Below are 54,042 nucleotides of genomic sequence, written 5' to 3'. Positions count from 1 at the left end.
CGTCTCCGACGACGTGGTCTTCACCAAGGCCGCCTTCGAGTCCTTCGTGTCTGGCCCCAAGGCCGCTGAGACCGAAGGGAGCGACGCCTGATGACTGAGGCCGTCGTCACCAGCAAGACCTTCTCGGACCCGCGTGACGTGCTCGTCAAGCCGGTTGTCTCGGAGAAGAGCTACGCGCTGCTGGACGAGAACAAGTACACGTTCATCGTCGCGCCCGGCAGCAACAAGACCCAGATCAAGCAGGCCGTCGAGGCGGTCTTCTCGGTCAAGGTCACCGGGGTCAACACGATCAACCGGCAGGGCAAGCGCAAGCGCACCCGCACCGGTTACGGCAAGCGCGCCGACACCAAGCGCGCCATCGTGACCCTCGCCGAGGGCGACCGTATCGACATCTTCGGCGGCCCGGTCTCCTAACGGAGTCCGAGTCGTCCGGAATCGGACGAGGACTGAGAAATGGGTATCCGCAAGTACAAGCCGACGACCCCGGGCCGTCGTGGCTCCAGCGTCGCCGACTTTGTCGAGATCACGCGGTCCACGCCGGAGAAGTCGCTGGTCCGCCCGCTGCACAGCAAGGGCGGCCGTAACAACGCCGGTCGTGTGACCGTTCGCCACCAGGGCGGTGGCCACAAGCGCGCCTACCGAGTGATCGACTTCCGTCGTCACGACAAGGACGGCGTGCCGGCCAAGGTCGCGCACATCGAGTACGACCCGAACCGCACCGCGCGCATCGCGCTGCTGCACTACGCAGACGGCGAGAAGCGCTACATCATCGCGCCCCGTGGCCTGGCCCAGGGTGCTCGGATTGAGAACGGCGCTGGCGCCGACATCAAGCCGGGCAACAACCTGCCGCTGCGTCACATCCCCGTGGGTACGACGATCCACGCGATCGAACTGCGTCCGGGCGGCGGTGCGAAGTTCGCCCGCTCGGCCGGCGCCTCCGTGCAGCTGCTGGCGAAGGAGGGCCGCATGGCCCACCTTCGTATGCCGTCCGGTGAGATCCGCCTGGTCGACGTGCGCTGCCGCGCCACTGTCGGCGAGGTCGGCAACGCCGAGCAGTCGAACATCAACTGGGGTAAGGCCGGCCGCATGCGCTGGAAGGGCGTCCGCCCGACCGTGCGTGGTGTTGTGATGAACCCCGTCGACCACCCGCACGGTGGTGGTGAGGGCAAGACCTCCGGTGGTCGCCACCCGGTCTCGCCGTGGGGTCAGAAGGAGGGTCGTACTCGTTCGCCGAAGAAGGCGAGCAACAAGTACATCGTCCGCCGCCGCAAGACGAACAAGAAGCGCTAGGAGCGGGTTTAGATGCCGCGCAGTCTCAAGAAGGGGCCCTTCGTCGACGACCACCTTTCCAAGAAGGTGGATGTTCAGAACGATGCCGGCACCAAGAACGTCATCAAGACCTGGTCCCGCCGCTCCATGATCGTCCCGGCCATGCTCGGCCACACGATCGCGGTGCATGACGGCCGCAAGCACGTCCCGGTGTTCGTCACCGAGTCGATGGTCGGCCACAAGCTCGGCGAGTTTGCGCCGACCCGCACCTTCCGCGGCCACGAGAAGGACGACCGCAAGTCGCGGCGTCGTTGATCGGCGGAGTGCGAAGACTATGACTGACACCGAAGGGACAACCATGGAAGCCAGGGCCCAGGCGCGGTACATCCGCGTCACGCCCATGAAGGCCCGCCGCGTGGTGGACCTTATCCGTGGCATGGATGCCACGGAGGCTCAGGCGGTCCTGCGTTTCGCCCCGCAGGCCGCGAGCGTGCCGGTTGGCAAGGTGCTGGACAGCGCCATTGCCAACGCTGCACACAACTACGACCACACCGACGCCGGCAGCCTCGTCATCTCCGAGGCATTCGTCGACGAGGGCCCGACCCTGAAGCGGTTCCGTCCGCGTGCCCAGGGCCGTGCCTACCGGATCCGCAAGCGGACCAGCCACATCACCGTGGTCGTCAGCAGCAAGGAAGGAACCCGGTAATGGGCCAGAAGGTTAACCCGCACGGGTTCCGGCTCGGCATCACCACCGACTTCAAGTCGCGCTGGTACGCCGACAAGCTGTACAAGGACTACGTCAAGGAAGACGTCGCCATTCGTCGCATGATGACGAAGGGCATGGAGCGCGCCGGTATCTCCAAGGTGGAGATCGAGCGCACCCGTGAGCGCGTCCGCGTTGACATCCACACCGCTCGTCCGGGCATCGTCATCGGCCGCCGCGGCGCCGAGGCCGACCGCATCCGCGGCGAACTGGAGAAGCTGACCGGCAAGCAGGTCCAGCTGAACATCCTCGAGGTCAAGAACCCCGAGACCGATGCTCAGCTCGTGGCCCAGGCCGTCGCCGAGCAGCTCTCCTCCCGCGTCTCCTTCCGTCGCGCCATGCGTAAGAGCATGCAGTCGACGATGAAGGCCGGCGCCAAGGGCATCAAGATCCAGTGCGGTGGCCGTCTCGGCGGCGCCGAGATGTCCCGCTCGGAGTTCTACCGCGAGGGCCGTGTGCCCCTGCACACGCTCCGCGCGAACGTCGACTACGGCTTCTTCGAGGCCAAGACCACCTTCGGCCGTATCGGTGTGAAGGTCTGGATCTACAAGGGCGACGTCAAGAACATCGCCGAGGTGCGTGCCGAGAACGCTGCCGCCCGTGCGGGTAACCGCCCGGCCCGCGGTGGCGGCAACGACCGCCCGCGTCGCGGTGGCGAGCGTGGCGGCCGTGGTGGCCGCAAGCCGCAGCAGCAGACCGCCGCTGCCGAGGCCCCCAAGGCCGAGGCCGCTGCCGCTGCTCCGGCGGAGACCCCCGGAACGGAGGCCTGACCGACATGCTGATCCCTCGCAGGGTCAAGCACCGCAAGCAGCACCACCCGAAGCGCAGTGGTATGGCCAAGGGTGGCACCGAGCTGGCCTTCGGTGAGTACGGCATTCAGGCCGTCACCCCGGCTTACGTGACGAACCGTCAGATCGAGTCCGCTCGTATCGCGATGACCCGTCACATCAAGCGTGGCGGCAAGGTCTGGATCAACATTTACCCGGACCGCCCGCTCACGAAGAAGCCGGCCGAAACCCGCATGGGTTCCGGTAAGGGTTCTCCGGAGTGGTGGGTCGCGAACGTCAAGCCCGGTCGGGTGATGTTCGAGCTGTCCTTCCCGAACGAAAAGGTTGCCAAGGAGGCGCTGACCCGCGCCGCCCACAAGCTTCCGATGAAGTGCCGCATTGTGCGGCGCGAGGCAGGTGAGTCGTGATGGCGGCCGGTATCAAGGCGACCGAGCTGCGCGAGCTGAATGACGAGGACCTCGTCGGCAAGCTTCGTGAGGCCAAGGAGGAGCTGTTCAACCTCCGCTTCCAGGCGGCGACCGGACAGCTCGAGAACCACGGTCGGCTCAAGTCCGTCCGTAAGGACATCGCCCGGATCTACACCCTGATGCGTGAGCGCGAGCTGGGCATCGAGACGGTGGAGAGCGCCTGATGAGCGAGAAGAATGTGACTGAGACGAACGAGCGCGGTTTCCGCAAGACCCGTGAGGGTCTCGTCGTCAGCGACAAGATGGACAAGACCGTCGTCGTCGCTGTCGAGGACCGTGTCAAGCACGCGCTGTACGGCAAGGTCATCCGCCGTACCAACAAGCTCAAGGCGCACGACGAGCAGAACGCTGCCGGCGTCGGCGACCGTGTCCTCCTGATGGAGACCCGGCCGCTGTCCGCCACCAAGCGCTGGCGCATCGTCGAGATCCTCGAGAAGGCCAAGTAATCCCTCCTGGGGGGACCCCCTAGGAACAGTTCCGCCAGGCTCGGCAGGGGCTCGCCTCATCAGAGGAAAGCCCCTGCCGGGAACCGGCAGACAAACAGGAGATAGACGTGATCCAGCAGGAGTCGCGACTGCGTGTCGCCGACAACACTGGTGCGAAGGAGATCCTTTGCATCCGTGTTCTCGGTGGTTCCGGTCGCCGCTACGCGGGCATCGGTGACGTCATCGTCGCCACCGTGAAGGACGCGATCCCCGGTGGCAACGTGAAGAAGGGTGACGTCATCAAGGCGGTCATCGTTCGCACCGTCAAGGAGCGCCGCCGTCCGGACGGCTCGTACATCCGCTTCGACGAGAACGCGGCCGTCATCCTCAAGAACGATGGCGACCCCCGCGGCACCCGCATCTTCGGCCCCGTGGGCCGGGAGCTGCGCGAGAAGAAGTTCATGAAGATCATCTCGCTCGCGCCGGAGGTGCTGTAACCGATGAAGATCAAGAAGGGCGACCTGGTCCAGGTCATCACCGGTAAGGACAAGGGCAAGCAGGGCAAGGTCGTCCAGGCCTTCCCCCGCGAGGACCGTGTCCTGGTCGAGGGTGTCAACCGGGTCAAGAAGCACACCAAGGCCGGACAGACCGCTCGTGGTTCGAAGACCGGCGGCATCGTGACGACCGAAGCCCCTGTCCACGTGAGCAATGTTCAGCTCGTGGTGGAGAAGGACGGCAACAAGGTCGTCAGCCGCGTCGGGTACCGCTTCGACGACGAGGGCAACAAGATCCGCGTTGCCAAGCGGACCGGTGAGGACATCTGATGACTGCCACCACCAACGCGCCGCGTCTCAAGACGCGCTACCGCGAAGAGATCGCCGGGAAGCTGAAGGACGAGTTCTCGCTCGAGAACGTCATGCAGATCCCCGGTCTGACCAAGATCGTGGTCAACATGGGTGTGGGCGACGCCGCCCGCGACTCCAAGCTGATCGAGGGCGCCATCCGCGACCTCACCACGATCACCGGACAGAAGCCGGCCGTCACCAAGGCCCGTAAGTCCATCGCGCAGTTCAAGCTGCGTGAGGGCCAGCCGATCGGTGCCCACGTCACCCTCCGTGGTGACCGCATGTGGGAGTTCCTGGACCGCCTGCTGTCGCTCGCGCTGCCGCGCATCCGCGACTTCCGTGGTCTGTCCCCGAAGCAGTTCGACGGTCGGGGCAACTACACCTTCGGTCTCACGGAGCAGGTCATGTTCCACGAGATCGACCAGGACAAGATCGACCGGACGCGGGGCATGGACATCACCGTGGTCACCACGGCGTCCAACGACGATGAGGGCCGCGCCCTGCTTCGTCACCTCGGCTTCCCGTTCAAGGAGAACTGACCGTGGCGAAGAAGGCTCTGATCGCTAAGGCGGCTCGTAAGCCGAAGTTTGCTGTCCGCGCGTACACGCGTTGCCAGCGCTGCGGCCGTCCGCACTCCGTCTACCGCAAGTTCGGCCTGTGCCGCGTGTGCCTTCGTGAGATGGCTCACCGTGGCGAGCTGCCGGGCGTGACCAAGAGCTCCTGGTAATCCCTTAATTGGGACGACCAGGGCTCTCGGTAAGCATTCGGCCGGCGGGCGCCCACCTCTTCTTTCCCGTAGGGTAGAAGGGTTTGGGCGCACCGCCGCCCGAGACCGACCGCGGGCCGCGCCCGCATAAAGTCGCTTACTACGCCGTAGGTCCCCGCGCCGCACCCGTCCCGACTCTGATCGGGGAGAGGGATGGCGCACATAGGAAACCCCGGCGAGAGAGGCCGAAGGCCAATTCATGACCATGACTGATCCCATCGCAGACATGCTGACCCGTCTGCGTAACGCGAACTCGGCATACCACGACGACGTCGTGATGCCGCACAGCAAGATCAAGTCGCACATCGCGGAGATCCTCCAGCAGGAGGGCTACATCACCGGCTGGCGCGTCGAGGACGCCGAGGTTGGCAAGAACCTCGTCCTCGAGCTGAAGTTCGGCCCGAACCGCGAGCGTTCGATCGCCGGCATCAAGCGGATCTCGAAGCCGGGCCTGCGTGTCTACGCAAAGTCCACCAACCTGCCGAAGGTCCTCGGCGGCCTGGGCGTGGCGATCATCTCCACGTCCCACGGTCTCCTGACCGGTCAGCAGGCCAGCAAGAAGGGCGTGGGTGGGGAAGTCCTCGCCTACGTCTGGTAACCAGGGAACGGAGGAATAGCTAATGTCGCGTATTGGCAAGCTGCCCATCCAGGTTCCCGCTGGTGTGGACGTCACCATCGAGGGCCGTACGGTCGCGGTGAAGGGCCCCAAGGGTTCCCTCTCGCACACCGTCGCGGCGCCCATCGAGGTCGCCAAGGGTGAGGACGGTGTCGTCACCGTCTCCCGCCCGAACGACGAGCGTCAGAACAAGGCCCTGCACGGCCTGTCCCGCACGCTGGTGGCGAACATGATCACCGGCGTGACCCAGGGCTACAGCAAGGCGCTCGAGATCAGCGGTGTCGGTTACCGCGTCCAGGCGAAGGGCTCCAACCTGGAGTTCGCCCTGGGCTACAGCCACCCCATCGTCGTCGAGGCGCCCGAGGGCATCTCCTTCAAGGTCGAGTCCCCGACCAAGCTCAGCGTCGAGGGCATCGACAAGCAGAAGGTCGGCGAGGTTGCGGCGAACATCCGCAAGCTGCGCAAGCCTGACCCGTACAAGGCCAAGGGCGTCAAGTACGCCGGCGAGGTCATCCGCCGCAAGGTCGGAAAGGCTGGTAAGTAAGCCATGGCATACGGTGTGAAGATCGCCAAGGGCGACGCTTACAAGCGTGCCGCCGCAAAGCGGCGCCACATCCGCATCCGTAAGCGGATTTCGGGTACCCCGGAGCGTCCGCGTCTGGTGGTGACGCGGTCCAACCGTGGCATCACCGCGCAGGTCATCGACGACATTGCGGGCCACACTGTGGCCTCGGCGTCGAGCCTGGACGCGTCGATCCGTGGTGGCGAGGGCGACAAGAGCGCTCAGGCCAAGAAGGTCGGCTCCCTGGTCGCCGAGCGTGCCAAGGCCGCCGGTGTCGAGGCCGTCGTGTTCGACCGTGGTGGCAAGCAGTACGCCGGGCGGATTGCCGCTCTGGCCGACGCCGCCCGCGAAGCCGGGCTGAAGTTCTAAGCCCCGGTTCCGGAGCTAGCGGACGTAACAGAGAGAGGTAAATCCAATGGCTGGACCCCAGCGCCGCGGGAGCGGTGCCGGTGGCGGCGAGCGGCGGGACCGGAAGGGTCGCGACGGTGGCGCTGCCGCCGAGAAGACCGCATACGTTGAGCGCGTTGTCGCGATCAACCGTGTCGCCAAGGTTGTCAAGGGTGGCCGTCGCTTCAGCTTCACCGCGCTGGTCGTGGTGGGCGATGGTGACGGCACCGTAGGTGTCGGTTACGGCAAGGCCAAGGAAGTTCCGGCTGCCATCGCCAAGGGCGTGGAAGAGGCCAAGAAGAACTTCTTCAAGGTCCCCCGTATCCAGGGCACCATCCCTCACCCCATCCAGGGCGAGAAGGCTGCGGGCGTCGTCCTGCTCAAGCCGGCTTCCCCCGGTACCGGTGTGATCGCCGGTGGCCCCGTGCGTGCCGTTCTGGAGTGCGCGGGCATCCACGACGTGCTGAGCAAGTCGCTCGGTTCGTCGAACCCGATCAACATCGTGCACGCCACGGTGACCGCGCTTCGGGGCCTTCAGCGCCCCGAGGAGATCGCGGCCCGTCGTGGCCTGCCGCTGGAGGACGTTGCTCCCGCCGCTCTGCTGCGGGCGCGTGCCGGGGTGACCGCGTGATGGCGCACCTCAAGATCACGCAGACGAAGTCTTTCATCGGTAGCAAGCAGAACCACCGCGACACCCTTCGTTCGCTGGGCCTCAAGCGGCTCAACGACGTGGTTGTCAAGGAGGACCGCCCCGAGTTCCGCGGAATGGTGCACACCGTCCGCCACCTCGTGACGGTTGAGGAGGTCGACTGACATGGCGGAGACCAACCCGCTGAAGGTCCACAACCTCCGTCCTGCCCCGGGTGCCAAGACCGCCAAGACCCGTGTCGGTCGTGGTGAGGCGTCCAAGGGTAAGACTGCTGGTCGTGGTACCAAGGGCACGAAGGCCCGTTACCAGGTTCCGGAGCGCTTCGAAGGCGGGCAGATGCCCCTCCACATGCGCCTCCCGAAGCTGAAGGGCTTCAAGAACCCCGCCCACAAGCAGTTCCAGGTCGTGAACCTGGACCGGCTGGCCGCGCTCTACCCGCAGGGTGGCGAGGTCACGGTGGCCGATCTGGTCGCCAAGGGCGCGGTGCGCAACAACGAGCTCGTCAAGGTGCTGGGCGCCGGCGAGATCTCCGTGGCGCTGCAGGTGACGGTTGACGCCGTCTCCGGCTCCGCCAAGGAGAAGATCGCCGCTGCCGGCGGCACCGTCACCGAGCTCCTCTGAGTTCGTTGGCTCAACTGACCGGGGATGCCCATCGTTTGGGGCATCCCCGGTTGGTCGTTCCACGGGGGTAGGCTCGCCGGTAAGGTGGCATGCACTGTTATTTTTCGGGGCATGGCCCCGGAACCCCGCCGTACGAGCCCTGCCCGTGCGGTTCTGGCCGCCAAGTATTCGTCGATCCTCAAGACCGTCACCTCTCGCATTCAAGGCGAGGGGCGCAGGAGGCACCGTGCTCACCGCGTTCGCCCGAGCGTTCAAGACGCCCGACCTGCGCAAGAAGCTGCTGTTCACATTGGGCATCGTGGTGCTCTACCGGATCGGCGCGCATGTCCCGGTCCCCGGGGTGAACTACGCGAACGTCACGACCTGCATGAAGCAGGCCGGCGGCAACAGCGGGTTGTTCGCCCTGGTGAACATGTTCAGCGGTGGTGCGCTGCTGCAGATCACGATCTTCGCGCTGGGGATCATGCCGTACATCACGGCGAGCATCATCCTCCAGCTGCTGACTGTGGTGATTCCGCGGCTGGAAGCCCTCAAGAAAGAGGGGCAGTCCGGGCAGGGGAAGATCACCCAGTACACCCGCTATCTGACCGTGGCGCTCGCCATCCTGCAGGGCACCGGCCTGGTGGCCACCGCCCGCAGTGGTGCGCTCTTCCAGAGCTGCCCGGTCGCCAGCGAGATCGTGCCCAGCGACTCGATCTTCACCACCATCACGATGGTCATCACGATGACCGCCGGCACCGGCCTGATCATGTGGCTCGGTGAACTCGTCACCGACCGCGGTATCGGCAACGGCATGTCGATCCTGATGTTCATCTCGATCGCCGCCGGCTTCCCGGGCGCGCTGTGGCAGATCAAGCTCACCGGCAAGCTGGCCGACGGCTGGATCGAGTTCTTCGCGGTGATCGCGGTGGGCCTGGCGATGGTCGCCCTGGTGGTCTTCGTCGAGCAGGCTCAGCGGCGCATTCCGGTGCAGTACGCGAAGCGGATGATCGGCCGCCGGTCCTATGGCGGTACGTCCACGTACATCCCGCTCAAGGTGAATCAGGCGGGTGTGATTCCCGTCATCTTCGCGTCATCGCTGCTCTACATTCCAGCCCTCGTTGCACAGTTCAGCGGGTCGAAGGCGGCATGGGCGACGTGGATCGCCACCAACTTCACCAAGGGAAATCACCCGGTTTACATCGTTACGTACTTCCTGCTGATCGTGTTCTTCGCCTTCTTCTACGTCGCCATCAGCTTCAACCCCGAAGAAGTTGCCGACAACATGAAGAAGTATGGTGGCTTCATCCCGGGTATCCGGGCTGGTCGCCCGACGGCCGAGTACCTCAGCTACGTGCTCAACCGGATCACGTGGCCGGGCTCGCTGTACCTGGGGCTGATCGCGCTCGTACCAACAGTGGCGTTGGTGCTTTTCAACGCGAACCAGAATTTCCCGTTCGGCGGGACGAGCATCCTCATCATCGTGGGTGTGGGCCTGGAGACCGTGAAGCAGATCGAGAGCCAGCTTCAGCAGCGCAACTACGAAGGGTTCCTCCGCTGATGCGAATCGTCCTCGTCGGACCCCCGGGGGCCGGCAAGGGTACGCAGGCTGCGTACCTTGCCAAGAACCTCGAGATCCCGCACATCTCCACGGGGGACCTGTTCCGCGCCAACATCAGCCAGGGCACACCCCTCGGCCGCGAGGCGAAGTCGTACATGGACGCCGGCAATCTGGTGCCCGACTCGGTCACCATCGCGATGGCCGAGGACCGTATGGAACAGCCCGACGCGGCCAACGGTTTTCTCCTGGACGGCTTCCCGCGCAACCTTGGCCAGGCCAAGGCGCTGGACGAGTACCTCAAGGACAAGGGCCTCAAGCTGGACGCCGTCCTGGACCTGGAGGTCCCGGAGGACGAGGTCGTCAAGCGGATCGCCGGCCGGCGTATCTGCCGCCGCGACAGCAGTCATGTCTTCCACGCCGAGTACAACAAGCCGGAGCGCGAGGGTGTCTGCGACACCTGCGGCGGCGAGCTGTACCAGCGGGACGACGACCGCGAGGAGACCGTGCGCAAGCGGCTGGAGGTCTACCACACGGAGACCGAGCCGATCATCGACTACTACAAGGACCAGGACCTGGTCGTCACCATCCCGGCAATGGGCAAGGTCGACGAGGTCACCCGGCGGGCCATGGCGGCCCTGCCGTCCCGGGACGCGTAGCACCGCACGGCTTCCGATACGGCCGCGGTCCCCGCAAGGGGTACCGCGGCCGTATCGTGTACGGGGCGGTCGTGATGGCCGCCGGACAAGCGTTGTAGTCGGTTCAGGAAGGCGCCAGCCGTAATGGTGGAGATCAAGACCCCCGAGCAGATCGCGAAGATGCGCGAGGCGGGGCTGGTGGTCGCCGCCATTCACGCGGCGACCCGGAAGGCCGCGGTGCCCGGCGCCACGACCAAGGACCTGGACGACGCGGCACGCAAGGTGCTCGCCGAGCACGGAGCGAAGTCGAACTTCCTCGGTTACGGCGGCTTCCCCGCGACGATCTGCACCTCGGTCAACGATGTCGTGGTCCACGGCATCCCCGACACCGAGACGGTGCTGCAGGACGGCGACATCATCTCCATCGACTGCGGCGCGATCATCGACGGCTGGCACGGCGACGCGGCGTACACCGCCTTCGTCGGGTCCGGTCACTCGGCGGAGCTGGTCGAGCTGAGCCGGGTCACCGAGGAGTCGATGTGGGCGGGCATCGCGGCGGTCGCCAAGGGCAACCGGCTGGTCGACATCTCCAAGGCGATCGAGGGCTACATCCGCCGCCAGCCGCGGCCGGCCGGCGGTAAGTACGGCATCGTCGAGGACTACGGCGGCCACGGCATCGGCTCGCAGATGCACATGGACCCGCATCTGCTGAACTACGTCGACCGCAAGCGCGGCCGCGGCCCGAAGCTGGTGCCCGGCTTCTGCATCGCCATCGAGCCGATGGTCAATCTCGGCACGGCCAAGACCCACGTCCTCGACGACGACTGGACGGTCAAGTCGAACGACGGCAGCTGGTCCTCGCACTGGGAGCACTCGGTCGCGCTGACCGAGGACGGCCCGCTGGTGCTGACCGCGCCGGACGGCGGCAAGGCCAAGCTGGCCGAGCTGGGCATCACCACGGCGCGCGACCCTTCCGCTTAAGGGTCAGGGGAGCCCGCCCCACCGCCTGAGCCGACCGCTCCGGAGAGGGCGATGGCGTAATGATCTCCCAGGGTGGGCAATAATCCTGGATTCGTCTTTTCCTAGGCACTGGCGTAGACTGACGCGTCGGCTCTCGTGCATCCGTATGCCCTCTTGGTTGAGGGCGAGGTGCGGGAGTGTCGATCAAGGTAGCCGATTCGAAGGGCGAAGCGTGGCCAAGAAGCAAGGTGCCATCGAAATCGAGGGCACCGTGATCGAGTCCCTCCCGAACGCCATGTTCAAGGTGGAGCTCCAGAACGGTCACAAAGTCCTCGCGCACATCAGCGGCAAGATGCGGATGCACTACATCCGTATCCTCCCGGATGACCGGGTCGTGGTGGAGCTTTCTCCGTACGACCTGACGCGTGGCCGGATCGTCTACCGCTACAAGTAGATCTTGTCGGCGCCCCGCTCCCGTGGGGTGACGGCACTGACCCGGAGAACCTCACATCCCATGAAGGTCAAGCCGAGCGTCAAGAAGATCTGCGACAAGTGCAAGGTGATCCGCCGTCACGGCCGGGTCATGGTTATCTGCGACAACCTGCGCCACAAGCAGCGCCAGGGCTGACGCACGCCGACCACCTGCATTTCGCAGTTTTCGCGCGACGCAATCACATACGTACATACGCAGTCACCCGACCCCCGCATCACTCGCGTGGGGACGACACCCCCGGCTCGGAGGCCGGGGACCCGGCTCGTAATTCTGCAGAGTCTTACGGGAACGGTGCTGCGGAAGACCTCCGAATAGCCATCAGGAGCCACATCAATGGCACGCCTCGCAGGCGTTGATCTCCCGCGCGAAAAGCGTGTGGAGGTCGCCCTCACCTACGTCTTCGGTATCGGGCGGACGCTGTCGCAGCAGACCCTCGCCGCCACCGGCGTGGACCCGAACACCCGTGTTCGCGACCTGGCTGAGGAAGACCTCGTCAAGATCCGCGAGTTCGTGGACAACAACCTCAAGACCGAGGGTGACCTCCGTCGCGAGATCCAGGCCGACATCCGCCGCAAGGTCGAGATCGGCTGCTACCAGGGTCTGCGTCACCGCCGCGGTCTGCCGGTGCACGGTCAGCGCACCAGCACGAACGCCCGTACCCGCAAGGGTCCGCGTCGCGCGATCGCCGGCAAGAAGAAGCCGGGCAAGAAGTAGTCCTCAGCAGGACGCTCATCAGCGGTCTTCGCTGTAGGACCGACCACCTCCACGGGAGTAATGAATGCCTCCGAAGGGCCGTACGGCCGGCGCCAAGAAGGTGCGCCGCAAGGAGAAGAAGAACGTTGCCCACGGGCACGCTCACATCAAGAGCACGTTCAACAACACGATCGTTTCGATCACGGACCCCACGGGCAACGTGATCTCTTGGGCCTCTGCCGGCCACGTCGGCTTCAAGGGCTCGCGCAAGTCCACCCCCTTCGCCGCGCAGATGGCCGCCGAGTCGGCCGCCCGCCGCGCGCAGGAGCACGGCATGCGCAAGGTCGACGTCTTCGTCAAGGGTCCCGGCTCCGGCCGTGAGACCGCGATCCGCTCCCTCCAGGCCACCGGCCTCGAGGTGGGTTCGATCCAGGACGTCACCCCCACTCCGCACAACGGATGCCGCCCGCCCAAGCGCCGCCGCGTCTGACCAGCTGAAGTAGGAGACAAAACAATATGGCGCGTTACACCGGGGCCGACTGCAAGCGTTGCCGTCGGGAGAAGCAGAAGCTCTTCCTCAAGGGGAGCAAGTGCGAGAGCGCAAAGTGCCCGATCGAGATTCGTCCTTACCCCCCGGGTGAGCACGGTCGCGGGCGCACCAAGGACAGCGAGTACCTGCTCCAGCTTCGTGAGAAGCAGAAGTGCAGCCGTATCTACGGTGTCCTTGAGAAGCAGTTCGTGAACTACTACAAGGAAGCGAACCAGAAGACCGGCAAGACCGGTGAGAACCTTCTGCGCATCCTTGAGACTCGTCTCGACAACGTGGTCTACCGGGCCGGCTTCGCCAAGTCCCGCGACCACGCCCGTCAGCTGGTCCGTCACGGACACATCACTGTGAACGGCCGCAAGACCGACATTCCGTCGGCTCGGGTGGCTGCGAACGACATCATCGAGGTCCGCGAGAACTCTCGGAACCTGACCCCGTTCGCGGTGGCGCAGGCCGAGGCGGGCGACAGGACCGTTCCGGCCTGGCTGGAAGCGATTCCGTCGAATCTCCGGATTCTCGTGCACAGCATGCCCGAGCGCCAGGTGATCGACACCCAGGTGCAGGAGCAGCTGATCGTTGAGCTCTACTCCAAGTAAGAGCTGACCGGTGGGGGCGGTACGGAGCCAATGGCGCCGTGCCGCCCGTACCCTTGTCAGTACAGCGGGCGTCAAATAGCGGGCGTCCACGACTGAAGGATCGAACACCATGCTGATTGCTCAGCGTCCCTCGTTGACCGAAGAGGTCGTCGACGAATACCGCTCCCGGTTCGTGATCGAGCCGCTGGAGCCGGGCTTCGGCTACACCCTCGGCAACTCCCTGCGTCGTACCCTCCTGTCCTCGATTCCGGGTGCGGCGGTCACGTCCATCCGCATCGACGGTGTCCTGCACGAGTTCACCACCGTGCCGGGCGTCAAGGAGGACGTCACCGACCTCATCCTCAACATCAAGCAGCTGGTCGTCTCCTCGGAGCACGACGAGCCGGTCGTGATGTACCTGCGCAAGCAGGGCCCCGGCCTGGTCACCGCTGCTGACATCGCCCCGCCGGCCGGTGTCGAGGTGCACAACCCGGACCTGGTCCTCGCCACCCTCAACGGCAAGGGCAAGCTGGAGATGGAGCTGACCGTCGAGCGCGGTCGCGGCTATGTCTCCGCCGTCCAGAACAAGCAGGTGGGCCAGGAGATCGGCCGTATCCCGGTCGACTCCATCTACTCGCCGGTGCTCAAGGTCACGTACAAGGTCGAGGCGACCCGTGTCGAGCAGCGCACCGACTTCGACAAGCTGATCGTCGACGTCGAGACCAAGCAGGCCATGCGCCCGCGTGACGCCATGGCGTCCGCCGGTAAGACCCTGGTCGAGCTGTTCGGTCTGGCGCGTGAGCTCAACATCGACGCCGAGGGCATCGACATGGGCCCGTCCCCCACGGACGCCGCCCTGGCCGCCGATCTGGCGCTGCCGATCGAGGAGCTGGAGCTCACGGTCCGCTCGTACAACTGCCTCAAGCGTGAGGGCATCCACTCCGTGGGTGAGCTCGTGGCGCGCTCCGAGGCCGATCTGCTCGACATCCGCAACTTCGGTGCGAAGTCGATCGACGAGGTCAAGGCGAAGCTGGCCGGCATGGGCCTGGCCCTCAAGGACAGCCCGCCCGGATTCGACCCGACCGCCGCCGCCGACGCCTTCGGCGCGGACGACGACGCGGACGCCGGGTTCGTGGAGACCGAGCAGTACTGAGTTTGTCCGTCTGGGGTCCGGGCCGTGTCCCGGGCCCCAGATGTGTGATCTTCCGCGGGGCGCCCGCCTCGTGGGAACTGACACCGGTACCTGATACGGCCGGTGCAGCAAAGAAGGAGAAACACCATGCCGAAGCCCGCCAAGGGTGCCCGTCTGGGCGGCAGCGCTGCGCACGAGCGTCTGATGCTGCGCAACCTGGCCACCGCGCTCTTCGAGCACGGCCGCATCACGACGACCGAGGCCAAGGCCCGTCGTCTGCGTCCGTACTCGGAGCGTCTGGTGACCAAGGCGAAGAAGGGCGACCTTCACAACCGCCGTCAGGTCATGCAGCTGATCTCGGACAAGAGCGTCGTGCACACGCTCTTCACGGAGATCGCCCCGCGGTTCGAGAACCGCCCGGGTGGCTACACCCGCATCACCAAGATCGGTAACCGTCGTGGCGACAACGCGCCCATGGCTGTCATCGAGCTGGTGGAGGCGCTGACCGTGGCCCAGCAGGCCACCGGTGAGGCCGAGGCCGCGACCAAGCGTGCGGCCAAGGACGCGGAGGCGGCCGAGGCCGCCGAGGTGACCGAGGAGTCGAAGGACGCCTGAGTCCTGCCTTGCGTGAGCGGGTCCGCCCTTCGGGGCGGGCCCGCTTTCGTGTGCGCGGGCGGGCTTCGGCGGGTGGGGGCGGGTCCGCTGTGACCACGGGTTTCGCCCGTGCGGAAGGACTGCCCACGGTGTGAGGGAGGATTGCTGTCGTGAGTGACGAAGTGGAGCCCGGGTTCGTCCGGGTGCGGATGGACCTTTCCTACGACGGAAAGGACTTCTCCGGGTGGGCGAAGCAGGCCGGTGGCCGGCGGACCGTGCAGGGGGAGATCGAGGACGCGCTGCGGACGGTGACCCGGTCCGGACAGACGTATGAGCTCACCGTGGCCGGGCGGACGGACGCGGGGGTGCATGCGCGGGGGCAGGTGGCGCACGTGGACCTGCCGGAGGCGGTGTGGGCCGAGCACCGGGACAAGCTGCTGCGGCGGCTGGCCGGGCGGCTCCCGAAGGATGTGCGGGTGTGGCGGCTGGCCGAGGCGCCGTACGGGTTCAATGCGCGGTTCTCGGCGATCTGGCGGCGGTATGCGTACCGGGTGACCGATCACCACGGGGGCGTGGATCCGCTGCTGCGCGGCCATGTGCTGTGGCACGACTGGGAGCTGGACGTCGACGCCATGAACGAGGCCTCGCGGCCGCTGCTGGGGGAGCACGACTTCGCGGCGTACTGCAAGCGGCGGGAAGGCGCGACGACGATCCGTACGCTGCAGGAGCTGAGCTGGACGCGCGGGGCGGACGGGATCATCACGGCGACCGTGCGGGCGGATGCCTTCTGCCACAACATGGTGCGGTCGCTGGTGGGGGCGATGCTGTTCGTCGGCGACGGGCACCGGCCGGCGGAGTGGCCCGGGAAGGTGCTGGCTGCCGGGGTACGGGACTCCGCCGTCCATGTCGTACGGCCGCACGGGCTGACGCTGGAGGAGGTCGGCTACCCGGCCGATGAGCTGCTGATGGCGCGCAACCAGGAGGCGCGGAACAAGCGGACGCTGCCCGGGGGCGGCTGCTGCTGAGCGGGGGCCGGACCGGCTTCGGTGGTGGCGCCGCCGGGAAGGGCGGCGCCACCGAAGGCGGTCAGGACTTGCCGGCCTTCTTCCGGGCGTCCCTCAGCTGCTGCTCGGCGACCTTCGCGGCCTGGTCCTTGCCGCGCTGGGTGATCTGGCTGAACGCATAGGCGCCGCCGTCCCGGGCGATCTGCCGGGCCTTGGTCTCGGCGCCGGTGACGTCCTTGCCGTTGAGGTAGCCGGCGATCGTGAAGTAGGCGTAGCGGCCGGTGGCGTTGGTCGCCATCCGGCACTTCGTGCCCTGGCAGAAGTCCGCGGGGACGCCACCGCCGGGCAGCGGCATGAGGTTGGCCTTGTTCTCGTTCATGACCTTGGCGGCGTTGGCGGGCGAGTCGAAGACCGCGATGCCGATGGTGACCGCGACGCCGCCCTTGGCGTACGTGGCGCGCAGCAGCTGCCTGCAGCCGTTGTGGGACAGCGAGGAAACGAGCGGTCCCTGGGCGGCGGCGGTGCAGTCCTTGGCGGTGGCGGTCTTGGTGCGCGGATAGGTGTGCTCGCCGACGATCATGCTCTTCTGCGGGAAGAGGGTGGCCGGGGTGAGCGGCGCCCTGTCCTTCTTGGGGTCGGAGATGTAGTCCCGCGGGTTGGGCGGGGGCGGCACGGAGACGTCGGGGAAGGACGGCTTGTCGTCCGGCCCCGCGGCCTGGTCGGACGCCGTGGGCGACGCCGTCGGTTTGCCGCCCGACGAACCGCCGCCGCCGGCCATGACGGCGACGCTGACGATGCCGGCCACCGCGAGGACCGCCAGCACTCCGCCGCCGATCCACAGCCGGCGTTTGTGGCGGGACTGCGCCTCGCTCTCCTCGGCGAGTGCACCCCAGTCCGGAGTGGACGACGAAGAACCCCCGGGGCCGTCGAACGGCCCCCCTTGCCCAAAGCTCATGCCGCGCATCCTAATGGGGTTGGTGGAACGCTTGGAGGCCGGTCACAATCCCGTCCATGGGACATCTTGAGGCCGGACATCTGGAGTACTACCTGCCGGACGGGAGGGTCCTGCTGGGAGATGTGTCCTTCCGGGTGGGGGAAGGCGCGTCGGTGGCGCTGGTGGGAGCCAACGGGGCGGGCAAGACGACGCTGCTGCGGCTGATCGCGGGGGAGCTGCAGCCGCACGGCGGGGCGGTGACGGTCAGCGGCGGGCTGGGCGTGATGCCGCAGTTCGTGGGATCCGTACGGGACGAGCGCACGGTGCGTGACCTGCTGGTCTCCGTGGCGCAGCCGCGGATCAGGGAGGCGGCGGCCGCGGTGGACGCCGCCGAGCTGGCGCTCATGACCGCCGATGACGAAGCCGCGCAGATGACCTATGCCCAGGCGCTCAGCGACTGGGCCGAGGCGCGCGGCTACGAGGCGGAGACGGCCTGGGACATCTGCACGACGGCGGCCCTGGGGATGCCGTACGAGAAGGCGCAGTGGCGGCAGGTGCGCACGCTGTCCGGGGGCGAGCAGAAGCGGCTGGTGCTGGAGTCGCTGCTGCGCGGCACGGACGAGGTGCTGCTGCTGGACGAGCCGGACAACTATCTGGATGTGCCGGGCAAGCGGTGGCTGGAGGAGCAGCTGCGGGCGACCCGTAAGACGGTGTTGTTCGTCTCGCACGACCGGGAGCTGCTGGCCCGTGCCGCGGAGAAGATCGTCAGCGTCGAGCCGGGGCCCGCGGGCTCCGACGTATGGGTGCACGGCGGGGGCTTCGACACCTACCACGACGCGCGCAAGGAGCGCTTCGCCCGCTTCGAGGAGCTGCGGCGGCGCTGGGACGAGAAGCATGCGCAGCTGAAGAAGCTGGTGGTCTCGCTGCGGCAGGCGGCCTCGGTCAGCCATGAGCTGGCCTCGCGCTATGCGGCGGCGCAGACCCGGCTGCGGAAGTTCGAGGAGGCCGGGCCGCCGCCGGAGCCGCCGCGCGAGCAGGACATCACCATGCGGCTGCGCGGCGGGCGCACCGGCGTACGGGCGGTCACCTGTGAGGGCCTGGAGCTGACCGGCCTGATGAAGCCGTTCGACCTGGAGATCTTCTATGGCGAGCGGGTCGCGGTCCTCGGCTCCAACGGCTCCGGGAAGTCCCACTTCCTGCGCCTGCTGGCCGGGGACGAGCAGAACCCCGTCCCGCACACCGGGGCGTGGAAGCTGGGGGCCAGGGTCGTCCCCGGTCACTTCGCGCAGACCCACGCCCACCCCGAGCTGCTGGGCCGCACCCTGCTCGACATCCTGTGGACCGAGCACGCCAGGGACAAGGGGCAGGCCATGTCGGCGCTGCGCCGCTACGAGCTGGAGAAGCAGGCCGAGCAGCGCTTCGAGCGGCTCTCCGGCGGCCAGCAGGCACGCTTCCAGATCCTGCTGCTGGAGCTGTCCGGCACGACCGCCCTGCTGCTCGACGAGCCGACGGACAACCTGGACCTGGAGTCGGCGGAGGCGCTGCAGGAGGGCCTGGAGGCGTACGAGGGGACGGTGGTGGCGGTGACGCACGACCGGTGGTTCGCGCGGTCCTTCGACCGGTTCCTGGTGTTCGGCTCGGACGGGAGGGTCCGGGAGACGACGGAGCCGGTGTGGGACGAGCGACGGGTGGCGCGGGAGCGGTAGGGCGCGCCGGTGGTGTCCGGGGGCGGTGGCGCTGTCCGGGGCGGCGGCGCGCCGGTGGCGGCCCCGGGAGCGCCGGCGGCGCATCGGCGCTGGTGCGCCGGTGACGCCTGAGACGGTGCGGGTGGGTACCGTGTGGCGGCCGATACCCTCGGTGACCGGGGAGGCGTCGGCGGGCCGATACCGCACGCCGGTTCGGGGGGCGTTTTGACCCCACCGGGGCCGGGCCGGTATTCTGCCTGTTCGTTATGCGTATTGGCTTGCTCTATCTCACGTGAGGGGGCCCTTACGCGGTCCATCGGGCCGATGACCAGCGACGGACGATCGGGTTGCGTCACCCGTAGTGCCGCTCCTGCTGGTGTGATCGATCGTGGTGACCAGTACAGGACCCTTCCCCCAGGTCTCACGGCCAGGGGATACCCCACCTCTGAAGAAGCGAAGGCTAACCGTGCGTACGTTCAGCCCCAAGCCCGGCGATGTCCAGCGCCAGTGGCACATCATTGACGCGCAGGACGTTGTCCTGGGCCGTCTGGCCAGCCAGGCCGCGTCCCTCCTGCGGGGTAAGCACAAGCCCGTTTACGCGCCGCACGTTGACATGGGCGACTTCGTCATCATCGTCAACGCCGACAAGGTGCACCTGTCCGGCAACAAGCGGTCCCAGAAGATGGCTTACCGCCACTCGGGCTTCCCGGGTGGTCTGCGCTCCGTCCGCTACGACGAGCTGCTCGACAAGAACCCCGAGAAGGCCGTCGAGAAGGCCATCAAGGGCATGCTCCCCAAGAACACCCTCGGCCGTCAGATGCTCTCGAAGCTGAAGGTCTACGCGGGCGCCGAGCACCCGCACGCTGCGCAGCAGCCGGTCCCGTTCGAGATCACCCAGGTCGCGCAGTAAGTCCGGCCACCCCCTAAGACGACAGAGAATTCTGAGGAGCATCGTGGCCGAGACCACTCCCGAGACCGTCATCGAGAACGACGACGCCGTCGAGGAATACACCACTGAGACCGAGGTCGTGGAGTCGGAGTACACCTCCGAGTCCCTCGCCTCCCGCTTCGGCGACCCGCAGCCGGCCGCCGGCCTGGGCCGTCGCAAGAACGCCATCGCCCGCGTCCGGATCGTTCCGGGCACCGGCCAGTGGAAGATCAACGGTCGCACCCTTGAGGGCTACTTCCCCAACAAGGTGCACCAGCAGGAAGTCAACGAGCCCTTCAAGGTGCTCGAGCTCGACAACCGCTACGACGTTGTCGCCCGCATCTCCGGCGGCGGCATCTCCGGCCAGGCCGGTGCGCTGCGCCTGGGCGTGGCCCGTGCGCTGAACGAGGCGGACGTCGACAACAACCGCGGCGCGCTGAAGAAGGCCGGGTTCCTCAAGCGTGACGACCGTGCGGTCGAGCGCAAGAAGGCCGGTCTGAAGAAGGCCCGTAAGGCGCCGCAGTACAGCAAGCGCTAACCGCGCGCGCTGCACCATGCAGCTCTTGGCGAACGCCCCGGTGGCACCATTCCGTGCTGCCGGGGCGTTCGGCTATCCGGGACCAGGGGCGTATACCTGGACTTAATGCTCTGGTCCAAGCTCATCTACTCGGAGGACACCAGTGGGACGACTCTTCGGCACGGACGGTGTGCGCGGCGTCGCCAATGCGGATCTGACGGCGGAGCTGGCGCTCGGTCTGTCGGTCGCTGCGGCGCATGTACTCGCCGAAGTGGGCACCTTCGAAGGTCACCGGCCGGTGGCGGTGGTCGGACGCGATCCACGCGCGTCCGGGGAGTTCCTGGAGGCCGCGGTCGTCGCGGGCCTGGCCAGCGCCGGCGTGGACGTGCTGCGGGTGGGTGTACTCCCGACCCCGGCGGTCGCGTATCTGACCGGCTCGCTCGGCGCGGACCTCGGAGTGATGCTCTCCGCCAGCCACAACCCGATGCCCGACAACGGCATCAAGTTCTTCGCCCGCGGCGGCCACAAGCTCGCCGACGAGCTGGAGGACCGCATCGAGAAGACCTACCGCGCACACAGCTCCGGTGAGCCCTGGGAGCGGCCGACCGGCGCCGGCGTGGGCCGAGTCACCGTCTACGACGAGGGCTTCGACAACTATGTCGCGCATCTCGTCGGCGTCCTGCCCAACCGTCTGGACGGGCTGAAGATCGTCATCGACGGTGCCCACGGTGCGGCGGCGCGGGTCTCGCCCGAGGCCTTTGCGCGGGCCGGCGCCGATGTCATCACGCTCGGCACCGACCCCGACGGCCTGAACATCAACGACGGTTGTGGCTCCACCCACCTCCAGCTGCTGCGTGCGGCCGTCGTCGAGCACGGCGCCGACCTCGGCGTCGCCCACGACGGTGACGCGGACCGCTGCCTGGCCGTGGACCACGAGGGCAACGAGGTCGACGGTGACCAGATCCTGGCCGTCCTCGCCGTCGGGATGCGCGACGAGGGGATGCTGCGCAAGAACACCGCCGTCGCCACCGTGATGTCCAACCTGGGCTTCAAGCTCGCCATGGAGCGCGAGGGCATCGACCTCGTCCAGACCGCGGTCGGCGACCGGTACGTCCTGGAGGAGATGAAGGCGCACGGCTTCGCGCTGGGCGGTGAGCAGTCCGGGCACGTGATCGTGCTGGACCATGCCACCACCGGTGACGGCACCCTGACCGGTCTGATGCTGGGGGCCCGGGTCGCCGCGACCGGCCGGACGCTGGCCGAGCTCGCGGGCGTCATGGAGCGGCTGCCGCAGATCCTCATCAACGTCCCCGACGTCGACAGGTCGCGGGTGACCAGCTCTCACGAGCTGACCGCGGCGGTCGCCGAGGCGGAGCACGAACTGGGCGCCACCGGCCGGGTGCTGCTGCGGCCGTCCGGCACGGAGCCGCTGGTGCGGGTGATGGTGGAGGCCGCGGACATCGAGCAGGCGCGGGCGGTGGCCGAGCGGCTGGCCGACGCGGTGAAGTCGGCGCTGGGCTAGACCCTGACCTTCCGGCCCTGCCCGGCGGCGGCCCTGTCCGGCGTCGGGCAGGGCCGTTGTCGTTGCCGGCCCTTGCTAGTGCGGTCGCGGCCCGGTGCCGTGCCGGGCCCACAGCAGCTTCTGGGTGGTCAGCGTCAGGGTGCCCGCCAGAAGGATGCCCACGAGGTTCAGCAGCAGCTGTTCCATGGAGTGCCAGGCCTGGCCGTACTCCTGGTAGCCGAGCGCGACCGCGGCGTTGGCGGCGGCCGGGACGGTGGTCACGGAGATCGCCACTCCGACCAGGGCGCCCGACTTCGCGGACGTCAGTGACAGCACCCCGGCGATACCGGCGAGCACGGCGACGACGAACGAGAACCAGTCGGGCCGGTAGATGAAGTTGGTGTTCGGCCGGTCGGCCGCCAGGTCCTCGGCGTGGAAGAGGCCCACCGCGTCCATGAAGAGGCTGAAGCCGACCGTCACCACCATCGCCACCGCGAACCCCACGAGCAGCGCCACCAGGGAGCGCCAGGCCAGCCGTGGGGCCCGCCGGACGAGCGCGGTGCAGACACCGGCGAGCGGGCCGAACTCCGGGCCCACGGCCATCGCGCCGACGATCAGGATCGCGTTGTCGAGGACCACACCGCAGGCCGCGATCATCGTGGCGACCGTCAGGAACGCCAGGTAGGTCGCGGAGAGGGTGGACTCCTCGTGGGTGGCCTCGGTCAGCGACTCCCACAGCACGGCGTCGACGCCCTCGCCGGGGGCGTCGTCCGCAGCCCGGTCGGCCTGCCGGGACAGCGACAGATCGATGTTCTCCAGCGCGATCGAACCGGTCTGGTCCAGCTCCATCGCCCGGAGGCGGGCCAGCAGACCGTCGGCGGCCTCCCGTGCGACATCGCACATCACGACATCGCCCTGCGGGTCGCGGGCCGCCCCGGTCAGCACCACCAGATGGGTCGCTCCGACGGTCGTCTCCAGCAGCCGGAACACCTCGTCCGTACGGTCCGCGGGGACGATCAGGCGTAGATGCAGCACGGCGGGCGACTCCCTAGAGCTTGCGCAACGACAGCCGCTGCACCTTGTGGTCAGGACCCTTGCGCAGCACCAGGTTGGCGCGGCCGCGGGTGGGGGCGACGTTCTGTTGCAGGTTGGGCTTGTTGACGGTGCGCCAGATCATGCGGGCGTAGTCGAGGGCCTCGTCCTCGGAGACCTGGGTGTACTTGCGGAAGTACGAGAACGGGTTCTGGAAGGCCGTCTCGCGCAGCTTGCGGAAGCGGCCGAGGTACCACTTCTCGATGTCCGCGGTGCGGGCGTCGACGTAGACGGAGAAGTCGAAGAAGTCGGCGAGTCCGAGGCGGGTGCGGCCGTCCTTGCCGGGCAGCGCCGGCTGCAGGACGTTCAGGCCCTCGACGATGAGGATGTCCGGGCGGTGCACGGTCAGCCGCTCGCCGGGCACGATGTCGTAGATCAGGTGGGAGTAGACGGGCGCGGTGACCTCGGCCTTGCCGGACTTCACATCGGCGACGAAGCGGGTCAGCGCCCGCCGGTCGTACGACTCCGGGAAGCCCTTACGGGACATCAGGCCGCGGCGGTGCAGCTCGGCGTTGGGGAAGAGGAACCCGTCGGTGGTGACCAGCTCGACCCGCGGATGCTCGGGCCAGCGGGCCAGCAGCGCCTGCAGCAGCCGCGCGGTGGTGGACTTCCCGACCGCCACGCTGCCCGCGACCCCGATGACGAACGGGGTGCCGGGCTGGGGGCCGCCGCCCACGTCGCCGAGGAAGGTGTTCAGCGCGCCACGCAGGTTGCTGGTGGCGCCGACATAGAGGTTGAGGAGCCGGGACAGCGGGAGGTAGACATCGCGTACCTCGTCGAGGTCGATGACATCGCCCAGGCCCCGCAGTCGTTCGACCTCGTCGGCCGTCAGGGGCAGCGGGGTCTTCTCCCGCAGGGCACTCCACTGTGCGCGCGTCAGATCGACGTACGGAGAGCTGTCGGCGCGGCGTCGTTGCTGCGGATCGGTCGTCAGGGGCACGCGCCCATTGTGCGCAGCTGCCACACGCCGTTCATCTCGGGGTGCCCCGGCCGGGGCCTCCGGCGAGCGGCTTGTGGACGTCGGGGCGGGCTTGGGTGTTTCTCACCCCGGCTGTCTGTACCCGAGGGATTTTGCCCGGTACGGTCGGCGGCGGGGAGCGGCCCGACTGCGGGCCGTGGACGAATCAGGGGGTGCGTGTGCGAGCGCGTAGGGCCGGTCTGCTGGGACAGCGGCCGTGGGGGAGAACGGGAAGCGCGACCGGCGGCCGGGGGGCGGATGCCGCAGCGGACGGATTCGCCGCGCGGGTGTACGCCGAGCTGGCGGAGGAACTGCCGGACGAGGATCTGGGGGAGGACCTCGCCGATTTCCTGGAGCGTTATGAGCCGGGCGGCGGTCCCGGGGCGGACGCGGAGGCGGACGAGGAGTTCCTGGAGACGGTGCGTGAGGCGCACCACCGGATAGCGCGAGGGTATTGATCGGCCCGCGGCGTACGCTGCCTTCATGTGCGGAATCGTGGGATATGTGGGCGGGCAGAGCGCCCTTGACGTCGTCCTGGCCGGGCTGAAGCGGCTGGAGTACCGCGGCTATGACTCGGCGGGTGTCGCCGTGCTGGCCGATGGCGGGCTGGCAGCGGCCAAGAAAGCCGGCAAACTCGCCAATCTGGAGAAGGAGCTGGCGGACCGTCCGCTGCCGGCCGGCTCGACCGGTATCGGGCACACCCGGTGGGCCACCCACGGTGCCCCCACCGACGAGAACGCCCATCCGCATCTGGACAACGCCGGCCGGGTCTCCGTCGTGCACAACGGCATCATCGAGAACTTCGCCGGCCTGCGCGCCGAACTCACCGACCGCGGGCACGAGTTGACGTCCGACACGGACACCGAGGTCGTGGCGCATCTGCTCGCCGAGGCCTACTCGTCCTGCGGTGAGCTGGCCGAGGCGATGCGGCAGGTGTGCGGGCTGCTGGAGGGCGCGTTCACGCTGGTCGCGGTGCACGCCGATGAGCCGGACGTGGTGGTCGGGGCGCGCCGGAACTCGCCGCTGGTGGTGGGGGTCGGGGACGGCGAGGCGTTTCTCGCCTCGGATGTGGCGGCGTTCATCGCGCACACCCGTGAGGCGATCGAGCTGGGCCAGGACCAGGTCGTGGAGCTGCGCCGGGACGGGGTGACGGTCACCGACTTCGACGGCGCGCCCGCGGAGGTACGCGAGTACCACGTCGACTGGGACGCCTCGGCCGCCGAGAAGGGCGGCTACGACTACTTCATGCTCAAGGAGATCGCCGAGCAGCCGAAGGCCGTGGCGGACACCCTGCTGGGCCGGATCGACGCCTCGGGGGTGCTCTCCCTGGACGAGGTGCGGATCCCGCCCGCGGTGCTGCGCGAGGTCGACAAGGTCGTCATCGTGGCGTGCGGGACGGCGTACCACGCGGGGATGATCGCCAAGTACGCGATCGAGCACTGGACCCGGATCCCCTGCGAGACCGAGCTGGCCAGCGAATTCCGCTACCGCGACCCGATCCTGGACCGGCACACGCTGGTCATCGCCATCAGCCAGTCCGGCGAGACCATGGACACCCTGATGGCGCTGCGCCATGCGCGCGAGCAGGGCGCGAAGGTGCTCGCCATCTGCAACACCAACGGCTCGACCATCCCGCGGGAGTCGGACGCGGTGCTGTACACGCACGCCGGGCCCGAGGTCGCGGTGGCCTCCACGAAGGCGTTTCTGACCCAGTTGGTGGCCTGTTACCTGGTGGCGCTGTACGTCGCGCAGGTACGGGGCACGAAGTGGGGCGACGAGATCCGGGCCGTGGTGCGCGAACTGGCGGCCATCGGCACCCAGGTCGAGCAGGTGCTCGGGACGATGGAGCCGGTACGGGCGCTGGCGCGCTCCCTCGCCGACAAGAACACCGTGCTGTTCCTCGGCCGGCACGTGGGCTATCCGGTGGCGCTGGAGGGCGCGCTGAAGCTCAAGGAGCTCGCGTACATGCACGCCGAGGGCTTTGCGGCCGGGGAACTCAAGCACGGGCCGATCGCGCTGATCGAGGACGATCTGCCGGTGGTGGTGGTCGTGCCGTCGCCGCGCGGCCGCTCCGTACTGCACGACAAGATCGTGTCGAACATCCAGGAGATCCGGGCCCGGGGCGCACGGACGATCGTGATCGCGGAGGAGGGCGACGAGACGGTGGTGCCGTACGCCGATCACCTCGTGCGGATTCCGCGGACGCCGGTGCTGCTGCAGCCGCTGGTGTCCACGGTCCCGCTGCAGGTGTTCGCCTGCGAGCTGGCCACCGCCCGCGGCAACGAGGTCGACCAGCCTCGCAACCTCGCCAAGTCGGTGACGGTGGAGTGATCATCGGGGTCGGGATCGATGTCGCCGAGATCGAGCGCTTCGGCGCGGCGCTGGAGCGTACGCCGGAGCTGGCGCAGCGGCTGTTCATCGAGGAGGAGCTGATGCTGCCCAGTGGTGAGCGTCGCGGCATCGCCTCGCTGGCGGCGCGGTTCGCCGCCAAGGAGGCGGTGGCCAAGGCGCTCGGGGCACCGGGCGGGCTGCACTGGACCGATGCCGAGGTGTACGTCGAGGACAGCGGGCAGCCGCGGCTGCGGGTGCGCGGGACCGTCGAGGCACGCGCGAAGGAGCTCGGGGTCCGTACGTGGCACGTATCGCTGAGCCATGACGCGGGGGTCGCCTCCGCCGTGGTGATCGCCGAGGCGTGAGGCCCCTGCGGCGCCCGCCCCCGCTCGCCGGTGGGCGGGCGCCGTCTTTGCGGGGAGGGGGAAATCCCCCGCACCCCGCGGGCGAGGGGCGAGACTTGTCGGTATGAGGACTGCCTACAGCGTGGAGACCGTGCGGGCCGCGGAGCGAGAGCTCATGGCCCGGTTGCCCGAAGGGGCCCTGATGCAGCGGGCGGCGGCCGGACTGGCCGTTGCCTGTGCGGAGTTGCTGGGGCGGGTGTACGGCGCCCGGGTGGTGCTGCTGGTGGGCAGCGGCGACAACGGCGGGGACGCGCTGTACGCCGGTGCCCGGCTGGCGCGGCGGGGAGCCGGGGTGGTGGCGGTGCTGCTCTCGCCCGAACGGGCCCACCAGGGCGGGCTCGCCGCGCTGCGGGCGGCCGGGGGGCGGGTCTCGGCCGATGCGCGGGGGGACATCGCGCGGGCCGATCTGGTCGTGGACGGGATCGTCGGGATCGGAGGGCGGGGCGGGCTGCGCCCGGAGGCGGCACAACTGGCGCGTGCGGCGTGGGAGTCGGCGCCGGTGGTGGCCGTCGATCTGCCCAGTGGTGTGGATGCGGACAGCGGTGAGGTGCGCGGGGAGGCCGTACGGGCCGATGCGACGGTGACGTTCGGGGCGTACAAACCGGGGCTGCTGATCGATCCGGCGCGGGAGCGGGCGGGGGCGCTGCGGCTGGTGGACATCGGGCTCACGCTGCCGGAGGAGGCCGAGGCGGAGGCGCTGCAGCATGCGGATGTGGCGGATCTGCTGCCGCGCCCGGCGCCCGAGAGCGACAAGTACCGGCGGGGCGTGGTCGGGGTGGTCGCCGGGTCCGCGCGGTATCCGGGGGCGGCGGTGCTCGCGGTGGCGGGTGCGTTGCGGGGCGGCGCGGGGGCCGTGCGCTATGTCGGGCCGGCCGCCGAGGCGGTGCTGGCGCACTTTCCGGAGACGCTGGTGCATGCCGGGCCGCCGGACAAGGCGGGCCGGGTGCAGTCGTGGGTCATCGGTCCCGGCATCGGCGAGGAATCGGACGCGCTGGACGAGGTGCTGGCCGCGGAGGTTCCGGTGCTGGTGGACGCGGACGGGCTGCGGTTCCTGACGCCGCAGCGGGTCGCGGAGCGCACGGCCGAGACCCTGCTGACGCCGCATGCGGGGGAGGCCGCCGCACTGCTCGGACGCGGACGCGAGGAGGTCGAGGCGGCACGGCTGGCATCCGTACGGGAGTTGGCGGCGCGGTACGGCGCCACGGTGCTGCTCAAGGGCTCGACGACGCTGGTGGCGGAGGCGGACGGGCCGGTGCGGATCAACCCCACGGGGACCAGCTGGCTGGCGACGGCCGGGAGCGGGGACGTGCTGTCGGGGGTGACGGGGTCGTTGCTCGCCGCGGGACTCACCGCGCGTGACGCGGGGTCGGTCGGCGCCTATCTGCACGGGCTGGCGGCCCGGCAGGCGGCCGGGCCGGCCGGCGCGCCGATCCTGGCCTCGGACGTTGCGGGCCATCTGGCCGCGGCCTGGCGGGATGTGACGGGCTGACAGAAACAAACCGGCCGGCGTTACGCCCGGCGGGGGAATGGGGCGGGCACCAGGGCGAACCTGGCGGTCGGCGGGCGGTACGTCCGCGTGGCCACGGCATGCGTGAGGGCATGAAACGCACTCTTCCGGCGCTGCTGGTCTGCGCCTCGCTGCTCGTCGTCGCCGGGCCGCCCGCGGTGGCCGTGGCACCGTCGCCCGTCTCGCGCGCGGTTGCCGAGCCCGTCTCGTACGCGGTCTCCGGCCTGGTTCCCGGTGTCCCGCGCGAGACGCCCGGCCGGGCACCGGCGCGCGGGACGCAGCGGCACATCGAGTACGTGCCGCAGTCCGAGGTGGTGCACCACGGCACCAGGTCGGTGGCGTGCAGCCGGTCCACCGGGCCCTACCAGCGGCAGACGGAGCGCTATCTGCGGCGGGAGGTGGACGGGCGGCAGAGTGTGGGGGACTGCCGGGCGATCCGGCGGTTCCAGCAGGCGCACCGCATTGTGCCGGCGTCCGGATTCGCGGGGTCGGTCACGGGGGCGATGGTGCGGCTGATGCGGGCCAAGAAGGACCCCAACCGGGCCGGTCACTGCCCCGACCGTCGCGAGCGGACCGTGTGTGTCGATCTGAACCGGCAGCTGCTGTGGGTGCAGCAGGACGGGCGGGTGATCTTCGACCCGGTGGCGATCCGCTCCGGTGCGCCGACGATGGAGACCCGTACGGGTACGTACCGGATCTATCTACGGCACAGAAGGCACATTTCCAACCTTTACCACACGCCCATGCCGTTCGCGCAGTTCTTCGACCGCGGGGAGGCACTGCATGCCGTCTACGACGACATCTATCAGGGGCCCGGCTCGCACGGCTGCGTCAACCTCACATGGACGGATGCGCAGAAGCTGTGGGATCTGCTGAAGAAGCAGGACATCGTGTACGTCTGGGGGCGGAAACCCGGCGTGTGAGCACGGTTTCCCCGCCCGTCCCCCGGGGCGCCGCAACCTCGCCTGCGACACTGAGGGGGATGAACGAGACAGCGAAGCGTGCCCGTGCCGCCATCGACGTCGCCGCCGTGCGGTCGAACGTCGGTGCGCTGCGGGACCGTGCACCCCGGGCAGAGCTGATGGCCGTGGTCAAGTCCGACGGCTACGGACACGGGGCGGTGCGCTGCGCGCGCGCCGCCCGTGAGGCCGGCGCGGGCTGGCTGGGCACGGCGCTGCCCGAGGAGGCGTTCGCGCTGCGTGCGGCCGGTGACACCGGGCGGCTGATGTGCTGGCTGTGGACGCCGGGCGGCCCCTGGCAACGGGCCGTCGAGGAGGACATCGACGTCGGGGTGAGCGGGCTGTGGGCGCTGCGCGAGGTGACCGCGGCGGCGCGGGCGTGCGGCCGCACCGCTCGCGTCCAGCTCAAGGTCGACACCGGTCTCGGCCGCAACGGCTGCCAGCCCGCCGACTGGCCGGAACTGACCGCCGCGGCCCGCGCCGCCGAGGCCGAGGGCACGCTGACCGTCACCGGCGTCTGGTCGCACTTCGCCTGCGCCGACGAGCCCGGCCACCCTTCGATCGCCGCCCAGCTGGACGTCTTCCACGAGGCGTTGAAGACCGCCGAGACGGCCGGGCTGCGCCCCGAGGTACGGCATATCGCCAACACCCCGGCGCTGTTGACGCTGCCCGAGGCGCACTTTGACCTGGTCCGCGCCGGCATCGGCATCTACGGCATCTCGCCCAGCCCCGAGCTCGGCACGTCCCAGGACTTCGGGCTGCGGCCGGCGATGACCCTGGAGGCCGCGCTCGCGTCGGTCAAGCGCGTCCCGGGCGGCCACGGCGTGTCGTACGGGCACCAGTACACGACGCCCGGCGAGACCACCCTGGCGCTGGTTCCGCTCGGCTACGCCGACGGCATCCCGCGGCACGCCTCCGGCGCCGGCCCGGTGCTGGTCGCCGGCAAGTGGCGGACGGTCGCCGGGCGGATCGCGATGGACCAGTTCGTGGTCGACCTGGGCGGCGACAGCGCCGAGCCGGGCGATCCGGCGGTGCTGTTCGGCCCCGGGGACCGCGGTGAGCCGACCGCGGAGGACTGGGCCCGCGTGGCCGGAACCATCGGCTATGAAATCGTCACCCGGATCGGATCCCGGGTGCCACGCGTCTATGTGGACAGCGGCATACGGACCGAAGCCGAAGGAGACAGCGCGCTCACGGGGGGTACGGCATGACCGAGGGACAGGAAGCCGCCGCACAGGCGGTCGAGACGGCGGCCGAGGTGGCCGGCAACTGGGCACGGGCGGGCCGGCAGGCCGGTGTCGCCGGTGCGGCAATCGGTGTGGTCGCGGCGGGTGCCGCGGCCGGTGTGGCGATAGAGCGGATGACGGTCGGCCGCGGGATGCGGCGCCGCGCCCGGCTCGCGCTGGACGCGTCCGGCCCGTACGGCACGCTGCGCGGCACTCCGGGCGCCGCGATCGCCGAGGACGGCACCGAGCTGTACTACGAGGTCGACGAGCCGGGCCCGCCGGAGAAGGACGACGGGACCGCCAAGCCGGCGGTGAACGGCAAGCACGGCAAACAGGGCAAGCACGACCGGTCCGCCAAGCCGGTCCGCGGCAAGGAGGCCCGCGCCGCGCAGGAGGCCCAGGGAGGTCTGCGCAAGCGGCTGACCGCGGCGCTCGGGCGGCGCTCCGCGGCCCCCACCGTCGTCTTCAGTCACGGCTACTGCCTGAGCCAGGACTCCTGGCACTTCCAGCGGTCGGCGCTGCGCGGCACGGTGCGCACCGTCCACTGGGACCAGCGCAGCCACGGCCGTTCGTCGCGCGGCCACGGCCAGATCGACGGCACGGAACCGGTCACCATCGACCTGCTGGGCCGGGATCTGAAGGCGGTGCTGGACGCCGCGGTCCCCGAGGGGCCGATCGTGCTGGTCGGGCACTCCATGGGCGGGATGACGGTGATGGCGCTGGCCGACCAGTTCCCCGAGTACGTCGCGGAGCGGGTGGTCGGGGTGGCCCTGATCGGCACCTCCGCCGGCCGGCTCAGCGAGGTCGGCTTCGGGCTGCCGTCCATGGGCGTCAAGGCCTTCCACTGGCTCGCGCCGGGCGTCCTCAAGGCGCTGGGCTGGCAGCGGGAGATCGTCGAGCGCGGGCGGCGGGCCACCGCCGACCTCTTCGCGGGGCTGATCAAGCGGTATTCGTTCGGGACGCCGGAGAAGGTGGACCCGGGTATCGCGCGGTTCGGCGAGCGGCTGATCGAGGCGACCCCGATCGATGTGGTCGCCGAGTTCTTCCCGGCGTTCGCGGTGCACGACAAGACCGAGGCGCTGGTGGCGTACGACGCGGTGCCCGCGCTGGTGCTCGCCGGGGAGAGCGATCTGATCACTCCCGCCGACCACAGCCGGACGATCACCGAGATGCTGCCCGACGCGGAGCTGGTGTGTGTCCCGGGCGCCGGGCATCTGGTGATGCTGGAGCGGCCCGAGCTGGTCAATGAGCATCTGGTGTCGCTGGTGGAGCGGGCGAGCGCGGCGGCCCGCAGCTCGCGGCACGCCCGCGCCTGAGACGCCGGGCGTCTGCCGGGGGCCGCGGCCCCCGGCAGACCGTTGCCGCAGCTCCGCCGGGGTACGGCGGCGCCGCCGAGGGGCCGGGCCGGGCGACGGGGCAGGTCCGCCGCCCCGCAGCGGCGTCGTCGAGGGGCGGTGGCCGGGTGACGGGCGGGACGTACCATTTGCGGCATGAGCACCACCGGAGCGATTGCGCACGTGACCGTCAAGTCCCCCGAACAGATGCAGGAGTTGGGCCGCCGGCTGGCCCCGCTGCTGCGCCCCGGCGACCTGGTTCTGCTCACCGGTGAGCTGGGCGCGGGCAAGACGACGCTGACCCGCGGCCTGGGGGAGGGGCTGGGCGTGCGCGGCGCCGTGACCTCGCCCACCTTCGTCATCGCCCGGGTGCACCCCTCGCTGACCGGCGGCCCCGCGCTGGTGCACGTCGACGCGTACCGGCTCGGCGGCGGGCTGGACGAGATGGAGGACCTGGACCTCGATGTCTCGCTGCCGGAGTCGGTGGTGATCGTGGAGTGGGGCGAGGGCAAGGTCGAGGAGCTGTCCGAGGACCGGCTGCATGTCGTCATCGGGCGCGCCGTGGGAGCCGAGGCGCCGGGCGGTGCGGACGGGGCGCTGGCAGAGGGTGTGGACGATGTGCGCGAGGTGACGGTCACCGGCCTCGGTGCGCGCTGGGCGGATGCCGGCCTGCCCGCGCTGGAGACCTGCTGACGCCGCCGGAGGCGTGCTGACGGCGCTGGAGGCGGCTCGGGCAGCGGTCCGGCCGGTCTCCGATCCGGCGACCCCCGTCCGGTAGTTTCCGACAAGCCGTCGGTAAGATGTTGCATACCTGGTGCCGGGCGTGGTGACATGGGTGGAGACCCCAGTTAGGTCAGCCTAAGTAGCGAGCCTAGCGTCTGTCGCTCGTCCCAGGAGCCCCGGGAGGCGTCCATGTCGGCCCACCAGCCCTCCCCCACGTCTGAAGGGCGCGGGAGCACCCCCATCGTGGCGGCCGGGCGCGCCGAGCATGATGCGCGCGAGACGCCGACCATGAATGAACTGCTGGCGGCGTGCGCCGCGGCCAGCGCCGTCTCCACGCCGCCCGGCGCCGAGGAAGCCCGTCAGGACAAGCCCGCGAAGCCGGCGGACGAGCCGGAAGCGGAGGGCGGGGCCGGAGCCGCGTCCACCGGAGGCCGCGACGCGGCGTAGCCCATAGGGGCGAATGACGGACGGGCCGCGCGGTCAGGAGACCACGACGACCTTGGTGCCGTGCAGCGCGAAGTCCCACATCGCCTTGCCGTCGGCCCGCGACTCACGGATGCCGCCGGTCTTCTTCGACGAGTCCGGGCGGGGCATGGAGCCGTCGACGGCCGCGCTGAAGCCGACGGTGACGCTGTCCACATCGGCGAACCGCACCACATGCTCGATCGCGATGCCGTCCGAGCCCGTGACGCTCACCGAGCGCGAGCCGACCGCGTACTGCCCCAGCGGTGGGCTCACCGTGCTCGGCGCGATCGTGAACGTCCGCTGCGCCTTGTCGTTCCCGCCGACCAGCCAGACCCGCTTGGCGTCGAGCGAGTAGACGATCCGCCGGCCCTTGCCGGACGCCGCGGGGACCTCGGCAGGGGCGGGAGCCTTGTCCTTCTTGCCGCTGCGCTCCGGGGGGCTCTTGGGCGCGTTGCGGTGGCTGTCCTTGCGGGCCTGGGTGAGGGTGTCCGGGGCGGACGCCGCGGCCTGGTAGCCGAGCACACCGACCACGACCACGGCAGCCGTGGTCAGCGCGGTGACGATCATGCTGCTCTTAGCGGGCACCGCTGTGCCACCTTTCCTCCCTCTCCCTGCCGTCGGCGGGGAGCCCCGGGCCTTGGAATGCCGGGCTGCTTGCTGCTGGGCTACGGGGGCGACGGTAGCACCGCGACAGGTACCACCGGCCGAGCCGTAGTCTTAAGGACGTGCTGCTGCTAGCTCTTGACACCGCCACCCCCGCCGTCACCGTCGCGCTCCACGACGGCACCCGGGTCCTCGCCGAGTCCCGCCAGGTGGATGCGCGCCGGCACGGCGAGCTGCTGCTGCCCGCCGTCGACCGGGTGCTGGCCGAGGCCGGCCTGAAACTCGACGCGGTCAGCGACATCGTGGTCGGCGTGGGCCCGGGACCGTACACCGGGCTGCGCGTCGGCCTGGTGACCGCCGCGACCTTCGGGGCGGCGCTCGGCGTACCCGTCCACGGCCTGTGCACCCTGGACGGCCTCGCCCATGCCTCCGGGCTCACCGAGCCGTTCGTCGTGGCCACCGACGCCCGCCGCAAGGAGGTCTACTGGGCGCGCTACGCGGCCGGCCCCTCGACGAGCGACTCCGCCGCGCCCCGCACGATCACCCGCCTCACCGAGCCCGCCGTCGACCGTCCCGCGGACATCGCCGACCAGGTGGCCGGCGTCCCCGCCGTGGGCGCGGGCGCACTGCTCTACGACACGGTCTTCACCGGCGTACGGCGCGAGGCCCCCGAGCACCAGTCCGCCGGGGCGCTGGCCGCGCTGGCCGCCGGGAAGCTGGCCGCCGGCGAGGAGCTGCCGCCCCCGCAGCCGATGTATCTGCGCCGCCCGGATGCCCAGGTGCCCGCCAACTACAAGGTGGTCACTCCCCAGTGACCACCCGCCCGTCGCCCGACCAGCGCCCCTCGGCGGCCCCGCCGCGCGGTGGTACCCCGCAGCCCGCCGCGGTGCTGCGCGAGATGCGCTGGTGGGACATCGCGCCGGTGCTGGAGCTGGAGCGGGAGCTCTTCCCCGAGGACGCCTGGTCGCCGGGCATGTTCTGGTCCGAGCTGGCCCATGCGCGCGGGCCGTACGCCACCCGCCGCTACCTCGTCGCCGAGCTGGCGGGCCGGCTGGTCGGCTACGGCGGCCTGGCCGCCGTCGACGGCACCGGCGACATCCAGACCATCGCGACCGCCCGCGACCAGTGGGGCACCGGCCTCGGCGCCCGGCTGCTGACCGAACTCCTCGGTGCCGCAACGGACTTCGAATGCCACGAGGTGCTGCTGGAGGTGCGGGTCGACAACCTTCGCGCCCAGCGCCTCTACGAGCGCTTCGGCTTCGAGCCGATCGGTTTCCGCCGCGGCTACTACCAGCCCGGCAACATCGACGCCCTCGTCATGCGCCGCACCACCCAGACCTCCTCCGAAGCACCCTCCGTACAAGGAACTTGACACTCATGGCTGACTCACGCGGCGGACCGCTCGTCCTCGGCATCGAGACCTCCTGCGACGAGACCGGCGTCGGCATCGTCCGCGGCCACACCCTCCTCGCCGACGCGGTCGCCTCCAGCGTCGACGAGCATGCGCGCTTCGGCGGCGTGGTGCCGGAGGTGGCCTCGCGCGCCCACCTGGAGGCGATGGTTCCCACCATCCAGCGGGCGTTGAAGGACGCCGGGGTCGCGGCCTCCGACCTGGACGGGATCGCGGTCACCGCGGGACCGGGCCTGGCCGGCGCGCTGCTGGTCGGCGTCTCGGCCGCCAAGGCGTACGCCTACGCCCTCGGCAAGCCGCTGTACGGCGTCAACCACCTCGCCTCGCACATCTGCGTCGACCAGCTGGAGCACGGCCCGCTGCCGGAGCCGACGATGGCGCTGCTGGTGAGCGGCGGCCACTCGTCGCTGCTGCTGGCCCCGGACATCACCTCCGACGTCCGGCCGCTGGGCTCGACGATCGACGACGCGGCGGGCGAGGCGTTCGACAAGATCGCGCGGGTGCTGAACCTCGGCTTCCCCGGCGGCCCGGTCATCGACCGCTACGCCCGCGAGGGCAACCCGGACGCGATCCGCTTCCCGCGCGGGCTGACCGGACCCCGCGACCCGATCTACGACTTCTCCTTCTCCGGCCTGAAGACGGCCGTCGCCCGCTGGATCGAGGCCAAGCGGGCGGCCGGCGAGCAGGTGCCGGTGGCGGATGTCTCGGCGTCCTTCCAGGAGGCCGTGGTGGATGTGCTGACCCGTAAGGCCGTCCGGGCCTGCAAGGACAACGGTGTGGACCACCTGATGATCGGCGGCGGGGTCGCGGCCAACACCCGGCTGCGGGCGATGGCCGCGCGCCGCTGCGAGGACGCCGGGATCACCCTGCGGGTGCCGCGGCCCAAGCTGTGCACCGACAACGGCGCGATGGTCGCCGCCCTGGGCGCGGAGATGGTCGCACGGGGCCGGTCGGCCTCCGCCTGGGACCTCTCCGCCGACTCGTCCCTGCCGGTCACCGAACCGCATGTGCCCGGTGAGGCTCCCGATGCCCCGCCCGCCGCGGCCGCCCACCACCATGACCACGACCACGTCCACGAGATGAGCAAGCACAACCTCTACTCCTGAGGCCGGGCGAGGGCTCGTTTTGTCGTTCTGCGAGTCCTCGCGCCTCCCCTGGCCCGCCCCTCCGCCCCGAGGTCTTACCCTGACTGCAGCACCGGGCGCGCGCGTGGGGAGGCGGCAGGCTGTGGACTGGTTCTGGTGGGTCTTCATCTTCTTCATGGCGGGCGGCTTCGCGAAGGTCGCCGACACCGCCCGTACGGCGCTGCGTACGCGGCACGAACGCAAGATGGAGCGGCTGAAGACCGCCCGTCAGGAGCGGCACGAGCTGGCCGCCGCGCAGCAGCCACCGCAGCCGGTGTGCGGCTGCACCCACCACCTCGCCAAGCATGACAAAAAGGGCAAGTGTCATGAGCTGGTGGAGGTGGCGGTCGCCTGGGACGCCGACCACAAGCCGGTGCAGTACGAGGCGGGTCAGTGCACCTGCCAGCAGTACGTCGGCCCGCAGCCGCTCTCCCAGATCTACGCCGAGGACCTCACCGACCTGGCGTGAACACCGGTCAGGGCGCGTCCGCCGCCGGGTGCCCCAGCAGCATCGTGGGGGCGCCGTCGACCCGGGTCAGGAAGATCGTGCAGGAGTTGCGTCCGCCGCCGAGCTTCAGCTTCTTGCGCAGCTCCTCCGGCTCCACCGCCGAGCCGCGCTTCTTGATCACCGCGATCCCGACCTCGCGCTCCCGCAGCAGCGCCTTGAGCTTCTTGACGTGGAACGGCAGCACATCGGTGATCGCGTAGGCGGTCGCATACGGCGTCTCGGCCAGCCGGTCCGCAGTGAGGTACGCGATCGTCGGATCGATCAGCCGCCCGCCGATCTGCCGGGCGACATCCGCGACGAGATGGGCACGGATCACCGCCCCGTCCGGCTCGTACAGCCAGTCCCCGACCGGCCCCGGCTCGGGGTCCGGCAGCCCGGCGCCGAGCAGGGAGTCCCCGGCCGGGAGCAGAGTGGCGCGGCGGCCGCCCGGCGTGGGCCCGGCCGCCCCGCCCTCCGCCGTGCCGAACCACACCACGGCCTCCTTGACGTCGCCCCCGTCCGAGATCCACTCCGTCTCGGCGTCCTCGGGCAGCGCGTCGTGCGGCACCCCCGGCGCGATCTTCAGGGCCGCGACCGGCGCCGTACGGGCCGTCTCGACGGCCCACGACAGCGGCGGCGAGTACGCCTCGGGATCGAAGATGCGGCCGCCCCTCGCCTTGCTGCGCCGCGCCGGATCCACGAACACCGCGTCATATCCGGCGGTGTCCACCTCCGTCACATCCGCGCAGCGCACCTCGATCAGCTCCACGAGCCCCAGAGCCTCGGCGTTGGCCCGGGCCGCGGCGCAGGCCAGCGGGTCACGGTCGACGGCCAGTACCCGGATCCCGGCCCGGGCCAGCGCGATCGCGTCGCCGCCGATGCCGCAGCACAGATCGGCCAGCGTACGGATGCCCAGTGCGGCGAGCCGGGCGGCGCGGTGGGCGGCGACCGTGGCGCGGGTGGACTGCTCGACGCCGTTCGGCGTGAAGTACATCAGCCGCGCGTCCGCGCCGAACTTCGCCGCCGCGCGCTGCCGCAGCCGGGCCTGGCCGAGTGCGGCGGAGACCAGCGGCGCGGGGTGATCGCGGCGCAACCGGGTCGCGGTGGCCAGTTCGTCCGCCGGGTCGTGGTCACGCAGCTCGGCCAGCAGCGATTGCCCCTCCGGGGCGAGCAGGGCGACGAAGGTGTCGAGGTCGTTCACGGTGTCATTGTCTACCCGCGTTGTCGGCGTTCCCGCCGCGCCTGTGGGTCTTCCCGCGTGGTCGGCTTTCCCGCCGTTGCGCCTGCGGGCCTCCCCGCGTTGTCGGCTGTCCCGCCGTGTCCCGTCTCGCCGTTGCGCCTGCGGCCCTTGTCGCGTTGTTGGCTGTCCCGCCGTCTCGCGTCTCGCCGTTGCGCCTGCGGCGGGCGTGGTGTTGTCGGGTGCGGTGCCGCTCCTCCGGACTTCGTCCTGCGGCGCGTCCCCTCCCGTGGGTGGGTGGGAAGAGGCCGGCGGGGGCAAGCGTGAGCGATCAGGCGCGCCCTGTGGACGCAAGCACAGGGAAACGGGACACACAACGCCCGCCCCCGCTCACCTCTCCCACCCGCCTACGGGAGGGGACGGACCGAAGGACGAAGTCCGTAGGGCCGTCACCGCACCCGACAAACCCACGCCCGCCGCAGGCGCAACGGCGCGAAACCATCACGGCGGGGCAGTCGACAACGCGGGAAGGGCCGCAGGCGCAACGGCGCGAAACCATCACGGCGGGACAGCCGGAAACGTGGGGCCTCAAGCCGGCTCACGGCGCCGCTGCGCATGATCGCTGATCCGTAGCAGCAGTGCCACCATCACCCAGTTCGCGACGAGTGAGGAGCCGCCCTTGGCGAGGAACGGCAGGGCCTTGCCGGTCAGCGGGATGAGGCCGGTGACGCCGCCGGCGACGACGAAGACCTGTAGCAGCAGTGCCCCGGAGAGCCCGACCGCGAGCAGCTTGCCGAACGGGTCGCGGGCGGTCAGGCCCACCCGCAGTCCGCGCTGCGCGAGCAGCACGTACAGCATGATCACGACCATCACCCCGGCCAGCCCCAGCTCCTCGCCGACGGTGGTGAGGATGAAGTCGCTGTTGCCGGCGAAGCCGATCAGCTCCGGGTGGCCCCGGCCCAGTCCGCTGCCCGAGATGCCGCCGCTGCCGAAGCTGAACAGCGCCTGCGCGGCCTGGTCGGAGATCAGGCCCGGTGGTCTCCGCGCCTGGGGCAGGAAGATGTCCATCGGATGCAGCCAGGCCATGATGCGGCCCTTGACGTGCGGTTCCGTGGAGCCGACGACGGTGGCGCCGACCGCGGCCATGGCCAGGCCGCAGAGCACCCAACTGGTGCGCTCGGTAGCCATGTACAGCATGATCACGAAGACGCCGAAGAAGATCAGCGAGGTGCCCAGGTCCCGTTCGAAGACCAGCACCAGCAGGCTGATCACCCAGATGGTGAAGATCGGTGCGAGCTGGCGTCCCGGGGGCAGCTGGACGCCCAGGACACGGCGGCCGGCCAGCGCCAGCGCATCGCGGTTGACGGTGAGATAGCCGGCGAAGAACACCGAGATCATGATCTTCACGAACTCGCCGGGCTGCAGCGACAGCGGCCCGAGCAGGATCCAGCGCTTGGCGCCGTACATGTCGGCGCCGAAGAAGGCCGGGGCCATCAGCAGCACCAGCGCGACCACCATCGTCAGATAGATGTAGCGCTGCAGAATGCGGTGATCGCGCAGCACCAGCAGGATCGCGATACAGACGGCCACCCCGATCACCGTCCACACCAGCTGCCCGCTCGCCGCCTCGGCGATCTTCAGCCGGGGCGTCTGCGCATAGGTGATATCCAGGCGGTGCAGCAGCACCAGGCCGATCCCGGTCAGCAGCGTCGCCAGCGGCAGGATCAACGGATCGGCGCGGGGCGCGAAACGGCGCAGGACCAGATGCGGGACCAGTGCCACGAAGAACATGCTGACGGCGAAGCCGGTCAGCCCGCCGGGCAGTCGGCCGGTCATCGACAGGCCGGTGCAGGCGTAGCCGAAGTCCGCGATCAGCACGGCGAAGGCGAGCAGCCATGCCTCGGTCCGCCGGCGGTCCGGTGCCCGGGCCAGCGCGGCGAACGTCATGGTGCGCTCGGCGTCGCTCTCCGGTTTCCCGGGGGCCCGGGGAACGCTGGTCTGTCCACGCACGCGGTTCCTCCGCCACTGATCGTTCCAGGCCGCCGGCCGGCCGGGGGTGCCCGGTTCGTCGGCCCGGCAGTCGGGGAGGTAGACGAGGCAGCCGGTGGCGTGGTTGCGAGGGAACGGGAAGGTGTGTCCGATTTGATAGGAACCTGCTCGTCACCCGGCTCCCGGCCCGCCCCGATCCCGCCGCGGTCGGCCCTGGCCGGCGGGCTGCGGACCTCCGGAGGCCGTGACTTCGTACGGCCGGTCAACCGGCGTGGGAGGAAGCCCACCCCGCCGCGCTGGCACTCCGCTTGACCGAGTGCTAACCGCGTCATAGTCTCGGCGTTGGCACTCTCCACTGGCGAGTGCCAGACACACAGCGACGGGCAGGTCCGGCACCCGCGACGACGGATCGACCTGGTCGCCACCTCAGACAGTTAACCCCGTGAGATCTCCGAAGGGGGAGGTCGGATCGTGACGACCACCAGCTCCAAGGTTGCCATCAAGCCGCTTGAGGACCGCATTGTGGTCCAGCCGCTCGACGCCGAGCAGACCACGGCTTCGGGCCTGGTCATTCCGGACACCGCCAAGGAGAAGCCCCAGGAGGGCGTTGTCCTGGCCGTGGGCCCGGGCCGTGTCGAGGACGGCAAGCGCATCGAGCTCGACGTAAAGGTCGGCGACGTTGTGCTCTACAGCAAGTACGGCGGCACCGAGGTGAAGTACAACAACGAGGACTACCTCGTGCTCTCGGCTCGCGACGTGCTCGCGATCGTCGAGAAGTAAGTCACCCAGATTTGCCGTGATCTGCGCCCCTGGTTCCCGCGTCTAAACAACCCGGGGCAGGGGCGCAGTTCGTTTGAGCGACAGCGGTCCCCACGTCGTGGCCGAGGATCGCAATGAGAGGACTTGAAGCAACCCATGGCGAAGATCCTGAAGTTCGACGAGGACGCCCGTCGCGCCCTTGAGCGCGGCGTCAACAAGCTCGCCGACACGGTCAAGGTGACGATCGGCCCCAAGGGCCGCAACGTCGTCATCGACAAGAAGTTCGGTGCGCCCACGATCACCAACGACGGTGTCACCATCGCCCGTGAGGTCGAGGTCGACGACCCGTACGAGAACCTGGGCGCCCAGCTCGTCAAGGAGGTGGCGACCAAGACCAACGACATCGCGGGTGACGGCACCACCACCGCCACCGTGCTGGCCCAGGCGCTGGTCCGCGAGGGCCTGCGCAACGTCGCCGCCGGTGCCTCCCCGGCCGCCCTGAAGAAGGGCATCGACGCCGCGGTCAAGGCCGTGTCCGAGGAGCTCCTCGCGACCGCCCGTCCGATCGACGACAAGACCGACATCGCCGCCGTGGCCGGTCTGTCCGCGCAGGACAAGCAGGTCGGCGAGCTCATCGCCGAGGCGATGGACAAGGTCGGCAAGGACGGTGTCATCACCGTCGAGGAGTCCAACACCTTCGGTCTGGAGCTGGACTTCACCGAGGGCATGGCCTTCGACAAGGGCTACCTCTCGCCGTACATGGTCACCGACCAGGAGCGTATGGAGGCCGTCCTCGAGGACCCGTACATCCTGATCCACCAGGGCAAGATCGGCTCGATCCAGGACCTGCTGCCGCTGCTGGAGAAGGTCATCCAGGCCGGTGCCTCCAAGCCGCTGCTGATCATCGCCGAGGACGTCGAGGGTGAGGCCCTGTCGACGCTCGTCGTCAACAAGATCCGTGGCACCTTCAACGCCGTGGCCGTCAAGGCCCCCGGCTTCGGTGACCGCCGCAAGGCCATGCTCGGCGACATCGCCACCCTCACCGGTGCCACCGTCATCGCCGAGGAGGTCGGCCTCAAGCTCGACCAGGCCGGTCTGGACGTGCTGGGCACCGCCCGCCGCGTGACCGTCACCAAGGACGACACCACCATCGTCGACGGTGGCGGCAAGTCCGAGGACGTCGTCGGCCGCGTCAACCAGATCAAGGCCGAGATCGAGTCCACGGACTCGGACTGGGACCGCGAGAAGCTCCAGGAGCGCCTCGCCAAGCTCGCCGGTGGCGTCTGCGTCATCCGCGTGGGTGCGGCCACCGAGGTCGAGCTCAAGGAGAAGAAGCACCGTCTGGAGGACGCCATCTCCGCGACCCGCGCCGCGGTCGAGGAGGGCATCGTCTCCGGTGGTGGCTCCGCTCTGGTCCACGCCGCCAAGGTGCTGGAAGGCTCCCTGGGCAAGGAGGGTGACGAGGCCACCGGTGTCGCCGTCGTCCGTCGCGCCGTCGTCGAGCCGCTGCGCTGGATCGCGGAGAACGCCGGCCTCGAGGGCTACGTCATCACCGCGAAGGTCGCCGAGCTGGACAAGGGCAACGGCTTCAACGCCGCCACCGGCGAGTACGGCGACCTGGTCAAGGCCGGCGTCATCGACCCGGTGAAGGTCACCCGCTCCGCCCTGGAGAACGCCGCGTCGATCGCCTCGCTGCTGCTGACGACCGAGACCCTGGTCGTCGAGAAGCCCGCCGAGGACGAGTCGGCCGAGGCCGGTCACGGCCACGGGCACGCGCACTGACGCAACACGCCGGGCAGCTAGCTGCCTGACGTACGAGACCCGGTCCCTGCCGTGTGCGGGGGCCGGGTTCTCCGTTTGTGCGGGGGACGGGCGCCTCCGGTCCGGTTGTACGGGACGGGCCCCTCCGGTCCGGTTGTGCGGCACGGTGCCCTCCGGTCCGGGCCACCCGCTGCCGCCGCTTCGGGCGGTTCAGGCCGAGTGGTGCAGATGCTCCGGCCGTACGGGATCGGTGAACGGGCGGCCCCGGACGTAGCGTTCGAGATCGTGGAGGGCGTGGTCGGCCAGACGGTGGAGTTCGGTGCCCAGCGACCCCGCCACATGGGGCGTGAGCAGGACGTTCGGCAGCTCGTACAACGGCGAATCGGCAGGCGGGAGTTCGGGCTCGGTGACGTCCAGCACGGCGTGCAGGCGGCCGGAGACCAGCTCGGGGAGCAGCGCCGCCCCGTCGATCAGCGAGCCGCGGGCGGTGTTGATCAAGGTCGCGCCGTCGGGCAGCAGGGCCAGTTCGCGGGCGCCGAGCAGATGGCGGGTGGCGGGCAGCTGCGGGGCGTGCACGGTGACGATGTCGCTGCCGGCGCAGAGCGCGTCGAGGGGGACGGGCCGCACGCCGAGCCGGGCGGCGTCGGCGTCGGTCACATAGGGATCGTGCAGCAGGACACGCAGATCGAACGGGCGCAGCAGCTCGATGACGCGGCGGCCGATGCGGGAGGCGCCGATGACGCCGACGGTGCGGCGGTAGTTGCCGGCGGCGCCGAGCTCGTGGTGCCAGTCGTGCGGTGTGCGCAGGCCGCGGTAGCGGTGGGCGGAGTGCAGCACGCGTTTGTTGGCGAAGAGGATCGCGGCGAGGGTGTACTCGGCGACCGGGAGCGCATTGGCGGCGGCGGCCGAGGAGACGGCGATACCGCGCTCCCAGCAGGCGTCGGTGATGTGGTGTTTGACCGATCCGGCCGCGTGCACGACGGCGCGCAGCCGCGGGGCCGCGTCCAGCACCCGGCCGGTGAGCGGCGGGGCGCCCCAGCAGGTGAGGAGCACCTCGGCGTCGGCGAGGGCGGCGGCGACCTCGGGGGTGGGGTCGGCCAGCTCGTGTGCGACGAGGCCCGGGTCGGTACGGACGAGGGCCGTGAGGCGGGTGTGGTGGTCGCCGTCGAGGAGCCGGCCGGCGATGCCGGGGCCCATCGACAGCAGCAAGGCGGGCCGGACGGACGGCATTTCCGCAGGTTCGGAGGCTTTGTCAGGGGTGGGTTGGATAAGCATCAACAGTGCTCCTGCCCGGTCGCCCGTCGTCGTTCGTCCAGGTGCCGCTGCCGGCGACGAGAGGGGCTTTCCCGCCGACCGGTCCTTCGATGCCCTTCCCCGTGCGTTCGATTGACGTGGTGCCGGCCGCGGTTGAAGGATTCCGTCGCCCGGCCGCCGCCCAACTGCCCCAGGGGAAGCCATGCCCGAGCCCTACCCCGAACGCCCCCGGCACTCTCGGCATCACCCGCCCCGCCCTTCCCCGTCCCTCCCCTTCCCCCTCCCGCCCGAGGACCGCCGCCGCAGCCCGTACACCGGCTGGACCCGCGCCCACTGGGAGGCGATGGCCGACGGGCTGCTCCACGCCACCGCTCCCCATGCCTCCCCCCGCCACGGCCTGATCGCCTTGCCCGGCGCCCGCCCCAGCTCCTCCGGCCCCCGCTCGGACGGCCTCGAAGGCTTCGCCCGGACGTTCTTGCTCGCCGCCCTCAGAGTCGCCGGCAGCAACGGCCATGACCCGCACGCCCACCTCGCCCGCTACGCGGAAGGCCTGGCCGCCGGCACCGAAAAACCCACCACCGCCCGCGAGTTGACGCCCGCCGACCCCGACTCCTGGCCCCGTATCGACGCCGTCCGCCAGGCCCGTGTCGAAGCCGCCTCGCTCGCCCTCGGCCTGCGCCTGACCCGCCCCTGGCTGTGGGACACCCTCGACGACGGCGTCCGCGCCCGCGTCGTCGACTGGCTGCTGCCCGCCCTGGGCCCGTCCCCCGTGGACAACAACTGGTGGCTCTTCGGCCTCACCGTCGGCGGCTTCCTCCGCGCGGCGGGCATCGAGACCGTCCGCGCGCAGGCCGCCATCGACCGCGCGCTGACCCGTATCGAGGACTGGTACCGCGGCGACGGCTGGTACTCGGACGGCGACAACCGCGCATTCGACCACTACAACGCCTGGGCGATGCACTTCTACCCGGTCCTGCACGCCCACCTCGGCGCCGACCGGACGCTCCTGGCCACCTACGGCGCCCGCCTGCGCGCCCAACTGGACGGCTACACCCGCCTCTTCGACGCCAACGGTGCACCCCTGCCGTTCGGCCGCTCCCTCACCTACCGCTTCGCCGCCACCGCGGCCCCCTGGCTGGGCGCCCTCACCGGCCACACCCCGCTCACCCCCGGTGCCACCCGCCGCCTCGCCTCCGGGACCCTGCGCCACTTCCTCGACCGTGGCGCCGTCACCGAGGACGGCCTGTTACCGCTCGGCTGGTACGGCCCCTATGCACCGATGCTCCAGAGTTACTCGGGACCGGCCTCGCCCTACTGGGCGGCCAAGGGCTTCGTCGGCCTCCTGCTCCCCGCCGGCCACCCCGCCTGGACCGACCCCGAGGCCCCCCTCCCCGCCGAAACCGCGGATGCCGCCCACCCCCTCGGCCCCACCGGTCTGCTCCTCCAGTCCACCGCCTCCGACGGCCTGGTCCGCCTCCACAACCACGGCAGCAACTCCACCCGCGCCGCCCCCGACCCCTGCTACGACCGCTTCGCCTACTCCACCCGCACCGGCCCCACCACGCCCGCCGCCGAGGGCCCGCACCTGCCCGACAACCACTTCGGCCTGCTCATCGACGGCCGCCCCACCACCCGCGGCCCCGCCACCCCTCACGCGGCCGGCCCCGACTGGGCCTCCTCCGGCCACACACCCCGTCACGCCGACGGCAGCGACCTGCCGGGCCTCCGGATCCTGTCCGCCACCCTCGCCCACGGCCGCGCCGAACTCCGCGCCCACCTGGTCACCGGCGCCACCCCCGGCACCCGCGTACGCCAGACGGGCTGGGCCACCACGCCCGACGGCCCCACCGCCCAACTCCACCCCGTCCACGGCTACGACACCCCGCCCCGCCGCACCCCGACGGGCAGCACCCTCTTCGGCCCCGGCACCGAAACCGCCCTCCTGGAGGGCCGCACCACACCCGGCCCCGGGGGCACCCTCTTCGTGGCCCTGGCATCCCTGACGGGGGACCCGGACCCCGCCCCCGTACACACCCTCGCGACCACCCGCCTCGCCGGCCACGACATCCATGTCACCTGGCACGACGGCACCACCGCTCGGCTGGCCCTGCCCCACCCGCCCACGGGAGACGCCGGGCGGGAGGGGCCGGGGTCCAGGAGGTGAGCGGCAGTCCTGGACCGGCCCCCGGAGGCCGCCCGCCACCCCGCCCGGCAGCCCCCGCAGCGGCACGGCACGCCCGCACGGCACCGCTCCCGGCACCGCGGGAAGTAACCCCGCGTCAGCGCGGCCCGTACTTACGGCCGGTACGGGACGTCAGACCCCCCAGCACCCCACGGGGCGCCAGTTTCACGGCGCCCATGAGCGCCTTGTACCGCGGGTCCGGAATGGAAAGGGACTTACCCCGCGTCAGATCCTTCATCGCGGCATCGACCAGCTTGTCCGCGTCCAGCCACATCCACCCGGGGATGCTGTCCGTCCCCATCCCGGCCCGCTGGTGGAACTCGGTCCGCACGAACCCCGGGCACAGCGCCATCAGCCGGACGCCGCTGCCGGCCAGATCCCGCGCGGCGCCCTGGGTGAACTGCACGACCCACGCCTTGCTCGCGCCGTAGGTGCCGCGCGGCACGAACGCCGCCACCGACGCCACATTGACCACCGCGCCCCGCCGCCGGTCCCGCATCCCGCGCACCCCGGCCGTGGTCAGCCGCAGCACCGCCTCGCAGTGCACCTTCAGCATCGTCAGCTCGTCGGCCATCGAGACTTCGAGGTACTCGCCCTTGTTGCCGAAACCGGCGTTGTTCACCAGCAGATCCACCGGGTGCTTGGTGTCCGAGAGCCGCGCCTCGACGGCGGCGATGCCCTCCTCGGTGGACAGATCGGCGCTCAGCACCTCGGCCTCGATGCCGTGCCGGTCGTGCAACTCGGTGGCCTGCTCGTGCAGTCGCTTCTCGTCGCGCGCGACCAGCACCACGCTGTGGCCGTCGCTCGCGAGCCGCCGGGCGAACGCCGCCCCGATGCCCGCCGTCGCTCCCGTGATCAATGCAGTCGTCATACGGGCACGCTATCCGCCCGGGGCACAAGGCCCGCGCCCCTCCCCCCGGCGGCGCGGCCGCCCGCGCACGACCGGCATTCGGCCCTCCGGCAACCGGGCCGCGGGCTCACCGCTCCCGGCCCGCACGACCCGTCGGCCGCCCGGCTCCCGCGGGGTCGCCGGAGCCGCCCCCGCCCGGTCCGCGGAGCCGGTCCGGGCACCGCCCCGCGGAGCTGGTCCGGGCACGACCCCGCGGCTCAACCCTCCTGCCGCGCCGTGTACTTCAGCGCCTTGCGCCGTGCCTCCTCCGGGAGCGCGCCACTCGCCTCCAGCAACCGCGGCAGCAGCTCCCGCCGGGTCGTCAGGGCCTGGAAGGTCAGCCCGATCGTCACCTCGTGGTCCGGGCGGTGCACCACCTCGACGGCGTCCCCGGCGCGGATCTCGCCCGCCTCGATCACCCGTAGATACGCGCCGGGCACCGCGGCCTGGGTGAACCGCTTGATCCAGCCGTGCTCGCCCATCCGCCCGTGGAACGTACGGCAGGGGATACGCGGTGAGGTGACCTCCAGCAGCAGCCGCGGGCCGACCCGCCAGCGTTCGCCGATGCGGGCGCCGGTGACCTCGACGCCCGACGTGGTGAGGTTCTCGCCGAAGGACCCGTTGGCCAGCTCACGGCCCAGCTCCCGCTGCCACTCGTCCAGGTCTTCGCGCGCGTAGGCGTAAACGGCCTGGTCGTCGCCGCCGTGATGGCGCAGATCGACCACCGCGTCACCGGCCAGCCCGCTGCCTGCGGTGCCCTTGGCGCCGGGGGCGGTGACCGCCACCGGGCCGTCCACGGGCCGTTTGTCGATGCCCGTGCCGCCCTCGGCGTCGGTGTGCTCGGACGGGGCGGGCCGGCCCAGATTCACGGTCAGCAGCTTCATACGGTGCTCCGTCGCTCGATCGGCGTGGTTCATGGAGAGGCCCGGGGCGTCCCCCTCTTACGCGTGCCCTCGATCCAGGTCTTACGCGTGCCCTCGATCCAGGTCCACGCTAGCCATCCCGCCCCAAAAGCATCGACTCATTTTTGCCTGATCAACCCAAGACCCCCTTATGCTCGAAACATGATCGAGGCCCGTCATCTCCGTGTGCTGCGTGCCGTCGCCAGGAGCGGCTCGTTCTCCGCCGCCGCGCGCGAGCTGGGCTGCACCCAGCCGGCCGTCAGCCAGCAGATGAAGGCCCTGGAACAGTCCGCCGGCACCCCGCTGCTGGTCCGTGCGGGCCGCGAGATGAGGCTGACCCAGGCGGGCGAGGCGCTCGTCCGGCACGCTGTGGGCATCCTGGCCGGGCTCACCGCCGCCGAGGAGGAGATCGCGGCCATCGCGGGCCTGCGCGCGGGACGGGTGCGGCTGGTGTCCTTCCCCTCCGGCAGCTCGACGCTGGTGCCGACCGCCCTGGCGAAGATGCGCGCCGCACACCCGGGCACCCGGGTCTCGCTGGTCGAGGCCGAGCCGCCGCGCTCCATCGAGATGCTGCGCAACGGCGACTGCGAGATCGCGCTGGCCTTCCGCTATCCGGAGGTGCGCGGCGCGGACCCGGTGGCCGGAGCGGAGTGGGACGACCTGGTGGTCCGGCCGATCCTGGCGGACCGGCTGATCTGCCTGGTCCCGGACGGCCACCGGCTGGCGAAGGCGGGCACCGCGCGCTTCGCCGACCTGGCCGACGAGGCCTGGATCGCGGGCTGCCCCCGCTGCCGCAGGCATCTGGTGGAGGTCTGTGAGAGCGCGGGCTTCACCCCGCGTATCGACTTCGCGACGGACGACTATCCGGCGGTGATCGGCCTGGTCGGCGCGGGCCTGGGGGTCGCCGCGCTGCCGGAGCTCACCCTGGAGTCGGTACGCCCCAAGGGGGCCACGGCGATACGGATGGAGCCCGCCGTGCACCGCGAGATCGTCGCGCTCACGCTGCCGGATCTGGCACAGGTCCCGGCCGTGGAGGCGACGCTCGACCGGCTGGCGGATGCCGCGGGGCGCTGAGGGGAACAGCTCGCGCCCGGCCGCAGCTGCCGGCCGCCCGGTTCCGTCGGAAATTTCTGGCCCTGCCGGCCCGTCAGGCCCGTCCGAGGGGCCCGGCCACACCGGCCCCACACCGCTCACGGGTGCACACACCCCCCACAACCCTGCGGCATGCACCCGTGCAGCCATGCAGGAACGTTTCTTCAGGGGCGATGCGCTCCTGAAGGTCAGGCGCCGGAGACGCCTGCGGGACCGGTCATGGAGGACGCGGGGACCAGACGGTGGCGGGCCCGGCCCATGAGTTCCTCGCGTTCGTCCTCCGTGAGGCCGCCCCACACCCCGTAGGGCTCACGGACGGCCAGTGCATGCGCCGCGCACTCGGCCCGTACCGGGCAGCGCATGCACACCTCCTTCGCCGATGTCTCACGCGCGCTGCGGGCCGCTCCGCGCTCACCCTCGGGATGGAAGAAGAGCGAGCTGTCCACACCGCGGCAGGCGGCGAGCAGCTGCCAGTCCCAGAGGTCTGCGTTCGGGCCCGGGAGGCGGGAGAAATCTGCCATTGCTTGTCCCCTCGAAGCGGTGCTGATTCGGGCTCGGTGCTCACGACGGTACATCTACTGTCGAAGTAGATGTAAATATGACTCATTGCGAATCTAGTCATAGTCACCATCAAAATGGAAGAAAGAGAGCCAAATAGGGCATAGGGTGCACGCGCGAATGCCGGTCGCCCGATGAGTCGTCTGCGTATCCGGCTCCTCACGGAGCGTGCTGAACTCGGTCGCCGAAGCCGTAACTCTTTCGAGTGACCGTCGTTGAGAGTGCGGAGGCGATTGGCAGAGGTAGTCGTCGGGCAGATGTCCGAGGCCGCCAATCGCACAGGTGACGATACGTACCAGCCTGGAGGCTCAAGGTGACGCGCATCAGCTGCGGAGGGCGGTCATGACATCCGTCCTCGTCTGCGACGACTCCCCGCTTGCCCGAGAGGCGCTCCGTCGGGCGGTTGCGACCGTGCCCGGCGTCGAGCGTGTGACGACCGCGGCCAACGGCGAGGAAGTCCTCCGCCGCTGGGGTGCCGATCGCTCGGATTTGATTTTGATGGACGTACGGATGCCCGGTCTCGGCGGTGTCGAGACCGTGCGCCGGCTGCTGTCCGCCGATCCCGGCGCCCGGATCATCATGCTCACGGTGGCCGAGGATCTGGACGGTGTCGCGCTCGCGGTCGCCGCCGGTGCCCGCGGCTATCTGCACAAGGACGCCTCGCGTGCCGAGCTGCGGGCGACGGTGACCCAGGCGCTGGCCGACCCGACGTGGCGGCTCGCCCCGCGCCGGCTGCGGTCCGCCGAAATGGGTGCCGCGCCGACGCTGACCGCGCGCGAGATCCAAGTGCTGGAGGGCATGAGCCACGGCCGTTCGAACGCCGAGATCGGCCGTGAGCTCTTCCTGTCGGAGGACACGGTCAAGACCCACGCGCGGCGCCTTTTCAAGAAACTCGGCGCCTCCGACCGGGCGCATGCGGTGGCGCTCGGCTTCCGCTGGGGACTGGTCCGCTAAGGCGTTGTGACGTGCAGCGATGCGGGGAGGTGAAGATCCCCGCCCGCCCTGCGGCGGGCGGGGCGATCGGGTGCCCCGCCGGCCGCCGCGTTCGCCGGCGGTCCGATTCGCCGTGCGGTGCCGCATCCTTGAGGTATGGAGTTCCTCGGGGACGGGTCGGTCGGGCACGAGGGGAGGGCGCAGGACATGACAGCCGGCGCACCTGCTGCGCATAACGCTTCAGTGCACAAGTACGGACCTGATGCCGCGGATCGTGCGGCACCAAGGCACCATGGTCCGATGCGTGATGACGGGAAGCAGGAAATCGGCGCTCTCGTCGCACGTGCCGTCGAGGGTGACCAGCGGGCCACCCACGATCTTCTGGCCCATGTGCATCCCCTCGCCCTGCGCTACTGCCGCACCCGGCTGTCGAGGCTGCCGGGTGACGCCCGGCACTTCGTCGAGGACCTGGCGCAGGAAGTGTGTGTCGCGGTGCTCTGTGCGCTGCCGCGCTACCGCGACACCGGCAAGCCCTTCGAGGCGTTCGTCTTCGCCATCGCCGGCCACAAGGTCGCCGATCTGCAGCGGGCCGCGATGCGGCATCCGGGCAGCACGGCCGTGCCGTCCGACGAGATGCCCGAGCAGCCGGACAACTCCCTCGGCCCCGAGGAGCGGGCGCTGCTGAGCAGCGACGCCGAGTGGGCCAAGAAGCTGCTGGCGAATCTTCCGGAGAACCAGCGTGAGCTGGTCCTGCTGCGGGTCGCCGTCGGGCTGACGGCCGAGGAGACCGGGCAGATGCTGGGGATGTCGCCCGGGGCGGTACGGGTCGCCCAGCATCGTGCGCTGAGCAGGCTGCGGGCGCTCGCCGAGCAGTAGCAGATCCTCGCGCGGGCGGCGGGATATCGCCGTAGAAAGCCACAAGTGACAAGGCCCTCATCGCTCGTGGAATGGGACACTTCATTAGGCCGTTAGCATGGGAGTCCGCGCTGAGGCAAGAGCATTGGGGAAGGTGTCATGAGTGACAACGTCGACGGTATGCCCGCCAAATTCGCCATGCTCGGGCTGACATACGACGACGTGCTGCTGCTGCCCGGTGCGTCGGAGGTGCTGCCGAACGCGGTGAGCACCGCTTCCCGGGTCTCGCGCAACGTCGCGGTGAACATCCCGCTGCTGTCCGCTGCGATGGACAAGGTCACCGAGGCACGGATGGCCATTGCCATGGCGCGGCAGGGTGGCGCGGGCGTACTGCACCGCAACCTCTCCATCGAGGACCAGGCCAACCAGGTCGATCTGGTCAAGCGCTCCGAGTCCGGCATGGTCACCGACCCGATCACGGTCCGCCCGGATGCCTCGCTCGCCGATGCCGATGCGCTGTGCGCCAAGTTCCGCATCAGCGGGGTGCCGGTCACCGACGCGGCGGGCAAGCTGCTGGGCATCGTGACCAACCGCGACATGGCCTTCGAGATGGACCGCAGCCGGCAGGTCCGCGAGGTCATGACGCCGATGCCGCTGGTCACCGGCAAGGTCGGCATCTCCGGCGAGGACGCCATCGAGCTGTTGCGCCGCCACAAGATCGAGAAGCTTCCGCTGGTCGACGACGCGGGCGTGCTCAAGGGCCTGATCACGGTCAAGGACTTCGTCAAGGCGGAGAAGTACCCGAACGCCGCCAAGGACGCCGAGGGCCGGCTGGTCGTCGGTGCGGCGGTGGGCGTCGGCGACGCCTCGTACGACCGGGCGCAGGCGCTGGTCGAGGCCGGTGCCGACTTCCTCGTCATCGACAGTGCACACGGCCACAGCCGCGGCATCCTCGACATGATCGCCAAGGTCAAGTCCAACATCAGCGTCGATGTCGTCGGCGGGAATGTCGCCACCCGTGACGGCGCCCAGGCGCTGATCGACGCCGGTGCCGACGGCATCAAGGTCGGCGTCGGCCCCGGCTCCATCTGCACCACCCGCGTCGTCGCCGGCGTCGGTGTGCCGCAGGTCACCGCGATCTACGAGGCGGCGAAGGCCGCGAACGCCGCGGGCGTGCCGCTGATCGGTGACGGCGGTCTGCAGTTCTCCGGCGACATCGCCAAGGCCATCGCGGCCGGCGCGGACACGGTCATGCTGGGTTCGCTGCTGGCCGGCTGCGAGGAGTCGCCCGGCGAGATGGTCTTCATCAACGGCAAGCAGTTCAAGTCGTACCGCGGGATGGGCTCGCTGGGCGCGATGCAGTCCCGCGGGCAGGCCCGGTCCTTCTCCAAGGACCGCTACTTCCAGGACAACGTCCTCTCCGAGGACAAGCTGGTCCCCGAGGGCATCGAGGGCCAGGTGCCCTACCGCGGCCCGCTCTCCTCGGTCGCCCACCAGCTCGTCGGCGGCCTGCGTGCCTCCATGGGTTACGTCGGCTCCGCCGACATCCCCGAGCTCAAGGAGAAGGGCCACTTCGTCCGCATCACCTCCGCGGGCCTCAAGGAGAGCCACCCGCACGACATCCAGATGACCACCGAGGCGCCCAACTACTCGCGTCGCTGAGATCCCTCGGATCGAGGGGTCGGATGACCACTGAGGCGCGTCACTACACACGTCGCTAGCACGGCCCTACCGTGAAGCCCGCGGCCGCTCCCCGGCCGCGGGCTTCGGTGTGTCGGGGATACTGGAATCGCAGACGTAGAGGGAAAGGCCACACACGTGACTGAGATCGAGATCGGGCGCGGCAAGCGCGGCCGCCGGGCATACGCATTCGACGACATCGCCGTCGTACCCAGTCGCCGCACCCGCGACCCGAAGGAGGTCTCGATCGCCTGGCAGATCGACGCCTACCGTTTTGAGCTGCCGTTCCTGGCCGCTCCCATGGACTCGGTGGTCTCCCCGCAGACCGCGATCCGTATCGGTGAGCTGGGCGGCCTGGGCGTCCTCAACCTGGAGGGCCTCTGGACCCGGTACGAGGACCCGGAGCCGCTGCTCGCCGAGATCGCGGAGCTGGACGGCGCCAACGCCACCAAGCGGCTCCAGGAGATCTACGCCGCGCCGATCAGGGAAGAGCTGATCGGGCAGCGGATCAAGGAGGTGCGGGACGCGGGCGTGGTGACCGCCGCCGCGCTGTCGCCGCAGCGTACGGCGCAGTTCTCCAAGGCCGTCGTCGACGCGGGCGTGGACATCTTCGTGATCCGCGGGACCACGGTCTCCGCCGAGCACGTCTCCTCCGCGGCCGAGCCGCTGAACCTCAAGCAGTTCATCTACGAGCTGGACGTCCCGGTCATCGTCGGCGGCTGCGCCACGTACACCGCCGCGCTGCACCTGATGCGTACGGGCGCGGCCGGTGTGCTGGTCGGCTTCGGCGGCGGCGCCGCGCACACCACGCGGAACGTCCTCGGCATCCAGGTCCCGATGGCGACCGCGGTCGCCGATGTCTCGGCCGCGCGCCGCGACTACATGGACGAGTCCGGCGGCCGCTACGTCCACGTCATCGCCGACGGCGGGGTGGGCTGGTCCGGCGACCTCCCGAAGGCGATCGCCTGCGGCGCCGACGCCGTGATGATGGGCTCCCCGCTGGCCCGTGCCACGGACGCGCCCGGCCGCGGCCACCACTGGGGCATGGAGGCCGTGCACGAGGATGTGCCGCGCGGCAAGCGGATGGACCTCGGTGCGGTCGGCACCACGGAGGAGGTGCTGCTGGGGCCGTCCACGGTCCCCGACGGTTCCATGAACTTCTTCGGTGCGCTGCGCAGGGCGATGGCGACGACGGGGTACTCGGAGCTGAAGGAATTCCAGCGGGTCGAGGTGACCGTCGCGCCACGGCGCTGAGGCTTCCCACGTTGCCGGGTGGCCCCGCCGTTTTTGTTTCTGTTGTTCTTTCCCGCCTTTGGCGGGGCGGGTGGGGTTGTGGGGTGGGGCCCCGGGTTTGTGGTGGGTGCCGGTGGCGGGGCCTCCGGGGTGGGTGTGCGGACTGCTGCGCTTTACGTCCGCACACCCACCCCCCCCCCCCCCCCCCCCCCCCACCCGTGGGGGGCCCCCCCCCCGGGTGGGGGCGGGAAAAAAAAAA

Annotated in this window: 65 protein-coding genes (1 of these 65 only partly in view); 55 read left to right on the top strand and 10 right to left on the bottom strand. The window is 70.0% G+C overall.

All coding sequences use genetic code 11. The annotated features are described in order from the left end of the window. From rplD to truA, 30 genes are all read left to right on the top strand, one after another. Positions 1–91 carry the 3' portion of a 50S ribosomal protein L4 gene (gene rplD, locus ACGFWI_RS15070; RefSeq protein WP_393906384.1) on the top strand. It extends 560 nt beyond the left edge of the window, so the window shows 91 of its 651 coding nt (coding positions 561–651); its start codon lies off the left edge, out of view; the stop codon is at positions 89–91. Further along, the gene (gene rplW / locus ACGFWI_RS15065) at positions 91–414 is read left to right on the top strand and encodes a 50S ribosomal protein L23 (RefSeq protein ID WP_393906383.1); all 324 of its coding nucleotides are present in this window, start codon (positions 91–93) and stop codon (positions 412–414) included. The genes rplD and rplW overlap by 1 nt, the downstream gene beginning before the upstream one ends. A gap of 39 nt (positions 415–453) precedes the next feature. After that, on the top strand, positions 454–1,290 hold the full coding sequence (gene rplB / locus ACGFWI_RS15060; protein ID WP_030074780.1) for a 50S ribosomal protein L2: 837 nt from the start codon (positions 454–456) through the stop codon (positions 1,288–1,290). Positions 1,291–1,302: 12 nt separating this feature from the next. Then, entirely contained in the window at positions 1,303–1,584 is a 282-nt protein-coding gene (gene rpsS, locus ACGFWI_RS15055) for a 30S ribosomal protein S19 (RefSeq protein ID WP_018090899.1), read from the top strand. A 43-nt stretch (positions 1,585–1,627) separates the two neighbouring features. Beyond that, positions 1,628–1,975 (top strand): 50S ribosomal protein L22, encoded by a 348-nt coding sequence (rplV, locus tag ACGFWI_RS15050; protein ID WP_184575744.1) that lies wholly within the window; start codon positions 1,628–1,630, stop codon positions 1,973–1,975. Further along, positions 1,975–2,802, top strand: a complete 828-nt coding sequence (gene rpsC / locus ACGFWI_RS15045) for a 30S ribosomal protein S3 (protein WP_030986147.1) — start codon at positions 1,975–1,977, stop codon at positions 2,800–2,802. Before rplV ends, rpsC begins: the two co-directional genes overlap by 1 nt. Before the next feature lie 5 nt (positions 2,803–2,807). Further along, entirely contained in the window at positions 2,808–3,227 is a 420-nt protein-coding gene (rplP, locus tag ACGFWI_RS15040; RefSeq protein ID WP_006604880.1) for a 50S ribosomal protein L16, read from the top strand. After that, the gene (rpmC, locus tag ACGFWI_RS15035) at positions 3,227–3,451 is read left to right on the top strand and encodes a 50S ribosomal protein L29 (protein WP_030074787.1); all 225 of its coding nucleotides are present in this window, start codon (positions 3,227–3,229) and stop codon (positions 3,449–3,451) included. Before rplP ends, rpmC begins: the two co-directional genes overlap by 1 nt. Further along, entirely contained in the window at positions 3,451–3,732 is a 282-nt protein-coding gene (rpsQ, locus tag ACGFWI_RS15030; RefSeq protein WP_006604882.1) for a 30S ribosomal protein S17, read from the top strand. The genes rpmC and rpsQ overlap by 1 nt, the downstream gene beginning before the upstream one ends. Positions 3,733–3,839: 107 nt before the next feature. Then, the gene (gene rplN / locus ACGFWI_RS15025) at positions 3,840–4,208 is read left to right on the top strand and encodes a 50S ribosomal protein L14 (protein ID WP_003992364.1); all 369 of its coding nucleotides are present in this window, start codon (positions 3,840–3,842) and stop codon (positions 4,206–4,208) included. Positions 4,209–4,211: 3 nt separating this feature from the next. Further along, on the top strand, positions 4,212–4,535 hold the full coding sequence (gene rplX / locus ACGFWI_RS15020; protein ID WP_393906382.1) for a 50S ribosomal protein L24: 324 nt from the start codon (positions 4,212–4,214) through the stop codon (positions 4,533–4,535). Continuing rightward, on the top strand, positions 4,535–5,095 hold the full coding sequence (rplE, locus tag ACGFWI_RS15015) for a 50S ribosomal protein L5 (RefSeq protein WP_086717611.1): 561 nt from the start codon (positions 4,535–4,537) through the stop codon (positions 5,093–5,095). The genes rplX and rplE overlap by 1 nt, the downstream gene beginning before the upstream one ends. A 2-nt stretch (positions 5,096–5,097) precedes the next feature. After that, a complete protein-coding gene (locus ACGFWI_RS15010) occupies positions 5,098–5,283 on the top strand; it encodes a type Z 30S ribosomal protein S14 (protein WP_004571834.1) in 186 nt (61 codons plus the stop codon). A gap of 238 nt (positions 5,284–5,521) precedes the next feature. Beyond that, the gene (gene rpsH / locus ACGFWI_RS15005) at positions 5,522–5,920 is read left to right on the top strand and encodes a 30S ribosomal protein S8 (protein ID WP_129295746.1); all 399 of its coding nucleotides are present in this window, start codon (positions 5,522–5,524) and stop codon (positions 5,918–5,920) included. A 22-nt stretch (positions 5,921–5,942) separates the two neighbouring features. Beyond that, a complete protein-coding gene (gene rplF, locus ACGFWI_RS15000; RefSeq protein ID WP_393906381.1) occupies positions 5,943–6,482 on the top strand; it encodes a 50S ribosomal protein L6 in 540 nt (179 codons plus the stop codon). A gap of 3 nt (positions 6,483–6,485) precedes the next feature. Beyond that, the gene (rplR, locus tag ACGFWI_RS14995; protein WP_086717614.1) at positions 6,486–6,869 is read left to right on the top strand and encodes a 50S ribosomal protein L18; all 384 of its coding nucleotides are present in this window, start codon (positions 6,486–6,488) and stop codon (positions 6,867–6,869) included. 46 nt (positions 6,870–6,915) lie between these two features. After that, entirely contained in the window at positions 6,916–7,518 is a 603-nt protein-coding gene (rpsE, locus tag ACGFWI_RS14990; RefSeq protein ID WP_393906380.1) for a 30S ribosomal protein S5, read from the top strand. Next, positions 7,518–7,700 carry a 50S ribosomal protein L30 gene (rpmD, locus tag ACGFWI_RS14985; RefSeq protein WP_030074796.1) on the top strand — a complete coding sequence of 61 codons (183 nt, stop codon included), beginning with the start codon at positions 7,518–7,520 and terminating at the stop codon, positions 7,698–7,700. Before rpsE ends, rpmD begins: the two co-directional genes overlap by 1 nt. Position 7,701: 1 nt before the next feature. Next, on the top strand, positions 7,702–8,157 hold the full coding sequence (gene rplO / locus ACGFWI_RS14980; protein ID WP_393906379.1) for a 50S ribosomal protein L15: 456 nt from the start codon (positions 7,702–7,704) through the stop codon (positions 8,155–8,157). Between the two features lie 226 nt (positions 8,158–8,383). After that, positions 8,384–9,697, top strand: a complete 1,314-nt coding sequence (gene secY, locus ACGFWI_RS14975) for a preprotein translocase subunit SecY (RefSeq protein WP_393906525.1) — start codon at positions 8,384–8,386, stop codon at positions 9,695–9,697. After that, positions 9,697–10,353, top strand: coding sequence for an adenylate kinase (locus ACGFWI_RS14970; RefSeq protein WP_393906378.1), 657 nt, complete (start codon positions 9,697–9,699; stop codon positions 10,351–10,353). The genes secY and ACGFWI_RS14970 overlap by 1 nt, the downstream gene beginning before the upstream one ends. A 123-nt stretch (positions 10,354–10,476) precedes the next feature. After that, entirely contained in the window at positions 10,477–11,313 is an 837-nt protein-coding gene (gene map, locus ACGFWI_RS14965) for a type I methionyl aminopeptidase (protein ID WP_393906377.1), read from the top strand. 211 nt (positions 11,314–11,524) lie between these two features. Next, positions 11,525–11,746 carry a translation initiation factor IF-1 gene (gene infA, locus ACGFWI_RS14960; protein ID WP_003956442.1) on the top strand — a complete coding sequence of 74 codons (222 nt, stop codon included), beginning with the start codon at positions 11,525–11,527 and terminating at the stop codon, positions 11,744–11,746. A gap of 60 nt (positions 11,747–11,806) precedes the next feature. Continuing rightward, positions 11,807–11,920 carry a 50S ribosomal protein L36 gene (rpmJ, locus tag ACGFWI_RS14955; protein ID WP_003956441.1) on the top strand — a complete coding sequence of 38 codons (114 nt, stop codon included), beginning with the start codon at positions 11,807–11,809 and terminating at the stop codon, positions 11,918–11,920. Between the two features lie 198 nt (positions 11,921–12,118). Next, positions 12,119–12,499 (top strand): 30S ribosomal protein S13, encoded by a 381-nt coding sequence (gene rpsM, locus ACGFWI_RS14950; RefSeq protein WP_168479930.1) that lies wholly within the window; start codon positions 12,119–12,121, stop codon positions 12,497–12,499. A gap of 64 nt (positions 12,500–12,563) precedes the next feature. After that, the gene (gene rpsK / locus ACGFWI_RS14945) at positions 12,564–12,968 is read left to right on the top strand and encodes a 30S ribosomal protein S11 (protein ID WP_004571845.1); all 405 of its coding nucleotides are present in this window, start codon (positions 12,564–12,566) and stop codon (positions 12,966–12,968) included. Positions 12,969–12,994: 26 nt separating this feature from the next. Continuing rightward, the gene (gene rpsD, locus ACGFWI_RS14940; protein WP_393906376.1) at positions 12,995–13,621 is read left to right on the top strand and encodes a 30S ribosomal protein S4; all 627 of its coding nucleotides are present in this window, start codon (positions 12,995–12,997) and stop codon (positions 13,619–13,621) included. 109 nt (positions 13,622–13,730) lie between these two features. Next, the gene (locus ACGFWI_RS14935) at positions 13,731–14,753 is read left to right on the top strand and encodes a DNA-directed RNA polymerase subunit alpha (RefSeq protein WP_003956430.1); all 1,023 of its coding nucleotides are present in this window, start codon (positions 13,731–13,733) and stop codon (positions 14,751–14,753) included. Between the two features lie 126 nt (positions 14,754–14,879). Next, a complete protein-coding gene (gene rplQ, locus ACGFWI_RS14930) occupies positions 14,880–15,347 on the top strand; it encodes a 50S ribosomal protein L17 (protein ID WP_393906375.1) in 468 nt (155 codons plus the stop codon). 149 nt (positions 15,348–15,496) lie between these two features. Next, positions 15,497–16,351, top strand: coding sequence for a tRNA pseudouridine(38-40) synthase TruA (gene truA, locus ACGFWI_RS14925; RefSeq protein ID WP_393906374.1), 855 nt, complete (start codon positions 15,497–15,499; stop codon positions 16,349–16,351). Between the two features lie 61 nt (positions 16,352–16,412). Here the strand turns inward: truA and ACGFWI_RS14920 are convergent, their stop codons facing one another. After that, complete coding sequence (locus ACGFWI_RS14920) at positions 16,413–17,285, bottom strand: hypothetical protein (protein ID WP_393906373.1); 873 nt, start codon at positions 17,283–17,285, stop codon at positions 16,413–16,415. Positions 17,286–17,341: 56 nt separating this feature from the next. Here ACGFWI_RS14920 and ACGFWI_RS14915 point away from each other — a divergent pair, with 56 nt between their 5' ends. The 4 genes from ACGFWI_RS14915 to glmM all read left to right on the top strand — a co-directional run bounded on the left by ACGFWI_RS14915 (position 17,342) and on the right by glmM (position 21,916). Then, entirely contained in the window at positions 17,342–18,970 is a 1,629-nt protein-coding gene (locus ACGFWI_RS14915) for an ABC-F family ATP-binding cassette domain-containing protein (protein ID WP_393906372.1), read from the top strand. Between the two features lie 445 nt (positions 18,971–19,415). Then, complete coding sequence (gene rplM / locus ACGFWI_RS14910) at positions 19,416–19,859, top strand: 50S ribosomal protein L13 (RefSeq protein ID WP_393487445.1); 444 nt, start codon at positions 19,416–19,418, stop codon at positions 19,857–19,859. A gap of 43 nt (positions 19,860–19,902) precedes the next feature. Further along, complete coding sequence (gene rpsI, locus ACGFWI_RS14905) at positions 19,903–20,415, top strand: 30S ribosomal protein S9 (protein WP_018090882.1); 513 nt, start codon at positions 19,903–19,905, stop codon at positions 20,413–20,415. 142 nt (positions 20,416–20,557) lie between these two features. After that, complete coding sequence (gene glmM, locus ACGFWI_RS14900) at positions 20,558–21,916, top strand: phosphoglucosamine mutase (RefSeq protein WP_393906371.1); 1,359 nt, start codon at positions 20,558–20,560, stop codon at positions 21,914–21,916. Positions 21,917–21,991: 75 nt separating this feature from the next. Here the strand turns inward: glmM and ACGFWI_RS14895 are convergent, their stop codons facing one another. Next, the gene (locus ACGFWI_RS14895) at positions 21,992–22,930 is read right to left on the bottom strand and encodes a DUF389 domain-containing protein (protein ID WP_393906370.1); all 939 of its coding nucleotides are present in this window, start codon (positions 22,928–22,930) and stop codon (positions 21,992–21,994) included. A 13-nt stretch (positions 22,931–22,943) separates the two neighbouring features. Next, positions 22,944–23,927, bottom strand: a complete 984-nt coding sequence (gene coaA, locus ACGFWI_RS14890) for a type I pantothenate kinase (RefSeq protein ID WP_393906369.1) — start codon at positions 23,925–23,927, stop codon at positions 22,944–22,946. A gap of 197 nt (positions 23,928–24,124) precedes the next feature. Here coaA and ACGFWI_RS14885 point away from each other — a divergent pair, with 197 nt between their 5' ends. From ACGFWI_RS14885 to ACGFWI_RS14845, 9 genes are all read left to right on the top strand, one after another. Next, positions 24,125–24,403, top strand: coding sequence for a hypothetical protein (locus ACGFWI_RS14885; RefSeq protein WP_393906368.1), 279 nt, complete (start codon positions 24,125–24,127; stop codon positions 24,401–24,403). 25 nt (positions 24,404–24,428) lie between these two features. Continuing rightward, entirely contained in the window at positions 24,429–26,276 is a 1,848-nt protein-coding gene (gene glmS, locus ACGFWI_RS14880; RefSeq protein WP_393906367.1) for a glutamine--fructose-6-phosphate transaminase (isomerizing), read from the top strand. Beyond that, the gene (locus tag ACGFWI_RS14875) at positions 26,273–26,641 is read left to right on the top strand and encodes a holo-ACP synthase (protein ID WP_393906366.1); all 369 of its coding nucleotides are present in this window, start codon (positions 26,273–26,275) and stop codon (positions 26,639–26,641) included. The genes glmS and ACGFWI_RS14875 overlap by 4 nt, the downstream gene beginning before the upstream one ends. Positions 26,642–26,744: 103 nt before the next feature. Then, positions 26,745–28,169 carry an NAD(P)H-hydrate dehydratase gene (locus tag ACGFWI_RS14870; RefSeq protein ID WP_393906365.1) on the top strand — a complete coding sequence of 475 codons (1,425 nt, stop codon included), beginning with the start codon at positions 26,745–26,747 and terminating at the stop codon, positions 28,167–28,169. Positions 28,170–28,279: 110 nt separating this feature from the next. Next, entirely contained in the window at positions 28,280–29,110 is an 831-nt protein-coding gene (locus ACGFWI_RS14865; RefSeq protein ID WP_393906364.1) for a L,D-transpeptidase, read from the top strand. A 59-nt stretch (positions 29,111–29,169) separates the two neighbouring features. Continuing rightward, positions 29,170–30,357 (top strand): alanine racemase, encoded by a 1,188-nt coding sequence (alr, locus tag ACGFWI_RS14860; protein WP_393906363.1) that lies wholly within the window; start codon positions 29,170–29,172, stop codon positions 30,355–30,357. Continuing rightward, positions 30,354–31,688 (top strand): alpha/beta fold hydrolase, encoded by a 1,335-nt coding sequence (locus ACGFWI_RS14855; protein WP_393906362.1) that lies wholly within the window; start codon positions 30,354–30,356, stop codon positions 31,686–31,688. Before alr ends, ACGFWI_RS14855 begins: the two co-directional genes overlap by 4 nt. Positions 31,689–31,862: 174 nt before the next feature. Continuing rightward, positions 31,863–32,399, top strand: coding sequence for a tRNA (adenosine(37)-N6)-threonylcarbamoyltransferase complex ATPase subunit type 1 TsaE (tsaE, locus tag ACGFWI_RS14850; protein ID WP_393906361.1), 537 nt, complete (start codon positions 31,863–31,865; stop codon positions 32,397–32,399). A gap of 318 nt (positions 32,400–32,717) precedes the next feature. Next, on the top strand, positions 32,718–32,876 hold the full coding sequence (locus tag ACGFWI_RS14845) for a hypothetical protein (RefSeq protein WP_393906360.1): 159 nt from the start codon (positions 32,718–32,720) through the stop codon (positions 32,874–32,876). 33 nt (positions 32,877–32,909) lie between these two features. Here ACGFWI_RS14845 and ACGFWI_RS14840 read toward each other — a convergent pair whose 3' ends face one another. Next, on the bottom strand, positions 32,910–33,479 hold the full coding sequence (locus ACGFWI_RS14840) for a hypothetical protein (RefSeq protein WP_393906359.1): 570 nt from the start codon (positions 33,477–33,479) through the stop codon (positions 32,910–32,912). 140 nt (positions 33,480–33,619) lie between these two features. Between ACGFWI_RS14840 and tsaB the strand changes: the two genes are divergently transcribed. The 4 genes from tsaB to ACGFWI_RS14820 all read left to right on the top strand — a co-directional run bounded on the left by tsaB (position 33,620) and on the right by ACGFWI_RS14820 (position 36,501). Beyond that, positions 33,620–34,312: a tRNA (adenosine(37)-N6)-threonylcarbamoyltransferase complex dimerization subunit type 1 TsaB gene (gene tsaB / locus ACGFWI_RS14835; RefSeq protein ID WP_393906358.1), complete on the top strand. Its 693-nt coding sequence runs from the start codon at positions 33,620–33,622 to the stop codon at positions 34,310–34,312. Continuing rightward, positions 34,309–34,869: a ribosomal protein S18-alanine N-acetyltransferase gene (gene rimI, locus ACGFWI_RS14830; RefSeq protein WP_393906357.1), complete on the top strand. Its 561-nt coding sequence runs from the start codon at positions 34,309–34,311 to the stop codon at positions 34,867–34,869. Before tsaB ends, rimI begins: the two co-directional genes overlap by 4 nt. 5 nt (positions 34,870–34,874) lie before the next feature. After that, positions 34,875–36,014 (top strand): tRNA (adenosine(37)-N6)-threonylcarbamoyltransferase complex transferase subunit TsaD, encoded by a 1,140-nt coding sequence (gene tsaD, locus ACGFWI_RS14825; protein ID WP_393906356.1) that lies wholly within the window; start codon positions 34,875–34,877, stop codon positions 36,012–36,014. Positions 36,015–36,135: 121 nt separating this feature from the next. After that, positions 36,136–36,501 carry a hypothetical protein gene (locus ACGFWI_RS14820; protein WP_393906355.1) on the top strand — a complete coding sequence of 122 codons (366 nt, stop codon included), beginning with the start codon at positions 36,136–36,138 and terminating at the stop codon, positions 36,499–36,501. 7 nt (positions 36,502–36,508) lie between these two features. Here ACGFWI_RS14820 and ACGFWI_RS14815 read toward each other — a convergent pair whose 3' ends face one another. Both ACGFWI_RS14815 and ACGFWI_RS14810 read right to left on the bottom strand, forming a co-directional pair. Continuing rightward, complete coding sequence (locus ACGFWI_RS14815; protein WP_393906354.1) at positions 36,509–37,720, bottom strand: methyltransferase domain-containing protein; 1,212 nt, start codon at positions 37,718–37,720, stop codon at positions 36,509–36,511. A gap of 564 nt (positions 37,721–38,284) precedes the next feature. Next, entirely contained in the window at positions 38,285–39,643 is a 1,359-nt protein-coding gene (locus ACGFWI_RS14810; protein ID WP_393906524.1) for an FtsW/RodA/SpoVE family cell cycle protein, read from the bottom strand. Positions 39,644–40,156: 513 nt separating this feature from the next. Here ACGFWI_RS14810 and groES point away from each other — a divergent pair. Both groES and groL read left to right on the top strand, forming a co-directional pair. Next, entirely contained in the window at positions 40,157–40,465 is a 309-nt protein-coding gene (gene groES, locus ACGFWI_RS14805) for a co-chaperone GroES (RefSeq protein ID WP_159744894.1), read from the top strand. Between the two features lie 135 nt (positions 40,466–40,600). Continuing rightward, the gene (groL, locus tag ACGFWI_RS14800) at positions 40,601–42,226 is read left to right on the top strand and encodes a chaperonin GroEL (protein ID WP_393906523.1); all 1,626 of its coding nucleotides are present in this window, start codon (positions 40,601–40,603) and stop codon (positions 42,224–42,226) included. Positions 42,227–42,415: 189 nt separating this feature from the next. Here groL and ACGFWI_RS14795 read toward each other — a convergent pair whose 3' ends face one another. Continuing rightward, a complete protein-coding gene (locus tag ACGFWI_RS14795; protein WP_393906353.1) occupies positions 42,416–43,435 on the bottom strand; it encodes a hydroxyacid dehydrogenase in 1,020 nt (339 codons plus the stop codon). Between the two features lie 226 nt (positions 43,436–43,661). Here ACGFWI_RS14795 and ACGFWI_RS14790 point away from each other — a divergent pair, with 226 nt between their 5' ends. Next, a complete protein-coding gene (locus ACGFWI_RS14790; RefSeq protein WP_393906352.1) occupies positions 43,662–45,623 on the top strand; it encodes a DUF2264 domain-containing protein in 1,962 nt (653 codons plus the stop codon). 115 nt (positions 45,624–45,738) lie between these two features. Here ACGFWI_RS14790 and ACGFWI_RS14785 read toward each other — a convergent pair whose 3' ends face one another. Further along, positions 45,739–46,512 carry an SDR family NAD(P)-dependent oxidoreductase gene (locus tag ACGFWI_RS14785; protein ID WP_393906351.1) on the bottom strand — a complete coding sequence of 258 codons (774 nt, stop codon included), beginning with the start codon at positions 46,510–46,512 and terminating at the stop codon, positions 45,739–45,741. A gap of 236 nt (positions 46,513–46,748) precedes the next feature. After that, a complete protein-coding gene (locus ACGFWI_RS14780) occupies positions 46,749–47,414 on the bottom strand; it encodes an MOSC domain-containing protein (protein ID WP_393906350.1) in 666 nt (221 codons plus the stop codon). 180 nt (positions 47,415–47,594) lie between these two features. Between ACGFWI_RS14780 and ACGFWI_RS14775 the strand changes: the two genes are divergently transcribed. Continuing rightward, positions 47,595–48,506, top strand: a complete 912-nt coding sequence (locus tag ACGFWI_RS14775; protein ID WP_393906349.1) for a LysR family transcriptional regulator — start codon at positions 47,595–47,597, stop codon at positions 48,504–48,506. Between the two features lie 206 nt (positions 48,507–48,712). Here ACGFWI_RS14775 and ACGFWI_RS14770 read toward each other — a convergent pair whose 3' ends face one another. Further along, the gene (locus ACGFWI_RS14770; RefSeq protein WP_088798371.1) at positions 48,713–49,045 is read right to left on the bottom strand and encodes a WhiB family transcriptional regulator; all 333 of its coding nucleotides are present in this window, start codon (positions 49,043–49,045) and stop codon (positions 48,713–48,715) included. Positions 49,046–49,424: 379 nt separating this feature from the next. Between ACGFWI_RS14770 and ACGFWI_RS14765 the strand changes: the two genes are divergently transcribed. The 4 genes from ACGFWI_RS14765 to ACGFWI_RS14750 all read left to right on the top strand — a co-directional run bounded on the left by ACGFWI_RS14765 (position 49,425) and on the right by ACGFWI_RS14750 (position 53,804). Beyond that, positions 49,425–50,036 (top strand): response regulator transcription factor, encoded by a 612-nt coding sequence (locus tag ACGFWI_RS14765; protein ID WP_003948568.1) that lies wholly within the window; start codon positions 49,425–49,427, stop codon positions 50,034–50,036. Positions 50,037–50,315: 279 nt separating this feature from the next. Continuing rightward, positions 50,316–50,891, top strand: coding sequence for a sigma-70 family RNA polymerase sigma factor (locus ACGFWI_RS14760; protein ID WP_393906348.1), 576 nt, complete (start codon positions 50,316–50,318; stop codon positions 50,889–50,891). A gap of 138 nt (positions 50,892–51,029) precedes the next feature. Further along, the gene (guaB, locus tag ACGFWI_RS14755) at positions 51,030–52,532 is read left to right on the top strand and encodes an IMP dehydrogenase (RefSeq protein WP_393906347.1); all 1,503 of its coding nucleotides are present in this window, start codon (positions 51,030–51,032) and stop codon (positions 52,530–52,532) included. A 156-nt stretch (positions 52,533–52,688) separates the two neighbouring features. Further along, positions 52,689–53,804 carry a GuaB3 family IMP dehydrogenase-related protein gene (locus tag ACGFWI_RS14750; protein WP_393906346.1) on the top strand — a complete coding sequence of 372 codons (1,116 nt, stop codon included), beginning with the start codon at positions 52,689–52,691 and terminating at the stop codon, positions 53,802–53,804. Positions 53,805–54,042 lie beyond the last annotated feature (238 nt).

Source organism: Streptomyces sp. NPDC048434 (genome assembly GCF_043200375.1).
Taxonomy (GTDB): Bacteria; Actinomycetota; Actinomycetes; order Streptomycetales; family Streptomycetaceae; genus Streptomyces.
This window is presented reverse-complemented; position numbering and strand designations above follow the sequence as displayed.

Coding starts and splice junctions, on each gene's coding strand:
- rplW (WP_393906383.1), top strand. CDS start 91: ATGACTGAGGCCGTCGTCACCAGCAAGACCTTCTCGGACCCGCGTGAC.
- rplB (WP_030074780.1), top strand. CDS start 454: ATGGGTATCCGCAAGTACAAGCCGACGACCCCGGGCCGTCGTGGCTCC.
- rpsS (WP_018090899.1), top strand. CDS start 1,303: ATGCCGCGCAGTCTCAAGAAGGGGCCCTTCGTCGACGACCACCTTTCC.
- rplV (WP_184575744.1), top strand. CDS start 1,628: ATGGAAGCCAGGGCCCAGGCGCGGTACATCCGCGTCACGCCCATGAAG.
- rpsC (WP_030986147.1), top strand. CDS start 1,975: ATGGGCCAGAAGGTTAACCCGCACGGGTTCCGGCTCGGCATCACCACC.
- rplP (WP_006604880.1), top strand. CDS start 2,808: ATGCTGATCCCTCGCAGGGTCAAGCACCGCAAGCAGCACCACCCGAAG.
- rpmC (WP_030074787.1), top strand. CDS start 3,227: ATGGCGGCCGGTATCAAGGCGACCGAGCTGCGCGAGCTGAATGACGAG.
- rpsQ (WP_006604882.1), top strand. CDS start 3,451: ATGAGCGAGAAGAATGTGACTGAGACGAACGAGCGCGGTTTCCGCAAG.
- rplX (WP_393906382.1), top strand. CDS start 4,212: ATGAAGATCAAGAAGGGCGACCTGGTCCAGGTCATCACCGGTAAGGAC.
- rplE (WP_086717611.1), top strand. CDS start 4,535: ATGACTGCCACCACCAACGCGCCGCGTCTCAAGACGCGCTACCGCGAA.
- rpsH (WP_129295746.1), top strand. CDS start 5,522: ATGACCATGACTGATCCCATCGCAGACATGCTGACCCGTCTGCGTAAC.
- rplF (WP_393906381.1), top strand. CDS start 5,943: ATGTCGCGTATTGGCAAGCTGCCCATCCAGGTTCCCGCTGGTGTGGAC.
- rplR (WP_086717614.1), top strand. CDS start 6,486: ATGGCATACGGTGTGAAGATCGCCAAGGGCGACGCTTACAAGCGTGCC.
- rpsE (WP_393906380.1), top strand. CDS start 6,916: ATGGCTGGACCCCAGCGCCGCGGGAGCGGTGCCGGTGGCGGCGAGCGG.
- rpmD (WP_030074796.1), top strand. CDS start 7,518: ATGGCGCACCTCAAGATCACGCAGACGAAGTCTTTCATCGGTAGCAAG.
- rplO (WP_393906379.1), top strand. CDS start 7,702: ATGGCGGAGACCAACCCGCTGAAGGTCCACAACCTCCGTCCTGCCCCG.
- ACGFWI_RS14970 (WP_393906378.1), top strand. CDS start 9,697: ATGCGAATCGTCCTCGTCGGACCCCCGGGGGCCGGCAAGGGTACGCAG.
- map (WP_393906377.1), top strand. CDS start 10,477: ATGGTGGAGATCAAGACCCCCGAGCAGATCGCGAAGATGCGCGAGGCG.
- rpmJ (WP_003956441.1), top strand. CDS start 11,807: ATGAAGGTCAAGCCGAGCGTCAAGAAGATCTGCGACAAGTGCAAGGTG.
- rpsM (WP_168479930.1), top strand. CDS start 12,119: ATGGCACGCCTCGCAGGCGTTGATCTCCCGCGCGAAAAGCGTGTGGAG.
- rpsK (WP_004571845.1), top strand. CDS start 12,564: ATGCCTCCGAAGGGCCGTACGGCCGGCGCCAAGAAGGTGCGCCGCAAG.
- rpsD (WP_393906376.1), top strand. CDS start 12,995: ATGGCGCGTTACACCGGGGCCGACTGCAAGCGTTGCCGTCGGGAGAAG.
- ACGFWI_RS14935 (WP_003956430.1), top strand. CDS start 13,731: ATGCTGATTGCTCAGCGTCCCTCGTTGACCGAAGAGGTCGTCGACGAA.
- rplQ (WP_393906375.1), top strand. CDS start 14,880: ATGCCGAAGCCCGCCAAGGGTGCCCGTCTGGGCGGCAGCGCTGCGCAC.
- ACGFWI_RS14920 (WP_393906373.1), bottom strand. CDS start 17,285: ATGAGCTTTGGGCAAGGGGGGCCGTTCGACGGCCCCGGGGGTTCTTCG.
- ACGFWI_RS14915 (WP_393906372.1), top strand. CDS start 17,342: ATGGGACATCTTGAGGCCGGACATCTGGAGTACTACCTGCCGGACGGG.
- glmS (WP_393906367.1), top strand. CDS start 24,429: ATGTGCGGAATCGTGGGATATGTGGGCGGGCAGAGCGCCCTTGACGTC.
- ACGFWI_RS14870 (WP_393906365.1), top strand. CDS start 26,745: ATGAGGACTGCCTACAGCGTGGAGACCGTGCGGGCCGCGGAGCGAGAG.
- ACGFWI_RS14865 (WP_393906364.1), top strand. CDS start 28,280: ATGAAACGCACTCTTCCGGCGCTGCTGGTCTGCGCCTCGCTGCTCGTC.
- alr (WP_393906363.1), top strand. CDS start 29,170: ATGAACGAGACAGCGAAGCGTGCCCGTGCCGCCATCGACGTCGCCGCC.
- ACGFWI_RS14855 (WP_393906362.1), top strand. CDS start 30,354: ATGACCGAGGGACAGGAAGCCGCCGCACAGGCGGTCGAGACGGCGGCC.
- tsaE (WP_393906361.1), top strand. CDS start 31,863: ATGAGCACCACCGGAGCGATTGCGCACGTGACCGTCAAGTCCCCCGAA.
- ACGFWI_RS14845 (WP_393906360.1), top strand. CDS start 32,718: ATGAATGAACTGCTGGCGGCGTGCGCCGCGGCCAGCGCCGTCTCCACG.
- tsaD (WP_393906356.1), top strand. CDS start 34,875: ATGGCTGACTCACGCGGCGGACCGCTCGTCCTCGGCATCGAGACCTCC.
- ACGFWI_RS14810 (WP_393906524.1), bottom strand. CDS start 39,643: ATGACGTTCGCCGCGCTGGCCCGGGCACCGGACCGCCGGCGGACCGAG.
- groL (WP_393906523.1), top strand. CDS start 40,601: ATGGCGAAGATCCTGAAGTTCGACGAGGACGCCCGTCGCGCCCTTGAG.
- ACGFWI_RS14795 (WP_393906353.1), bottom strand. CDS start 43,435: ATGCCGTCCGTCCGGCCCGCCTTGCTGCTGTCGATGGGCCCCGGCATC.
- ACGFWI_RS14790 (WP_393906352.1), top strand. CDS start 43,662: ATGCCCGAGCCCTACCCCGAACGCCCCCGGCACTCTCGGCATCACCCG.
- ACGFWI_RS14785 (WP_393906351.1), bottom strand. CDS start 46,512: ATGACGACTGCATTGATCACGGGAGCGACGGCGGGCATCGGGGCGGCG.
- ACGFWI_RS14780 (WP_393906350.1), bottom strand. CDS start 47,414: ATGAAGCTGCTGACCGTGAATCTGGGCCGGCCCGCCCCGTCCGAGCAC.
- ACGFWI_RS14775 (WP_393906349.1), top strand. CDS start 47,595: ATGATCGAGGCCCGTCATCTCCGTGTGCTGCGTGCCGTCGCCAGGAGC.
- ACGFWI_RS14770 (WP_088798371.1), bottom strand. CDS start 49,045: ATGGCAGATTTCTCCCGCCTCCCGGGCCCGAACGCAGACCTCTGGGAC.
- ACGFWI_RS14765 (WP_003948568.1), top strand. CDS start 49,425: ATGACATCCGTCCTCGTCTGCGACGACTCCCCGCTTGCCCGAGAGGCG.
- ACGFWI_RS14760 (WP_393906348.1), top strand. CDS start 50,316: ATGCGTGATGACGGGAAGCAGGAAATCGGCGCTCTCGTCGCACGTGCC.
- guaB (WP_393906347.1), top strand. CDS start 51,030: ATGAGTGACAACGTCGACGGTATGCCCGCCAAATTCGCCATGCTCGGG.